The sequence below is a fragment of the Phycisphaerae bacterium genome (genome assembly GCA_024102815.1).
GTDB lineage: Bacteria > Planctomycetota > Phycisphaerae > UBA1845 > UBA1845 > JAGFJJ01.
Window position 1 is genome coordinate 57,672 of record JAGFJJ010000057.1, and the last position, 52,344, is coordinate 110,015.

Genomic DNA, 52,344 nt, shown 5'->3' on the forward strand with positions numbered 1-52,344 from the left:
CACGGTCCGGTATCGCCCATCTCCCAGAAGTTGTCCTTCTTGTTGCCCGGGTGGATGTGCGACGGATCGATGTCCGTCACCGTACGCCATAGCGCGGCCGCCTCGCTGTCCGGTTCGAGGCCGTCGTGGGCGTCGCCTTCAAAGTAGGTCGCGTGCAAGCGTGACTTGTCGATGCCCCAGACTGCCGTGAGCAGCTCCCACGCCCACTCGATGGCCTCCTTCTTGAAGTAGTCACCGAAAGACCAGTTCCCCAACATTTCGAAGAAGGTGTGGTGATAGGTATCCTGTCCGACGTCGTCGAGGTCGTTGTGCTTGCCGCCGGCACGGATGCACTTCTGGGTGTCGGCCGCGCGCCGGTAAGGGCGCGAACCGGTGCCGAGGAACACGTCCTTGAACTGGTTCATCCCCGCGTTGGTGAACATGAGCGTGGGGTCGTCGAAGGGCACGACCGGAGACGAATCCACGATCGCGTGGTCCTTGGAACGGAAGAAATCCAGGAACTGCTGTCGAATCTGTCGGGACTGCATATTGATGGACCGTCTGTCGAGCGGAATCAAGTTCGGTGGCACCGGCAGGGACATCCGATCCCCGCTGCGGGCGATGGCACGCCGTTTTGAGCCCACCTGGGCCGAGCCTTCTCGATGCTCCAATTCCGGGGTGGAAGGTATACCCGATCGACGCGTTTGCCGCGAATCGCGCGGTCAGGACGGTCCTGAAATCTTGACACGCGTTGCCCTCGTCTTTAGCGTCCTAAACTCCCGGGCAGCCCCATCGAGCCCGGAGCGGCACCCACGGCGCGGTGGGTGGATTACGGCGTTCTTCGCAAGGGACTGAGCCATGCGCAGGGTCTACTGGGTCGGTGTTCTGCTGGTGGGTGCTTATCTACTTGGCGGCTGCGGCGCGAATCGCCATATCCGCTACACCATGGTGGACAATCCCACGACCCGGGCGGGGCGGGGGGAGCCGAGCACCGATGACGAGCGTCGCCCGGCCGCGTGGATTCTCGTCGATGGGAAAGAAGGGGAATTCCGCACCGACGAGCAGACCGGTATTCCGCAGATCCAGTGGTTCATCGAGAAACCGGTATCGAGCACGCCGACGTTCCGACTTGTGGTGATTCCCGAACTCCTGGGCGAGAACGTCAACGCCAACTTTGCCCTGCAGGGAGACAACCTGCCTTCTGGAGAATCCGTGTTCTACGGGTTGGCCGGTGTCGCCGGGACGTTTCAGCCGGGGACGGTGTACTCGCTGGCCGATCCGGGTCCGGCGTTCATTGTGACGAAGCAGCCTCAGAAGACGGAGGTCGAGTCCATTGGAGCGCTGCCTCCCGGTGATTATGTCTTGGCCGCTTCGGTGGAAGGCGACGCCGTGGACAAGAAGGTGCTGGCCGCGACGCGGTTCACGGTCGCGGAATGAGTCGTTCTTATTCCTCCTCTTCTTCTTCCTCGTCGACCGTTTCGAATTCGTCCAAGGGTTCGAGCAGCGTTCCGAAAGCGATCAGATAGCCTTCGAGCATCCTCACCGCTCGGTCCCGGACTTCCGACGAATCGAGATCGGCAATCTCGTCCAGCGCGGCCGTGGTAAAAACGCAGAAGGCGCCATCCGGCGAGCGGCCGATTTCGATCGGCGGGTCGGGCCAATCGAGTCCCGCATCCGCAAAACTCTCCCCCAGCATCGCCGACGCACCACCCTCCATCTCTGATATGGCCTGCTTGATCTCCGCTTCGCGGTCGGCGTCGGTCGTGAGCAGACCGACCTGAACGGTCAGGGCCGTGGGTAACACCGCGACCTCGAACCAGCAATCGGACTCGGCATCGAATCGCGAGGAGAGCACGGAGCCGTCAGGGCTCTCCCAGCGCATGGCCGCTCCGTACCGCTCATCGGCGGCGACGGCGTCTTCGATGTATTCGCGAAACTCGTCGATGGACATGCGGTCGTCGCCGGATAGGGCCATATCAAATCGTCCTTACAGTTTCGTTGTCCGAGACTCGTCCTCGCTCCCCCGGCCCGCGCCGAGGGTCCACACGTTCGAGGATGGTCCGTCGCAGCCAGGTGAACGGCCAGGTCAGCGCCCGATGCAGGCGAACGTACCACGGGCGGCGGTAGCTGTCAGCGAGTTCCTCGGCCGATAGCTGGTCCGGCCGGGTACGTCGCTGAAGTTTCCGAAGGTGGTATAAGTCGCCGTGCTGGAAGAATCGCCGCAGGCTCGTGATCGGCCAGAGCTCGCCGCCCCAGCGACGCGGCCAATGCCAGGCGATCTGAAAGTCGATGAGATAAGGCCGGCCGTCGTCCCCGACGAGCACGTTCTCGCACTTCTCCAGGTCGACGTAGGCCATGCCGCGGCGGTGAACTTCGCCCACGATTTCGCGCAGCCGGGCGTGGAAATCATCGGCGACATGCTCTCCCTTGCGGAGGGCGTGCCCGGCGATGTACTCGCGGACCAGGCCGGTGCGTTCGTAATGATCGACAAGCCGCGGTACGCCGTCGACTCTGTGCAGCTTACCCAACGCGCCGGCTTCCCGGTTAGCCAGCCACCGGCCCACCCACCGGAGCGGGAACCCGAAGAATCGTGCCCGACGGTTGATTTTCAGCACAACTTTGCCCGTATCTCCTTCGTACATGGCAGTAGCGGCGAAGAAATCGTGCTTGAAGACCTGTCGGAGACGGTAAGTTTTGCCGTCCGCGGAAATCGTCGGCGGCATCGGCTCTCGTCCCAGAGCGAGCAGCACAGCGGGCACATTGCGTCGGCCTTGTTGATCTGCCATGTTCCGCCCCTGAACCCGCCGCGTGATGGATGCCTCGGCCCCTCTTGTGGTGAGAGGACTTGGCGCGATTGTATTTCCGACCCGCGGCGTTTCCAATGCCCGATCGGCAATCAGTGCGATTTCGAAAGTGACCCGAGTCGATGCCACGTGCCCACGCTCAGACAACCGCCGCTGGCTTGCGATTCCTTTCGCTGGTCGTGCTCGTGCTCGTCGTATCCCTTCGCCCGATGATCGCCGAGTCGTACGACACGGCGCGGAGCCCATTCGGGTCAGCAATCTCACAGATTGCCGACCCGACGCCCGTGCGGACGCTCGTTCTCGACGTGAGCATTCTTCTTGCCGCCTGCGCCTCCCTCGTTGCCCACCGAATGGAACGCAGCAGACGTCCTCGCTGGCCCGGCCTCGAGTGGGGCCTCGCGCTCTGCGCGTTCGCGGCGCTGATCTCGTGCGTATTCGCCGGCCAGAAGCGCCTCGCCATCAATGGGGCGATCGACTGGCTCTGCCTGCCGATTCTCGCCCTGACCCTGGCGGACCTCCTGCGCCGCGACGGCCAGCGTCGCCTGCTCCTCGCCGCGATCCTCGGTGCAGCCGCGACGCAGGTCGCCACCGGCGTCGAGCAATACCGCGGTTTCGAGGACACCTGGGCCCAATACCAGCAGCACAAGGCCGAGTTCTGGGCGGCTCAGGGAATCCAGCCCGGCGACGGGCGTATCGAGCTCTTCGAACGCCGGGCAAACTCCCGCGAGATTCAGGCGAGCTTCCCCCACAGCAACGTCGCCGCGTCGTACTTCCTGCTCTGCGTCTTTGCCGCGGCCGGTGCAGCACTGGACCGCTGGCGCGTGGCCGTCGCATCTCGCGCCGCGCCGCAGTTGCTGCTCGCCTTGGGCTCCACGGCGCTTGCCGCGGCACTGGTTGGCACACTCGCCTTTACGGGAAGCCTCGGCGCCATGCTCGCAGGTGTCGCGGGGCTGGCACTATGGATCGTCGTTATCGCGCTCCGATCATGGATCGCGCGTCACCGGCGACTCGCCCTGCGCATCGGCTGGGGCGTCGCGCTCGCGGCCGCGGTCGCGTTCATCTCCTGGGGGCTGATCCGCCAATCCTTCCCCAGCATGTCACTGACTTTTCGCTGGCAATACTGGACCGCCGCCGCCAGGATGATCGCCGACCATCCGTTGACCGGCGTGGGGCGGGAGAACTTCGGCCGGCACTACCTCCAGTACAAGTCCATCGCCAGTCCGGAAGAAGTGAGCAATCCACACAATTTCCTGGTGCAGTTCGCCGCGGACTGGGGCCTTCTGGGCCTGGCCGGCGCGATCGTCCTTCTCGTCGCCGGCGTCAACGCCGTGACCCGACCACGAGCCAATCCGCCCCCGTCACCGGAAGCAAATGACGCCGACCCCAGGGATGTCCGAACCTCCGCAGGGGGGATCAGCAAGGATACTCCGCTCACCGCGCTCGATTCTCCCCGCCGAGCCGTCATCTGGATGTGCCTCCTGATTGCCTCGATCACGCTGCTCCGCCTTCCGTTGCTTGGCTCCGAAAATTTCGCGTTTCTCTACTACAACTCCGTACTGGCGGCCCTGTCCTTCGCCATCGGATTCATCATGGTCGCGATGCCGAGAACGGCAGCCCCTGCGATCGCGCCGCCCTCAACCCGCATCGCGAACGACGGCGTCGCCCCGCGCGTCATTCAATTCGATCTCGCCATCGCCGTCGGGCTGTTCGCCTTTCTCGTGAGCGACCTGATCAACTTCTCCTTGTTCGTGCCCGGTTCCGCAACGACGTTCTTCGCCTTCCTCGGATTGGCGCTGTCCACACGTCGCACGAACGCCTCTTCTGAGCAGCAGGCTTTAGCCTGCGCGAACACTAGGCCGCCAAAACCTGGCACAGTGAGCTCCGCGATGGCCTACCTTCGTCGAACCTCGCCGCTGCCCTACGTAACCGGCGCCCTCGCGTTTGCCGCGATCTTTCTCGGTCTCATCCCCGTCGCATGCTCAGCGCACGCCTTGGCCGAGGCGCGACGACTGACGGCCGAACCCTATTCCGGCGAGCCCCTCTATCATCCCGCCTATCCCGCGTTCCAACGTGCCGCCGACCTCGATCCCTTCGACTCCACGGCGTTGCGGGAATGTTCGCTCTGGCTCTTCTCCCTCGCGGAATCGATCCCGCCGGAGAATGACGCCGCCCGCCAATATGCCCTTCAGGCGCTACGAATGGCCCGCGTCACGCGCGATCCGTACGATCTGTCCTCCCGTCGTCGCCTGGCCCGCATCGACATGGCCCTGGGCAATCGCACCGGCGACGAGAAGGACTACCGCGCCGCCGTCGCCGCTGCGGAAGCCGCCCTGCGCCTCTACCCCGAAAGTCCCGAATCCCTGATCCTCCTGGCCGACATCGAGCGCGGGGCCGCGGATGGCATGAACGCGGCGGATCTTCGTGCCCGCGCCGTCGAGCACTACCGCGCCGCCCTGGACATGGACCGCTCCCGCCCGCCGTGGGCGGAGTTCAACCGCCTCCCGCAGCGCGAGGTCGAACGAGTCGAGAAGGCCATTGCGGAAATGACAATGCCGGCCCGAGGCGAGTAGCATTGAGCAGCCTACCCGGCCCGGTGTCGGAGCGATTCTCGGCAGGCGTGTGCTGGACCGCCGAATCGGCCGCAGCGAGCGTTCAGGCATCCGTCTTGCCGCATGGCTACGCGTCACGGGAGGCGCGATGATCGTTGGGATCGGTATACTGTTTCTCGTCGCAACCACGTAGATGTAAAGGAAGGACTGCATGATTCGCACACTGACATCGCTCGCAGCACTCGCCACAGCCGCCTTGGGTGCAGTGGCGTCGGCACAGCACACTGAACCGCACCTGACGCTCTTCACCAACGTCCATGTCTTCGACGGCTTGAACGAGGCCCGGATTGAGAACGCGAACGTCCTGATCGAGGGCAACCTTATCAAGACCGTTTCGACCAAGCCAATCACCGCGGACGGTGCGACAGTCATCGATGGCGGCGGACGGACGCTGATGCCCGGCTTGATCGACGCCCACTGGCACACGATGTTCTGCTTCTGGCCAATCAGCAAAATCATGAACGCTAACTTCGGATACCTCAGCATCGCGGCCGCCGAATCGTCGCGCGAGACGTTGTTGCGCGGCTTCACCACCGTGCGCGATGTTGGCGGCAATGTGTTTGGGGTCAAGAACGCTATTGAGGCGGGCCTAGCCAAAGGCCCGCGGATCTACCCCTCTGGGCCGTACATCGGCCAGACCTCCGGGCACGGCGACTTCCGCGGCTTCAACGATGTGCCGGAGAATCCGGGGACTCCGCTCGACTATACGCAGAGAATCGGACACACCTTGATCGCCGACGGGGTGCCGGAGGTGATCAAGCGCACCCGCGAGGCCTTGCGCATGGGTGCCAGCCAGATCAAGGCCCATGCCGGGGGCGGCGTGAGCTCCCTGTACGACCCGCTCGATGTCACGGAGTACACCTTCGAAGAGGCGAAGGCGATATGTGACGTCGCCAAGACCTGGAATACCTATGTGGCCATCCATGCCAACACGGATGCGGCTATCCAGATGTGGATCGAAGCCGGCGCACTTTCCGTCGAACACGGCTTCTTCATCGAGGAGGACACGGCCAAACTGATGGCGGAAAAGGGTGTGTGGTGGAGCATGCAGCCGATGGACGCCCATGGCGAGGACGCCTTCAAGTTCGAGAGCCCCATCAGCACGGCCAAGTATGAGCGGTGTGTTTCCGGCTTGGACGAGGCCATCGGGCTCGCCAAGAGGTACAAGGTCAAAACTGCCTTCGGCACCGATCTGCTGTTTGATGGAGCCCTCACCGCGAAGCAGGGCAAGTTCCTGGCGAAGCTGCAGAAGTGGTACACGCCCCACGAGGCGCTGAAGATGGCGACGCACGACAACGCGCAGCTCCTCAAACTGTGCGGTCCGCGCGATCCATACCCCGGCGAACTGGGTGTCATCAAGGAAGGCGCGCTGGCAGACCTCATTCTGGTCGACGGCAACCCGTTGGAAGACCTCGACCTTGTGGCCGATGCCGGCACGAATTTCGTCATCATCATGAAGGACGGCAAAATCTACAAGTACACGCTGCCCTAGCCAAGTAGGGTGCATCTTGACGCACCACTCGCCTACTCCTTCACCACCCAGCGCCCCTCCGCGTCAATCACGAATTGATAAACCGCCGCGTCACGCTTGCGGAGCTCGCTGTTGCGGCCGTCCAGCCGAAGCACGACCAGCTTGCCCCAATCGACCGGCACCCGGCTCATGTCCACCGCGAATCCCGTGACGTTCTCCGTGTCGATGACCAGCCGGTTGCGCTCCTCATCAAAATCGCCCGTCGCCCAGCCGCCTTCAGCCCCGTCGGCAATGTCCGTGACCGTAAGCCAACCGGGATCGGTCTGCGCCTCGAGCACGGCCAGCGCCGCGGCCAGCTCCCGCTCGTGAGTTTGGTCATCGACTTGCTCTGACTTGACCGGTGACGCATCGCCCGCCGCATTCTCGTTCGACGAAGCAGTCGCGCTGGGCACCGGTGCGGGCGCAACCCGCGACGAAGATCCCTGGCATCCGGCGAGTGCTAGAACAAACAGCGCAACGGCGGATCGGCAGGAAGTTACTCCGATCCGCGACACATAGCTGCTCGGGTTCGTCTTCAAGGTGCGATCTTCCCTGGTCGGCGTGCTTGGATTTGCAGCCAGGTAGGGTGCATCTTGATGCACCTCTTGACTGCGCGCAACCGTCGGACTCCGCCCTGCGCCGTAGCCACATTGGGTGCATCTCGATGCACCTCTTGACTGCGCGGTAGTGTCGATCCGGCTCGTCCCGTCCGCCACGATTCACCCGGATTTGCTCACCGTCCCAACGGGCGCCCGCCCGCCGGTTGCCAACGCCCGCCTCCCGTTATACCGTCGCTCCGCTCAGGAGGTTACCCCATGCACGACGAACTCGATCCCGCGATTCGCTCCACCACGATTCTCACCGTCCGCCGCGGCGGCGAGGTGGCCATCGGTGGCGACGGACAGGTTACGCTGGACAAAACGCGGATCAAACGCGACGCCCGCAAGATCCGCTCCCTGGCCGAGGGCACCGTCCTCTGCGGCTTCGCGGGGGGCACGGCCGACGCCTTCGCCCTGCTGGAGCGCTTCGAGACCCACCTCAATCAGCACCGCACCAACGTCCGCCGCGCCGCCATCGAGCTCGCCAAGCAGTGGCGGACCGACAAGGCCCTGCGGCAGCTCCGCTCGCTGCTGGTCGTGGTCACAGCCGACGTGACCCTGATGATCGGCGGGTCGGGCGACGTGATCGAGCCCAGCGACGGCGTGCTGGGAATCGGCTCCGGCGGCATGTACGCCATGGCGGCCGCGCGCGCCCTCATGGATAACACCGAACTCGGCGCGGCGACCATCGTCGAAAAGGCCATGCACATCGCCGCCGACATCTGCGTCTTCACGAACCACGAGATCATCGTAGAGACACTGAAGTGAATTATAATGCCCCGACCCAAGCTCGCGCGGTAAGATGCTCGCCAGTGAACTGAGTTTTCAGATCCAAGTGGGAAACTGGGAGCTTGGGATGTCCAAGGGCAGTAGGCTAATTTGGACAATCGTAATTTTAGTTATCTTGATTCAGTTGGTGTTCGTGGCCGGCTCAATTCTCTATTGAAGCCGAACGCGCCTTCCGTGATACAACAAATCGGCCCGGGCGCCGCGCCCGAGGGAAGGGGATCGTCGAAGGGCGTTCGCGATCTAGCCAGACTCTTCTTCCTCGAATGGTCGCCCGCACTCGGGACACCTGTGCCCTGGGAGACCTCGCAAGTCATACCGACACTTGGGACATTTTCCGGGTACTCGCTCAACGGGTGGATTCAGCCAACGGCCAATCCACCAGAATAGGAGCGCAATCGGAAAGAAGACTGCCGCCAGCGTAGGTTTATCGAATTGCATCGCCAGCGCGCCACCCAATCCGAGGCCAAGCAGAATCCCTCCGGCAGTCAAGCCAGCATGCAACGGACGCATGGGCGAGGCAAGCATGTATTCGTATTTGTCCGCGATTGTCTCGTACGGCTCACCCAGCGTTGCCTTGCGGAGGTTTGCGAATATAGCTTTGCTAACCGGAAACCGTTCTCCACACACCAGGCAGCGGGCACCCACCTGCCGCGACAAAAGAAAGCGGCTCGAAACGTAAGCCTGGACCAACTCGGATTCGCCACAAGTTGGGCAGAGGGGGTTTGATGCACTCTCTACCTCGAGTGCCGGTGCACGGCCTGCACTCTCGGCATCCGGTATCATCCAAGTCCTCGTATGCCCGGCCGTCGAAGTCCGGCAAAGTCGTTTCTGCTTCGTGCCTTTGGGCCTCCGTGCCTACTTCGTATTCTTCACCGTATTCTGCATCCACTCCGTCGAGACGGACTTCGGCCGGGTGATGGGCGTCCCGATGGCGCGATACAGTAGGTAGGGCGGGCCGTGCCCGCCGTCGCAACTGAGTATTCGCCGCTGCGACTTTGCGAGTCCCGCGCTTCTCTTCCTGCGTCCTCTTGCCTATTGCCTATTGCCTATTGCCTTCTTACTTCATCCCCTTCACCGTGTTCTGCATCCACTCCGTCGAGACGGACTTCGGCCGGGTGATGGGCGTGCCCAACGCGCGGTTCAGAATGAGCTGCGCCAGCATGCCCATCGTCCGCGACACGGAGAAGACCACGGTGTAGTAGGGGAACTCCGTCAGGCCGTAGTGATACAGCAGCGAGCCCGAACCGGCGTCCACGTTCGGCCAGATGTTGGCGATGGGGTTCTTGCCCTCCTTCACGCGCTCGTCGGAGTACTCCTTGAGCACCTTGGGAATGACGTTGAAGACACGCTCGACCGTTTGGAAAACCGGGTCGTTGGCGCAGTGCTCCTTGCCGAACTCCAGGAATCCGGTGAAACGCGGATCGACCACGCGAAGCACGGCGTGGCCGTACCCCGGAATCACCTGCCCGCTGCGCAGCGTCTTGAAAGCGTACTCGCGGAGTTGATCCTCGGTCGGGGCGCCATCGAAACGCTCCATCGTCTCCAACACCCAGGAGAGGCACTCCTGATTGGCGAGCCCGTGCAGCGGACCGGCCAGTCCGTTCAACCCGGCCGAGACGGAGTAGTAGGCATCGGACAGCGCCGAGCCCACGGTGTGACACGTGTTGGCGGAAACATTCCCACCTTCATGGTCGGCGTGGAAGTTCAGGTAAAGGCGCATCAGTTGGGCGAAGCTGCCTGTGGGGTCAGCCAGGCCGAGCATGTTGGCGTAGTTGGCCCCGTAATCCAGGCCGTGCGTCCAATGCAGCACGTTGCCTTCTTTGTAGCGGATGCGGTAAATCCCCGCGGCGATGACCGGCAGCCGGGCGAGGATATTGAGCGAATCCTCCAGCATCGGGATCCAGTACTCGTCCTTGTGCATCCCCTTGGCGTACCATTGACGGAAGGCGCTCTCCCGCTCCATGACGAGCACGGCCGTATCCAGCATGCACATGGGATGGCTGTCGGCCGGCATGGCCTCGAGAAGGTTCCACACGTACCCGGGTACCTGGGAGCGGCGATCGAACTCCTGCTGAAGGGCCTGCTTGGCCTCCGCATCGGGTAGCTCGCCGGTGAGGAGCAGGAAGAAGATCTCCTCTGGCCAGAGGTGGGTGATGTCCAGAAGCGGGCGCCCGCGGACGATCAGGCCTTTATCAGCCTCGACGACCGAGGTGTCGCAGATCATGGCCTTTACGCCGCGCATGCCGCCGTAGGCCTGGGCGACGGTAACCTGGGAAATCACCTTGTCGCCGTGTTCCCTGAGGAGTGCCTGCACGGTCTGGCGATAGGCCCCGATTTTCTCGCGTAATACGTCTTGCAGCGTTGCCATGTTGCCTCACCCGTTCAAATGGTATCCGCATGCGTCCCGCCCGCGCGGGACGATATCTGGAGTCCTTGGTCGAATTTCATCACGGCGGTTCGGGTGCTCGGAGACCGCCGAAATTGAAAAATCGAGCTGTCTTGACAAATTTCTTTTTCAAAAAATGCCCGACGGCCGGTTGGACTTGTTGGCAATACTGGTGCCAGCGAATTCGCGACAATGCGCCCGCAGGATGGGCGCTATCGCCCGCCGCGGCTCTGACGAGCCTTCGCGACGGCCCCGGCCGGCGTACAATCAGGGCGCCAAATAGCCCTTTGAATTTGCGTGATTTCGCGCAGGCTGGGCAGACAAGGCGTGAGCTTTCGGCATTGAAGTGAATCTGCAGTGACTTCCCAATTCAAAGGAATTCAGGAATCGTCGAATACCAGTGCTGGCGTAACGGATCCAATGGAGAAGGGCGTCAAGAGGCGTGACGAGTGGATCTGGCTGGCTGCGGTGCTGTTGTCAGGTCTGGTATTGCGCGCGAGCTACCTGATCGAGTTGACCGGCGAACCGGATTTCGCCCATCCTACGGCCATCGATTCCGACTACCACGACGAATGGGCGGTGGGGTTAGCTACCGGCGTCTGGTCGGATCGCCTGCAGACTGACCCGCACATCAAGGACACGGCCTATTTCCGCCCGCCGGGGTACGCCTATTTTCTCGCCGGCGTTTACGCGCTTTTCGGGCACAGCTACCTGGCCGCGCGGCTGATCCAGATGCTGTTCGGCCTCGGGACGGTCGTGGTCCTGTGGCGGCTAGGGCGGAGTTGGCTTGGACCGCCCGTGGGACTGGCCGCCGCGGCGCTGGCGGCGACGTTCTGGCCGTTCATCTATTACGAAGCTGAACTGCACGAGGTGTCCCTTCTCGTTCTCCTTGCGGGCGCGATCCTGCTCGTTCTGGCTCGGCAGGTGGGAAGGCCTTCGGTCCTCGCGGGCCTTGCCGCCGGAGTGCTCATCGGCCTTTTCGCAATTGTGCGGCCGAACATCCTGCTGTTCGCTCCGGTGGGGATGGCATGGTGCTGGTGGAATTTGAAGAAGGCTACAGGCAACGGGCAACAGGCATCAGGCAGAAGAACGCGCGGCGCTAGATTCGATGTGGTTGCGGGGCTTGTGGTTGGTGCGGTGTTGCCGATCATTCCGGTTACGGTCCGGAACTTCGCGGTGGCCCGTGAATTCGTGCTCATCTCCAGCAATGCAGGCATGCAACTGCGCATCGGTAACAACATCGATGCGACGGGTCTGGCTGATGGTTACCTGCCCGAGCTTGAAGAATTGACCGGGCTCGACGGGTGGACGACGTACGATATCCCGCGCATCCACCGAGGCGTCGAACGAGAGGCCGGCCGGGAGATGACGGCATCGCAGGTGTCACACTATTTCACGAGCAGGACATGGGACTACATCCGCAATCATCCGCTGGACTGGCTGGCACTGACCGGAAGGAAATTCCTGTTTTTCTGGGGGCCGATGGAACTGGACAGCAACAAGGAGCTGCACTACGCCCGGCAGGAATCGATCGTGCTGCGCTGCGATCCGGTCGGATTCACGCCCATTCTGGCGGGGGCGATTGTGGGGATCGTGCTGGCATGGCGGCGGAGAAATCCGGTTCTTCAAGATGCATGCGGGGAGGTGCGTCGGGGGACGCACCCTACAGATCGCGAAGAGGTGCGTCAGGGGACGCACCCAGCAGATCGTGAAGAGGTGCGCCGGGGGGTGCATCCCGGGCAAATAGGATCGTCCGCGCAGGCTGAAGCGTGCGGCTCGCCCGTGGCGCCGACTACGGTGTTGCTGGTGCTGTTCGTTTTGTTCTATTGGCTTTCGTTCGCGCTGTTCAGCGTCACCACGCGCTACCGACTGCCCCTGGTTCCCGCGCTGATTCTGCTTTGTGCCGTGGCAGGGGTGGCCGTGTGGAAGCAGGCGGCCCAGTCGAGAAAAGGCGCCTTTTTTGCGACGGCTGGTGCGTGGGCGTTGCTGGGGCTCATTCTCAGTATCCGCTTTGTTCCCTACGAGCCCGACCTGGCCAAGTGGCATTACTTCCGCGGCGCGGCCTACGAGCGCGCCGGTGAACTCGAGCGGGCCTTGCCGCGCTATCTGCAATCGCTCGATATTGATCCGGACAACCCGCGTACGCACTTCTCGCTGGCCGGCGTACTCGCCCGGCTCGGACACCCCGAGGAGGCCCTGGCCGAATGGCGGGAAGCCGTGCGACTCAAGCCGGATTACCTGGATGCTTATGTCAACATGGGGACGGTGCTGGCGGGTCTGGGACGCGAGGGTGAAGCCATTGACGTGCTCCGGAAGGGTATCGCCAAAGGATCGCGAAGCGTCGCCGCGTACGGGAATCTGGCGAGTTTGCTGGCTTCACGGGGGGAATTGGATGAAGCGCGGAAGGCCGCGACGACGGGCCTGGCCGTTCATCCGGAATCCGCGCTGCTTTGCGTCGCCCTGGGGCAGGTGGAGGCGCGAAGCGGGAACCTCGAATCGGCCCGAGAGCAGCTCGAGCAGGCTGTCGGAATCGATCCGCAACTCCCCCAGGCGCGATTGAATCTCGGACTGGTGTACAAGGAGTTGGGACGGACGGGCGATGCCATCGAGCAATATACGACATTGCTCGAGCAATCGCCGGACGATGTCTTCGCGCGGCACAACCTGGCCGTGGCGCTCGCCGAGCGCGGTGACCTGCCGGCTGCGGTCGAGCAATTTCGAGAGGTGATCAAGCGTCGTCCCGACCTGGCGCTGACTCATGCCGAACTCGCCGCGGCGCTGATCCGAGAGCGTACATACGCGGAGGCGCTGGACGAACTTAAGGAGGCCCGTCGCCTCAACCCCGAGCTGGCGCGGACGTACCTCTACCAGGCGCGCTGTCTGATCGGTCTGGGCCGTCTGGCCGAGGCGAAAACCGCGTTCGAGTCGTACCTGGCTCGGAATCCGGGAGATGCCCAAGCGGCACGGGAGCTTGCCGATCTGGCGGAGAGGATGGGGGAAACCGAGGGGGCGGCCGAGGTGCAGGCCGATACGGGCGATTCTTGACCACCGAGAAGTCTCCAACTACAGAGACGCAAAAGAAGGCAACAGGCAACGGGAAAGAGGCAACAGGCAACAGGAATCAGGCGACAGGCAAAAGCAAGAGGGCAAAGCCAGAGCGGGAAGCAGGAACGGGAAGTTCATCGATGTTTGATGCCTTATCAGAACGGCTGGGCAATATATTTCGCGGGCTTCGTGGTCGGGGAAAGATCACCGAGGAGAACGTCCGCGAGGTGATGCGGGAGATTCGTACCGCACTGCTCGAGGCCGACGTCCATCTCGAAGTCGCCCGCGAGTTCTGCGACGAGGTTGCCCAGAAGGCCGTCGGCGCGGAAGTGATCCAGTCGCTGCGTCCCGCGGAAGTGATGGTCAAGATCGTTCACGACGAACTGGTCCGCCTGATGGGGCCGGTCGATCCGCGCATTCCGTTCGTGACGCCCGGTCCGACGATCCTGCTGCTGGCGGGCCTGCAAGGCTCCGGAAAGACCACGACGTGTGCCAAGCTGGCGCGGATGCTCATCGAGCGCGGCAAGCGCCCGATCATGGTGGCGGCGGACCTGAAGCGTCCCGCGGCCATCGACCAACTGGAGGTCCTCGGCATCCAGGTCGGCTGTCCGGTTTACGTCGAACGCGATCAGCAGAACCCGGTGAAGGTCTGCCGCAACGGCGTGCAGCAGGCGCGGAAGACGGATCGCGACGTGGTCATCCTGGACACGGCCGGTCGATTGGCGATCGACGACGAATTGATGCAGGAAGTCGCCCGGGTGGCGCAGGCGACGAATCCGCACCAGGTCTACCTCGTGCTCGACGCGATGACGGGTCAGGATGCCGTGGGCACGGCCCGGGCGTTCAACGAGCGACTGGAGCTTGACGGGTGCATTCTCACCAAGTTCGACAGCGACACGCGCGGCGGCGCGGCGCTGTCGGTCAAGAAGATCACGAGCAAGCCCATCAAATTCGTCGGTGTGGGCGAGAAGCTCGACGCGCTGGAGGAATTCCGTCCCGACCGCGTTGCCGGACGAATCCTGGGGATGGGCGACGTGCTCAGTCTCGTGGAGCAGGCGCAGCGTCAGTACGACGCGGAAGAGGCGGCGCGGCTCGAGAAACGCATGGCCAAGGGCGCGTTTTCGCTCGAGGACTTCATGCTCCAGCTTCGCAAGATGCGACAGATGGGTTCGCTCAAGGACATCGTCAAGAAGATCCCCGGCATGGGGGACATGATGGGCGACCTGGGCGACTTCGACGAGCGCGAGCTGGTGCGCATGGAAGCGGCCATTCAGTCGATGACGCCCAAGGAGCGGGAGAATCCGAAGCTCATCGAGGCCTCGCGCCGAAGGCGAATTGCGCGCGGAGCGGGATGCGATCCATCGGACGTGAGCCAACTCGTGAAGATGTTCATGCCCATGCGCAAGATGATGCAGGAGATGAGCGGCAAGTCGATGTGGCAGCGCCTGCGCATGGGGACGCAGTTCTCGAAGATGATGGCCGGCGGCGGGGTGCCGAAACTCAAAGGGTCCACGGCCGACTCGCGGCGCACGTTGAGCAAGAAGGACAAGCGCAAACGTCGCAAGAGGTGATGGGCGGCCGACAGCAATTCACTGACTGGTGTCGATTCTTGTCCGAGCGCCGGGCACGACCCCGAATGATTCTCGTATCGAATTCGTAACGGCGGCTGGGGCGCGCTCGCCTGGGAACAACAGCGGCTGGAACGGGCATCCGGTATTCTATACGATGATCGGCCGCGCCAAACGCTGCGCGGACCCTTCGGTCGAACACGGCGGGACACAGGCATTTGGGTACGTGCTCCAGGTTATTCGTGCGACGAATCCTCCCCTTGATCAGGTCATGCGACGGCAAAGAGGTGCGGCTGTGCGCCGTGATGGGGGGCATGGTGACCCTACTGTGGCTCCCCACGGTTTCCTTTGCCCAGCCGATGCGCACCGGCATTGAAAAGCCGGAGGTCATGGCGGTCGCCCCCGGGCGGATCGAGGAAGCACCGCCGATTCTGAATCTTCTGCAGAAGGCCGATGAGGCGGTCGCCCGTGAAGACTGGAAGCTGGCGGTGGACTCGCTTCAGCGGGTGATCGACGATCCCGGCGGGGCCATGCTCGCCCGCAAAGGCGGCGACGGCGCGGGGGGGCAGCTCTATGAGTCCGCGCGCCGGACGGCGATACGGGCGGTTTCCGCACTTCCGGCCGAAGGTCTTCGCACGTACCGCATCCTGCTCGACGGCAAAGCGAAGGGGCTGTACGAGCGCGCGAAGTCGGAGCGGGACACGGATGCGCTTCGCGAGGTCGTCCGCCGCTATCTTTTGACGCGGTGGGGAGACGATGCAGCGGATACGCTGGCTTCGTGGGCTCTGGACGAAGGCCGTCCGGTGGAGGCCGCGATCATGCTCCGAAGCGTCTTCGAGTTCTGCCAGGATCGAGACGTGCCGGAAGCGCGGCTCGTGGGCAAGCTCGCCGCGGCATTGGCGATGATGGGATTGATGACGGATGCGACGGTGGAAATCAACAACCACCGGGCACGCCTGGGGGACGGGGGACTTTTTGACAAGTGGCTCGCGAAAGTGCCGGAAGCAGCGTACGCGCTGCGAAACGGCGCTTCATGCCCCGAGGATGTTGAGACGATCCGCGAAGGCGTGTCGGCGGAATCATTCCACCCGACGATCGAGAAAGGGGCGCTGTGGTCCGCGAGGATCGATCTCGCCTTCGGGGGTGACGCGGGATCGGCCGATCGGGGTGCCTGGAACCTGGCGTTCCCGGGCGACAGCGTCGAGATGCAGGGGGACTCGATCTTCGTTCGCACACCGACGGGTTGCCTCGCGGCGGAGGCCGACGACCTTCGTACGCTCTGGCAGCAGCCGGGCGAGTTGCTCGGCACGACCCGCCAGCTTCAGTGGGATACGCGCAACCAGCGTTTTTCGCATGACCTGCTTTTTCCCCGGCGAATGGTGATCGACGACTACATCGGCGCGTCGCTGGCGGTGATCGACGACCTCGTTTTGACGGTCGAGCGGCATCGGATGAACCTTGCCGACGCCGACCTGACGCCCTCGATGCGCGGATTCAACTTGGGTCGGACCGCACTGCGAGACGAGCCGTTGTCTCGCCTGTATGCCTACGACGTGAACGATGGGAAGGTCCGCTGGGTGAAAGGGCGGGGCGGGGCGCCGGACGACCCCCTGACCGCCGCCGATTTCCGATCGGTGCCCATCGCGGTCCGCGGCGAACTGTGGGTTCCGTTCTACCGTCAAAATGATCTTTATCTTGGCGTTCTCGATCCGCAGGACGGTCGCATCCGGCGGGAGATGCTGCTTTGTTCGATCACGGGTGTCTGGGACGTGCCCGGCCATGAGATCCGTCCCGCGTACGCTGATGGGATCGTTTTCGTGCCGACGGGGCACGGCCTGCTTTTTGCGGTCGACGCGACTGAGTTTACGCCGCTCTGGGCGGCGGGGTATCTCTTTCATCCGGCATTCCGATCCGCTGGTCGATCCGATCGAGACGGACAAATCATCTCGGCACCGCCGGCCGTCGCGGGCGGAGCCGTGATCCTGGCGACGTGGGAAATCCCGCATCTGGCCGCGTTCGATGTGACCGACGGACGACTTCGATGGTCGAAGGATCTGGACGGGGGCAGTTATCTGCTTGATACGGATGAAGAGCGCGTCTGGCTGGGGGGCGCGGCGATCCGCGCTTTTCGAGCCCGGGACGGTGCGGAACTCTGGCGGTTCGACGTTCCGGACGCGGCGGCTTCCGGGCAGGCCGTTCTTTGCGGCGACGTCATTTTCGTCCTCACCATGAGCGGGATGATCACGCTCGACAAGAACACCGGCAGCGTCCTGGAACGGCAGCAGCTTCCCTCCGGAGCGCCGCCGCTGGGGCAGCTTCTCTGCCGAAACGGCGCCCTCTATTCGTACGGCGAAGATGGATTGCGCATGTTTCCCGACTTGGCGGTTCGCTACGCGGAGGCCCGCAAGCACTTCGAACAACGCGGAGACGCCGAATCCCGTTTTCAACTTGCTCGAATAGAGCTTTTCCAGGGAAAGCCGGCCGAGGCCCTGGAGGTCCTGGACGATTCCGCGGCGATGGCTGAAGGGGGCAGCCTTGGCGAGAACCTCCGCCATGTGTACGTCGAGGCGGCCGTGGCATTGGCATTGGACGACTCGACTTCCGTCAACCGGTCAATTGAACTCCTTGAGAGAGCCCGCCTGAAAGCCGAGCGACTCGATGACCGATTGCGCGTCGGACTGGGACTGACGGAGCGCCAAGCGGATATGGGACGATCGCTGGAGGCGGCGAGCGGCCTGTGGGACATGGTGGTCGGTCCGGAAGGCGCGGCCTTGGCGGAGACAGAGCCGGGCGTCTGGCAACAGGGATGGCTGGTCGTCGCGCCGCGCATCCAGGCCCTCTGGTCCACGCTCGACTCCGATGCGCGGTCGAATCTCGCAGCAGTGATGTCCGAGGGTGTCACCCGGTGGAGCAGCGAGGCACTTGCATCCGACTGGTCCGGCGCGGCGGATCGCAAGTTGCTGGCCGTGGCGGAACTTGGTCTGGACGAGGGAGTGTCTGACCGGGCGCGACTGGCCCTGGCGGATGCGGCCCTTCGTCGCTGGCGATTCGAGGAGGCGGAGCAACATTTGAAGTGCTGCGCTCGCGACTGCGCCATGGCTCCGGCACGGAATTCCGCGCGGATGCGACTCGCCGGGCTTTATGCCGACCCAGCCCTTCCGTCGTTTGACATGGCTTCGACTGAATTGAGGGAGCTGGAGGCCGCGGCCTTCGATGAACCTGTTCCGTTCGAATGGCTGGATATCGAGGGACCGGCCGGGCCGCTCGCGTCGATGACCATCGGTCAGTGGGCGACGTCCTTTCGCGAAGATGGAGGGCTGCCTCCATCTGGGGAGCTGCCGCCCGCCATCGAATCGCCGGCCCATGTCGTCCTGGCGGACCAGCAACGGCCGGCCTGGTCGAGGCCTCCCACGACGGCGGGAAGTCCTCCCCGCGTGGTGCGTTTTCCGGAGGATGCTTCCGCTGCGCCGGAGGATCGCGTTCTTCTTGTCGCTTCCGAGGGGCAGGTCGAGTGCAAGGACGCACTTTCGGGACGTGACCTGTGGCGTGCGGCGTTGACCGCTCCGCAGAGTTTTCCGCAACCCGAGATCAACCAGGCGATGTTTCGCCCGCAGCCGCAGTTTCTGCCCCCGATTGAAAGTGCGGTTGATGGACAGACGGCCGTTACGGTTGTGCCGGGGACCGGGGTGTTCGCGATCGGAACGAGGAGCGGGAAACAACTCTGGTACCGGCCTAGGCCGAGCGTGCTCGTTGAGGAGAACGACGAGGTAGCCTGTCGACCCGTGGCGGATTCCGGCGAGGTTTGTCTGGCGCTGGATCCGCACCATGCAACCCTTGTTCGGGCATCGGATGGGTCCATCAAGTGGCAGACCAACGTCCCCGGAGGGAACATCGGGCAGTTGTGGCTGACGTCGGATCGCGTTATTGCGGCCGATCGAATGCTGGAACAGATCACGTTTCTGGATCGGGCAAGCGGTGAGCGGAGGGGGACGGGACGATTCGTACAACCGGGTTCCGAGGCGGAGCCGGTCCGTCTCGTTCTTTCCGGCGATCGATTCTGCGGTCCCGAGGCTGGGAAGAGCGGAGACGCCGTGCTGGGTCTGGACGCCAGCACCGGGGACGTGGTCTGGCGCCTGGCGGTGACACAGCCCGTCGTGCAGATATTCGAAGCTGCACCGGGCTATCTGGGCGTGGGGCTTCTCGGTACCGAATTCCTCCTGGTCAACGCCGAGGATGGTGAACTCCTTCGGACGTTGTCGGTTCCCGGTGGGCGAGCCGTTCGCGATGGACTGCTCGTCGATGGCACGCTTCTGCTGCAGCAGGTGGTCACGCGCAACAGTCTTCGCTATTCTCGCATCTGCGCCGTGGACCTGGCCACCGGAGACGCGGTGTGGTCTCGGGAGAATCTGGCACCGACCGCCTGGCCGGGGCGGGCGTTCGCACTCGCGGACAAGAGTCTGTTTGCGGTCTTCAGCGAAGCCTCGCCGATTGATCCTACGACCCGTCGCCGAGCGATTACGAACGAGCGACTCTCGCTTGCCGTTCTCGACGTGGCGAGCGGCCAGCCGATCGGCCCATCGCTCGCCATTCCGGATCCGGCTGCGGCGCAGCGGGTCGCCGGGGATGTGCTTGCGCTGCGGCGTGCCATCATTGTGGGGACCAACGGGGGTGTCTACAGCTTTCCAACGGAATGGGTCGAACAAGACCACACCTCACTGGACGGGGGGCCGTGACAGAATCCATGCTGTGCCACTTTTTCAATCGGACGCGGCTGCGTAACTGCCCCGCGCGGCGTCTCGTTTCGGCTCTCACGGTGTGTGCGTGGGTGCTCGCGGTCGCGCAACCTGCACGGGGTCAATCGTCGCCCGTGCGGCCGCTTCCCGCCGGGATCACACCCGAGACGCACAAGGCCATCGATCGCGGGTTGGCCTACCTGGCTCGAACGCAGGATCGGCAGGGCTCGTGGTCCAACCGGAGCCAGCTCAACGCATATCCGGTAGCGATGACTTCACTTGCGGCCATCGCCCTGATGATGGATGGGAATACGACGACGCAGGGACGCTACGCGCAGAACGTGGACCGCGCGGCGCGCTATGTCATGAGCTCGGTGACGAGCTCGGGTTTGATCTCGCGTCCAGAGTTTGAGCCGCGACCGATGTACGGCCACGGATTTTCGGTTCTTTTCCTCGGCCAGCTTCAGGGGATGACGGAAGATCCTCAACGGGCGCAGGAAATTCAGGATCTCTTGCGCAACGGGGTGCAGCTCATCGGGCGTGCTCAAAGCTCACAGGGCGGATGGATTTACACGCCGGACGGGCGATCCGACGAGGGGTCCGTGACCATCACGCAGGTGCAGGCGTTGCGATCCTGCCGTAACGCCGGGGTCGCCGTGCCCAAGGACGTCGTGGACGATGCCATGCAGTACCTCGTGGCGTCACAGAACGCCGATGGTGGCATTCGCTATCGCCTCGGAACGCCGGGACCTTCCCACCCGCCGTTGTCGGCCGCCGCCGTTTGCTGCTGGTACAACGCCGGTGAGTATGACAATCGTCACGCGCGCATGGCGCTGGAGCACGCCAAGCAGAACCTTCCGCCGGAAGCGATTATGGGCCACGACTACTACGCCCATCTATACTTGGCGCAGGCGCTCTACATCGGGAGAGACCCTTATTGGGATGAGTACTTTCAGCGGCGGCGGGATTACATGCTGAGTCAACAGCAGGCCGACGGTTCGTTCCAATCGCGTGACGGCGTGGGGGACATCTACGACACGGCCATTGCGTTGATCATTCTCCAGTTGCCCTTCAATCGGCTTCCCATCATGCAGCGTTAGCCCGAGGCCGGGCTGCGGAAATCGACTCCGTCCGTGAGGATCGGGCGGAATGGAGTGAGTTATGGTTGAACATGCACGACAAGAGTCACAGTCGAACGGCGCGGTGCCGTCCACGGACGATGTCGCCCTGGCCGAGAAAATCGTCGAGGCGCATCGAAAGTTGCGCAGCGAGCTCGGGCGCATCATCATCGGCCAGGACGAGGTGATCGAGCAGTTGCTCATTGCCCTCTTTGCCAACGGGCATTGCATTCTCGAAGGCGTGCCGGGGCTGGCCAAGACGCTGACGATATCCTCGCTCGCGCAGTGCCTGGCGCTTTCGTTCCGCCGAATTCAGTTCACGCCGGACCTGATGCCCTCGGACATCACGGGGACGGAGGTGATTCAGGAGGACAAGGCATCGGGCATGCGGTCGTTCAAGTTTCTGTCCGGCCCGATTTTCGCCAACGTGATCCTCGCCGACGAAATCAACCGTACGCCGCCGAAGACGCAGGCGGCGCTGCTGGAGGCGATGCAGGAACGGCATGTCACGGTCGGCGGTCAGCGTCACGATCTCGACCTGCCCTTTTTCGTACTCGCCACACAGAACCCGATCGAGCAGGAAGGTACGTATCCGCTGCCTGAAGCACAGCAGGACCGTTTCATGTTCAAGGTGCAGATCGGCTACCCGACCTACGAGGAGGAGTTCGCCGTGGCGGAGCGAACCACGTCGCAGGAACTGCCCCGGCTCGATGCGGTCGTCACCGGGGAGGAGGTCAAGCAGTTTCAGTCGCTGGTGCGGCGCGTACCGGCCGCGCCGGATGTGATTCGGCACGCCCTTGACCTGGTCCGCGCGACGCGACCATCGGAACCGGACGCGCCCGAGTTCGTCGTTCGACTGGTGACCTGGGGGGCCGGTCCGCGCGCGGTGCAAGCGCTGCTGTTGGGCGGCAAGGCCCGGGCATTGCTGCACGGGCGGCATCATGTATCGGCGGAAGACGTCCGTGCGCTCGCTCGACCGGTTCTGCGGCACCGCGTGGTGACCAACTTCTCGGCCGAGGCCCAAGGATATACGACCGACCGTCTGATCTCGGAACTTCTGGACGCGATCGATCCGCATCGCAACGCCCTGGACCAACATGAGCGTGCCCGCAAGATACTTTCAGCCTGAGGTTCTCTCGCGCATTGACCGCCTCGAGCTCCGGGCGCGCTACGTCGTGGAGGGGTTCGTGAGCGGGATGCACAAGAGTCCGTACAAAGGCTTCAGCGTGGAGTTCGCCAATCACCGGGCGTACGTTCCCGGTGACGACATCCGCCACATCGACTGGCGCGTCTACGCGAAGGCGGACCGCTATTACATCAAGGAATACGAGGAGGAGACGAACATGCGCGTCCACCTTCTCGTGGACGGTTCGGGTTCCATGGCCTATCCCGAGCATCCCGGCACGGACCGCATGACCAAGTGGGACTATGCCGCCACGGCCGCGGCATCGCTCGCGTACCTGCTTCAACGTCAACAGGATGCCGTGAGCCTGACCCTGTTCGATCACGAGATACGCCGGCGGTTGCCGCCGTCGGCCAACCAGGCGGGCCTGGTCTCGCTGGCGTCGGTGCTGGAAGAACACCGTCCCGGCGACAAGACGGATCTCAGCACACTGTTTCAGACGTTGGCGGATCGCCTGCCGCGCCGCGGTATGGTCGTCGTACTGTCTGACCTGCTCGGAGATGTCGAGGCGATCATCGCGGGGCTGCATCGCCTGCGCTACATCGGGCACGACGTGCTCGTGCTGCACGTGCTGGATCAGGACGAGATCGAGTTTCCATTCACCGACCGCACGCTGTTCGAGGGCATGGAGCAGATCGATCTGGAGATTCTCACCGACCCGCAGTCGCTGCGGCGGAGCTATCTCGACGCCGTGGAGAAATTCATCGACCGCATCCGCCGGGCGTGCCTCGATCAACGGATCGACTACACGTTGTTGAGCACGGCTACGGGGCTCGACGTGGCGCTGACGGCGCTGTTGGCCAGCCGCGTACGACTTCAACGGGCACGAGCATAGAGGGCGCGCATGGGTCTTTTCGATCATTCCATGCTGGCGCAGTCGCTTCTGACACCGAGCCTCTTCACGTGGGGCGCGGCGGCGGTGTCACTTCCTATTCTCATCCATCTCTTTGCCCGCCGTCGTTTTCGGCGGATCCGATGGGCGGCGATGGAATTCCTCGTCGATGCCGAGAAGCGCAACAAGCGGCGGATGTTCATCGAGGAACTCATCCTGCTCGCGCTGCGCTGCCTGGCGATCCTCGCCTTGGCGGCCATGTTCGCCCGCCCGTTCGTTTCCTCGGACAGCGTCGCCGCCGCGTGGGGCGGACGACAGCGCGTGGAGCGCGTCATTCTCGTCGATGACAGCTTCAGCATGGGTTATCGCAGCGGCGAAGAGACGGTGTTTGACCGCGCCCGGTCGGCGGTCACGCGCCTGGTCGATGCGTTCCGTCGGGAAAGCCCGCAGGATACGGTCACACTCTTGCGCATGAGCGATATCGCGGCGCCGGTTGTTGCCGCCGCGACGCTCGATCAGGCACAGTACGGGGAAATCCTCACGAGGCTCGGCGCTCTGGAACCGACGCAGTTGCCGCTGGGCCTGTCCAAGGTCTTTGAGCAGACGGCGGCCGTGCTCGGCGAAGGCGGGGAAGTGCTCAACGCGGTCGTGTACGTGGTCAGCGATTTTCAGCAGAAGGACTGGGTGCGGCCTGCGGGAGCCGGAGGGGGTTCCGGCGGGAATCTCCTCGAGCCGCTTCGCGAATGGGCCGGTGAGGAGCGCGGGCTGCGGGTCGTGCTGGTCAATATCGGGGATGAAAACGCGGTCAACCAGGCGGTGACGGATTTGGTGCTCCCTGCCGGTGCGGTGGTGGCCGGGACGCCGGTCACGCTCAAGGGGAGCGTTGTCCGGTTCGCCGACGCAACGGCGGGGGATGTCGAGCTGCAACTGACGCTCGGGACACAGGGACAACCCACGCAGACCATTTCGCGCCTGGAACCGCGGCAGCCCAACATCGTCGACTTCGAAGTGGAATTCGCCCGTCCGGGATCTGAGTCCATTCGCCTGGAGATTCCCGACGACGGACTGCCCGTCGACGACACGCGATTTCAGGCGGCCGAGGTGGTCAGCGCCGTGCGCGTGCTGATCGTGAACGGCGAACCATCTTCGGACGCACTTCTCGACGAAGCGCAACTGTTGTCCACGGCCCTTCGCCCGGAAGGCGAAGTCTTCAGTGGATTCGAACCCGTCGTAGTCGATGAGGCGGGCTTCGAAGACTCCCGCCTGGGTGATTATCACGTTGTCGTGCTGGCAAACGTCTTTCGCGTCTCTCCCGCGATGGTTTCAGCGCTCGACGCCTTCGTAGCGGACGGCGGAGGGCTGATGGTTTTCGGAGGGGACCAGGTCGATCCGGAGTCCTACAACACGGTCCTCTATCAGGACGGCGAAGGACTCCTGCCTGCTCGGATCGGTGAGCGCATCGCGCCCACGGAGCCGGTGCATCTCTCCATAACGGATCGAACGCATCCCGCGTTTCGCGCCATGGGAGTGGAGGGCGATCCCCTCGGACTCGGTGCTGTTCCTTTTTATGAGTTCCACGACATCCAGTTGCCGGAAGATAACGCCGGCGGCGAGGCAACGACCGGCGCCGTCGGAGCCGTGGAAGCCGCCCCCGCGGAACATCAGAAAGCGGATCGCGGCGTGCGTGTCGTAGCGCGATTTACCGACCCGGAGCGTACGCCCGCGATCGTCGAACGGAATTTCGGTCGAGGTCGTGTAATCCTGCTGGGATTCCCAGCGGACAAGGAGTGGGACACGTGGCCGGATCATCCTACGTATCTGCCGGTCATGCTCGAGCTGGTTCAACATGCCGCGACGCCGGCCGGGCTGGAAGGCGCGCGTCTTGTCGGCATGCCGCTGGAGGTTTCGATCGACCCGTCGAGGTATCTTCCGGACGCGATGCTGCGCACGCCTTCCTTCCCGGATGAGCCGGAGGTTCCGATCCGCGCGGTGTCCGCGGGCGAGAACAAGGGGCTTGTGGCGCGCTGGGATTTCGCCGGGCGCGCCGGGGTCTACCAGTTCGTACTCCGTCGGCAGGACGGGACGGAGGACGTGCGCATGGTTCCGGTGAATCTCGACGCGCGGGAGAGTGACTTGCGCATGGCCGGTGAGCCCGAGCTGCGCCGCGCGATGCCCGAGCCGGCGTTCGAATACATCGTCGGGCTCGAAGGTCTGGACGCCCGCAGCGGTGACACACGTGTCGAGCTCTGGCGGGGACTCTGGGTCCTGGTGATCGTGGTCCTGATGGCCGAGCAGGTGCTCGCCTTTCGCTGGGGGCGACGCCGATGATGCCCCGTCAGCATCAGCATAGGCGCTCCTTGGGAGGGCGCGTATCCGCAGTGACCGCGGCGTTGCTGGCCGGTTGGCCGCGGCCGGTCATGGCGCAGGATGCGTCCGGTCCGGTCGAGGTGCTCACCGAGTTTCGCATGCTCCCCGAAGGCTGGTGGGCGGTCGCAGCCGTCGGGGCGACGCTGTTCGGACTCTGGCTGGTGATTCGGATGTATCGCCGGGAGGGCCGCAGCGGCGCCGGTCCGAAGACACGGCTCTTTCTGGCGATGCTGCGTTGCTTGGTGATCCTGCTCCTGATCGGCGTGTTTCTCGAGCCGGTCCGCGTCGAAATCATGCGCCGCTGGGTGGAGTCATACACGATCGTCCTGGCCGACACCTCATCGAGCATGGATCTCTCCGAGTCCTACCGCGACGATGAGGAGCGTGCCCGCGTGGGTCGTCTGGTCGGGGAGATCGGTGACCAGCCGGTCAAACGCGTCGACGTCGCTTCGCAAGTGCTGAGCGGCGGTTCGAATGCGCTGTTGGATCAACTGGCGAAGAAAAACACGGTTCGTTTCTACCGTTTTGATCGCGAACCGCATCTGCTGGAGACGATTGCCGCCAAGCGCCGAGGGCAGGGACAGAATACACCACCGGTACCCGAAGCGAAGTCGGATGAAGCGGAAGCATCCGGCGATGCCGGGGCGCCGATGGCAGCGCTCCCGTTGGAAGCCAACGGCCCTGCGACCAATCTTGACCGCGCCCTGCGGCGGGTGGTCGAGGCCGCCGGGGGGGCGCCTATCGCCGGCGTGGTCGTGATCAGTGACGGCGGATTCAACGAAGGAGGTTCCGCCGACGACATTGCCCGCTTCGCCGCCGAGCGCGACATCGTCTTGCACACGGTCGCGATCGGTGATCCATCGCCGCCGCGCAACGTTCGCGTTGTTGAGGTGGAGGCGCCGACGAACGTTCTCCAGAAGGACCCCTTCAACCTCACGGCGAGACTTGCCCTGGAGGGCGTGGCCGGCGAAACGCTACAGATTCGCCTGCTTGAACGGGAGGAGTCCTCCGGAGCGCCGGCCCAGATCGTGGAGCAGCGCTCCCTGCTCGTCGAACCCGGGACGGCCACGGCGGAGCTGCGTTTCGAGCGGCGCAAGACCGGCGTAGGTCGATTCACCTACGAAGTCTCCGTGGAGCCGATTCCCGGCGAATCCCTGGCTGACGACAACGCCGCGCAGGCGACGGTGAACGTGATCGACACGCGCACGCGCGTATTGCTGATTGCCGGCGGACCGAGCTGGGAGTACCGGTACCTCTCCCGGCTGCTCATCCGCGACGAGTCGTTCAATGTGAGTTGCTGGTTGCAATCGGCGGACGTCAGCGCGGTGCGCGACGGGAATACGATCATCGATCACCTGCCGAGATTTCCCGAGGAGTTGTTCGTTTATGACGTCATCGTCATGCTCGATCCCGATCCCAAAGAGTTCGACAACGAATGGTGTCGGAATGTCGATCGACTGGTGACGGATTACGGCGGCGGCCTGATGTTCGAGGCGGCTCGAACCTACTCGCCGTCGTTTCTCCGCGAGTCTGAACTGCGGCCGTTGACCGACCTTCTGCCCGTGGTGCTCGATCCTGAAGCCGATCTGGTGCTCAACCAGATCGGCTACTACCAGGAGCGTCCCTCGCCGTTCATCATTCCCGAGGGTGCCGCAGCCCATCCCGCGATGCAACTGGCCGACGATCCGGTTGCGTCCCGGCTTGTCTGGCAGCTGATCGGCGAGGTCTATTGGCACTACCCGGTGCTTCGGGAGAAGCCGGTGGCGACGGTGCTCCTGCGTGACGGCGATCCGCGCATGCGGAACACATTCGGTCCGCACGTTCTCGCGGCGGTTCAGTTTGCGGGAGCAGGTCGGTCCGGTTTCCTGGCGTTCGACGGGACGTGGCGCTGGCGGCAATACGGGGCGGAGCTGCACGAGCGCTTCTGGGTGCAGATGCTGCGCTTCCTGGCCGAGGGTCGCCTCCTGGGCGGTTCGCGGCGCATCAACATTCAGACCGATTCCGATTCCGTCGTCCTGGGCGATTCGGTGACGGTCAAGGCTCGGCTTTTGAACGAGCGTTATGAGCCGCTGGGTCGAGATCGCGTGACGGGCGAGTTCGAAATCGGCGGAGAGCGGCAGACCTTCCCACTTGAGTCGCAAACTGATCGGCCCGGTTGGTATGAGGGTCGATTCATCCCGCGCCAGACGGGCGTATGCCGCGTTCGCATTCGCCTGGCTGAAGCGGCCGGAGGAGATTCCGTCGAGGCTTCGCGCGATCTTCGCGTGGCCCGTCCTAACCTGGAGATGCGCCGGCCGCAGGCCGATCCCGCGGCGATGCGTCTCTTGGCCGAGCAGTCGGCGGGGGGCCGGTATTACGCGGTGGACGAAGCGCGTGCGATGACCGATGCCATCGAGGATTTGCACGAGGAGGTGCCCGTTCGCTCCCGTCCCCAGCCGCTTTGGGACAACGGTGTTCTGATGGGGGTGATCGTGGGGCTCCTGGCCCTGGAATGGGCCGTGCGGAAATGGAACCAACTGCTGTAGCGTGCGGTACGGCGAGCGTATGGATCACACGACTGTGAATTTGCAGAACTCGGCACGATCGCTCACGGGGCGCCTGCGCCACGGCATCCGGCGTGTGCGCATGTACCTGGTGGTCGAGGGACTGTTGGTTCTGGCCGCGTTTCTCGTCGGGATGGCCGCGTTCCAGTTGCTGTGTGATTACTACTCACGCGGACTCCAGTGGAGTATGCGCGCGGCGTTGCTCGGCGTTGTCGGGCTGGGGGCTGTCTGGATTCTCATTCGCCGGGTGCTGGAGCCCTGGCTGGTCCGATTCGAGCCCGGCGATCTGGCCCATTGCATCGAGCGGCGCCATCCCGGACTCGAGGGCTCGCTGGTATCCGCGGTCCGTTTCGCGGCCGGAGAAACGGGCGCGGCCGATGCCAACTCACCGGGACTCATGGCGTCGGCTGTTCATCGGACCGTACAAGCCACGGCATCGCTCGATTTCCTCGGCGTGCTGAAGCCGTCCCGTCCGCGATGGGCGTCCGCGGGTCTGGTGATGATTGTTGCCGCGTGTGTCGGCGTTTCCGCCTGGCAGCCCGAGCTCATCGGACTCTGGTTCGCACGCAACGTCCTCCTCCAGGACGTCGAGTGGCCGCGACGGACTCGACTTGTGGTCGAACTGCACGACGGTGCCCTGCTGGGCGCGCGCGGCGATGACCTCGCGGTACAGGCCTGGGCAGAGGGGGTTCAGCCGCGGGAGGTCGAGATCCGTTTCGAAACGGAATCGGGGCGTGCCGGGCAGGAATCGATGACGACGGTGGGCAACCCCGGATCCTATCGCTATCGCTACCTGTTCCCGGCTGTTCAGGACGAGCTTCGTTTTCAGCTTCGCGGGGGGGATGATCGCACCGATTGGATCCCCGTCCGTCTTGTCGAGCGCCCCCAGGTCGTTGAGAGTCGCATGCTGCTTACACCGCCGGCGTACACGCGCCAGGAGCCGGTCCTGCTGGGTGATGATCAGCGCGTGGCCCGCGTCCTCGCCGGGACGGAAGTCGAACTGAGAATCCACACGAACAAGCCGGTCGAGCAGAGTACACTCATGTCGGGGGCCGATGTGATTCAGGAGGCAACGTTCCTCGACGGCTGGTACGTCGCGCGGATGAGGGCGTCCGAGAGTGCGACGCTTCACTTTAACCTGCGCGACGCGTTCGGCTTCGAGGACCGGAAGCCGACGCGGTTCTCGCTCCGCGTGATGAAGGACGATCCGCCGATCGTGCGGATGTCGCTGTCCGGCGTCGGGGAAATGATCACGCCCGCGGCCGTTGTACCCATTGAAGTGGAATTCCGCGATCTATACGGGCTCGCCACGGCCGAACTGGTCTATGTGCATGAGCGGAAGGACGGCGGATCGGAGAAGGAGAAGCTCATTCCACTCTCCAGCTTTCGATCGGGCCCGCCGCAGTTTTCCGACACCGTCACCTGGGCGGTGATGAACGAAGCGGTTGAGCCCGGAGACCGCCTGACGCTTTTCGCGCGGGCGAGCGATTTTGACGACGTGAACGGTCCGAACGAAGCGCAATCGGCGGTGGTGGCTCTGCGGGTCGTTACCGTGGAGGAATTTCTTGCGGAGATGGCTCGTCGCGAGCAGGAATACCGCATGGACCTCGAGCGGCTGGTCGATGCCCAGGAACGGGTCCGCAGCGAGTTGCTGACGTGGCGGCGGGAGGCCGAGGCGGGCGCGGGCGCCGACTCTGTCGGCGCGGCGCTGGCGCCGCTGGAGCGACGGCAGCGGCATATTGCCGGGTCGATCAACGTGCTCCGCCAGCAGTTTGACGCCGTGCTCACGGAACTTCAGGTGAATCGACTGGATGTGCGGGAGGAAAGGGAGCGCCTCGAGGACGGCATCATCGAACCGCTGTCGCGCATCGCGACACGCGACGCCGTTCTCGCAGCCGATCGAATGCGCGACTGGTCGCGCGATCCGAATGAGGAACTCGGCTTCCGCATGGACGAGCAGCAGGTGCAGGTGCTCGAGGCGATGCGGGCGGTACTGGCGCGGATGGTACAATGGGAGGGATACCACGAGGTCGTCAACATGCTCCGCGACATCATCCGTTTGCAGCGGGAGATGGAAGAGGAAACGCGCAAGGCCCGAGAGAAGGAAGTTGAGGGCCTGTTTGAGGACTGATCTGTCGGAATCGTCACAAAGGCGGGCCGGTCCTACGATAAGCGGGGGATGGGTACCAGCGCTCCGGGTCGGGGCAACGGTGGAATCCATCGGGGTGATGCCATGAATACGTGCCGCCGATTCAACATTGCAAAAACGCGCGAGCGGGTCCGCCGGGCGCTCGCGCGGAGTGTGCTTCTGGCGGGGTTGATCGTTTTCGCGGCGCCGTCCTCTTTGTGGGCACAGCAGCCGGAGACCGGTTCAGACCCTGCCGCGTCAGGACCGGCAGAAGACAACCCGGATGCTGCGGCATCGGAGGTCATCCGCGATCCTCTCGCCTCCAAACAGGCCATGATTCGGGATCGCTTTGAGCGATTCAAGGATCGCGTCTATCGCATGCAGGAGCGTCTTGCCGAGATCGAGCCGGACAACGCTCGCCGTCTGGCCAGCGTGTTGCAGCGCGAAGGGGAATTCGGGCTGACCGATCGCCTGCAGGAGATTATTCGACTTTTGGAATCGTCGCAGTTGGGCACGGCGGAAGATGCCCAGGATCAATGGGTGGAAGACGTGGGCGGGCTCCTGGACATCCTTCTGGAGCGCGACGCCGAGAACGCCGAACGGAAGGAGGAGCTCGATCGGCTCGAAGCCTACAAGCAAGCCGTAAGACGCCTTCTGGAAGCGCAGCGGACACTCCGGGCCAATTCCGGGCAATCCTCCGCCCAGCAGCAGATGGCCCGGCAGCTCGAGCAGGCTATCGAGCGCATCAACGACTTGCTGGAGAAGCAGCAATCGCTTCGCGCGGAGACGGACACCCATGCGAAGGAGAATACGTCTCCCCCGGAGGGATTCTCGCAGGCGCAGGATCTTCTCGGTCACGAGACCATTCAGCTACTTCAGGATCTGAATCGGCTCTCCGGGCTTGTGCCCGATCCTGCTGCCGATTCGCCGGCTGCGGCGTGGGCACGCAAGCAGGCCGCTGAAGCCAGCGGCGATCTGAACAAAGCCAGCGGTTCCATGGCCGACGCCGGGGAATCGCTCCGAGCCGAAGACGCGGCGAGCGCCGTCCAGCAGCAGTCCGACGCCGAGCGGCAGCTTGAGATCGCCCGGCAGCGACTCACCCGGGCGCGCGAGTCGCTCCAGTCCGAACTGAACGGCATGTCCCGTCAGGCCCGCGCCCAACGGGACCTTTCCCAGGAAACCGGAAAACTGGCCGAGCAACTTCGCAACCGCGAGATGCCGGACGACGGCCAGGGTCGCCGGAATAACTCTCAAGGCCGCCGCGGCGGTCAGCAGGGATCGCAGGGTCAGCAGGGATCGCAGGGTCAACAGGGATCGCAAGGTCAGCAGGGCTCCCAGGGGCAGCAAGGGCAACAGGGAGGGCAGCAAGGACAACAGGGGGGGCAGCAAGGTCAGCAAGGCGGTCAACAGCAAGACAGTTCCGTGCCCGGTGAGCAGGGGCTGGAAAATGCCCAGGAAGAAATGGATCGCGCCGGAGAATCACTCGAGAAGTTCAAACCCGATGACGCCACCGAGCACCAGGATCGAGCCATCGAGCAGCTTGAACAAGCGCAACAGGAGTTGGAGGAAATCCTCAATCAGATGCGCAAAGAGGATCGCGCGGAGACGCTGCGGGACCTGGAAGCGCGCTTCCGCGACATGCTCGTTCGTCAGCGCCGCGTCAATGACGATACGCTCGAACTCGACCGTCAGAGCCGGATGCGCCTCGGCCGCGCGGAACGTCTTCAGGCGGGCAAGCTGTCCACGGACCAGAAGAAGCTGGGCGATGATGCGGCTGCGTGCGTGCATATCCTCGACGAGGAGGGCACGTCCATCGTGTTCCCGCGGATCATCGAGCAGGTCAGCGAGGACATGTTCCACGTGTCCGACCGCCTCGCCCAGACCAAGACGGGCATGCTGACCCAGACGATTCAGGCCGAGATCGTCGAGACGCTGGAGCAGCTTGTTGATTCGGTTCAGAAGATGCAGCAGCGCAACGAGCAGGGGAATTCGTCATCCTCGCAACAGCAGGACAGCTCGCTGCTGCCCGTTTCCGGCGAACTCAAACTGCTGCGTACCAGCCAGATGCGGGTGAATTCGCGCACCGAGTCGCTGCGGCAGCTCCAATCGGAAGTCAGCCGGGATGATCCCATGTTGGGGCGGGCGTTGAATGACACCGCTCAGCGTCAGGAGGAGTGTGTCGAGATTGCCCGCGAATTGCGCGATCGCAAACAGTAAGGAGATCCACGGTGGTCGCGGGGAAGATCCCCACTTCGTCGAATCTACTCGGTCGCGGGCCTGAGGCCACGACTGTTCGGAGTGATGCCATGGTGATTCGCAAGAAACACTTCCACTTTGCAATATCCGCGCGTTGGCGAGTTTCCCTCGCCGTCTGCATCGGCGCGATTCTGACGGTTTCCCAGGCGGCAACCGCACAATCGCCCGTGGAGCGATTCATCGACGAACTCGATCGCTTTCCTACCCTTCCGGCCGATGCCCGAGAACTGATCCGCGAGGGTTGGCGGAAGTGCGACGGATGCGATCCGGCGGAGTTCCTAACGCAGGGACTCGCGCTGCTGTCTCCGTCCCTTCGTGAGGGACTCGTCGCCTACGATCAGGGCGATTATCCCCGCTGCCTTGATGTGATGGCCCGCCTTCGGGATGACGAGAATCTCTTTGTTGCCACCCACGCCGCCGTTTACGAGATCAAGTCGCTGGTCGCGCTCGACCGCCCGGTCGCGGCCGGCCCACTGATCGATCGACTGCTGGAAGACGGCGGCACGGCGCTGCAGGCGTATACCTACGCCACGGCCGAGATCAGTTTCCTGCACGGCATCAGCCTGCTCGCAGATCTGCAATATGACGCCGCGGCCGAAGTGCTCGAAGGATTCCTGTCCGACTACCCCGGGGCCCCGCAGCGACTGACCATCTCCGCGGAGCAGATCCTTGCCGAGCTTGCCAACTTCCAGCCTGGGAAGATCGGGGAGGTCGTGGACCTCATGGATTACTCGCGGCGCAGCCTGGGAGGAGGATCGCTTGGAGACGTACTCCATGAGCGTCAGGATCGCATCATTGATCTGCTCGACCGCCTGATCAAACAGGCTGAGCAGCAGGAAAAGAGCGGCCAGAGCGGTTCCAGCCAATCGCAGAATCAGAACGGCGGACAGCAGCAGAAACAGCAGCCCGGGCAGCGACAGGGTAGCGCCGGCGGAACGAAAGAGCCCGGGTCGAATCCGGCGCCTTACTCGCAATTGCCGGGAGGGGATGGCAATCAGGATCCGACGCGCGGCGGGCGACGGGCCAATCCGGCCGAGGCCTGGGGATCACTTCCTCCTGCGGAACGCGAACGAATCCTTCAGGCCCTCCGCGACAGCTTCCCCAGCCGCTATCGGCAACTCGTGGAACAGTACTACGAAGAGCTGGCCAAGAAACCATGAATGTCGCGAATGGATGTCATTGGATGCCTTTCCGACGGAGCAGCGTTTCGATGTTGCGCATCGTGCTTGTCGTCCTGGTTGTGGGCCAGATCGTCGAGGAGCCGACGTCCGCTTTCTCTCCGAGCGCGGAACCTGCCCGAGCGGTTTCCCTGACCTACATTGACGGCTTGTCCGAGACGGGCCAATGGCTCGGTAGCGCGGACGGGCGGAGTATTCGGGTCGAGCTTGGTGGAATTGAGAAAGAAATCGGGCTGTCTGAACTCAGCGGCATCGAGTTCGATAGACCATTTGATGCCGTTGCAGAGGGCAGGCCATCTGAAGCGACGCCTTCGCAGGCTGCGCATGAGGGGGTCCCTGCGGATGACCGGCCCATACTCTATCTGAATGATGGCAGCCGTTTTCCCATGACAGTTCTTGGCCGAACCGAAGATGGTATTCGGGTGCGCTCGCTCTTCGGCGAAGACACAGCAGTTCCCCTGGATGCCATTGCGGCCATTCGTTTTGCAAGTGAGAGCGACTACGCCGGAGCGGACGCGGCGTTTCGTGAATCCCTGCGTGACCGTCGCCTCGGGGAGGATCAGCTCATCACGCGCAGCACGGCGGATGCTCGCTCGGTATCCGGCCGGGTAGGCTTCCTCGACCTTGACGGGGGCTCTTTCGTTTTTCAGGATCGCCCGCGACCGTTTCTCTTCGAGAAGATGTATGCCATCGTGCTGGCCCGTCCTGCCGTGGAACCAGAGCGCCGATCGATGCTGGTTCGCACGAAGAGCGGTGCCGTCCTTGCCGGGTCGCTGCGCTCTGCCGACGCGCAGTCACTGCAAGTCACCAATGCGATCTTCTCGTATGCCGTCGTGCCCGTCGCGGATGTCCAGCGGGCCGACATCTACAGCGAACGCATGGTCTATCTCACAGAATTGACGCCGAAACAGGTGCTCGTTCGCGGTCGTTTGCACGACGATCCGCCGATCGGAAATGACCGGAGTGTCGCCGGCGGAGAGCTGCGCTGCGGCGGGCGTATCTTTGAACGCGGACTCGGGCTGCGCAGCTTTACGCGGTTGGACTACACTCTGAACGGCCGATACGAGACGTTTGTTGCGGAGACGGGTATCGATGACCTCGTTCGTCCGCAAGGGGTCGCGGCGCTGCAGGTACTCGGCGATGGAAGAGAACTCTACGATACGACCGTGTGCGGATCGCGGCCGCCGATGACTATCCGCGTTGATGTCCGCGGCGTTCGTGAGCTTTCCCTGATTGTCGACTACGGCGACGGAATCGACGTGTCCGACTACGTCGTATGCGGCGGGGCGCGCTTGCTCAAGCCGCGAGAACGGTCCACGGGAACCGACTGATCATGGCTGGATCAATTGGAAAAGACCACCGGATGCCGACCGGCGCAGGCGAGCTACTTTCTCCGAGGCGCGCGGCAGGCGTCGTGATCTGCGGCGTGGCTTTGGCCGCGTTCGTGCCTTCGAGCACGCTCGTACAGGCCGAGGCGCCCAGTCCGGTCGACATCGTCCGAGACGCACAGGAACAAAGGCTCGAGACCATTGCCCGTGTGTCCCCGGCCGTGGTCAGCATCTTCGAATCCACGCAGGCCGGCGGGGGCTCCGGCGTGTTGATTGACCCTCGCGGATTCGGCGTCACCAACTACCACGTGGTGGCCAACCTGGGCATGGACCGTAATGGCTGGGGCGGTTTGCCGGACGGCAATCTCTACGAACTGGAAGTGCTGGGCATCGACCCCGGCGGGGACGTGGCGATGTTTCGCCTTCTCGGGCGAGAGGACTTCCCGAGCGTTTCGTGGGGCGACTCCGACGCCGTCCGCCTCGGCGATACCACCCTGGCACTGGGGAATCCGTTTTCGGTCAGCGAGGACTACGCCCCGTCGGTGAGCCTGGGCATTGTTACCGGAATTGACCGCTACCAGTGGGGCGTCGGCGGCAATCTGACCTACTCCGATTGCATCCAGACCGACGCCGCCATCAACCCGGGGAACTCAGGTGGTCCGCTCTTCAATGCGGCCGGCGAGGTCATCGGCATCAACGGACGTATTTCCATCAACACGCGCGGGCGGTTCAACGTCGGCTTCGGCTACGCGATTTCGTCGGCGCAAATTCGCCGATTTGTCCCCGGGCTGCGTGCCGGGCTCGTCGTCCCACATGGGACGTTGCAGGCACGTGTCGAAGATGGCACGGACGGAGTTGCGTTTACGCAACTGCTTCCCGGCGGGCCGGCCGATGCCGCCGGCGTACGTTCGGGAGATCGGCTCCTCGCCATCGACGGCGAACCGATTCCGACGGCCAACCGTTTCGCCAGTGTCATGGGGACGTATCCGGGGAACTGGCTTATCGAGCTGACCATTCGTCGAAACGGCAAGGATCTTAACACACTCGCCCGGTTGGACGATTTACCGGTCAAAATGTCGCAGCCGTATGAAGTGGATGCCACGGTGAATCGCCGTGAGGCCGTGCGCGTGCTGCGAGCGTTTCGAGCGCGAGTCGGCGTCGAAAGAGGCGGGGGGGACTTGTCCGCCGGGAGAGCAGGGGGAACTAATTCGGAGCCGCTGCGCTGGACGGTCGTTCGCGAATATCCGTCAGAGAACTCCGGCGGCCCATCATCCACCGAGCGATATGCGGCCACGTTCGGGGCGGACGGGACGGCGATGTTCGAGGAGGTCGTTTCCGACGGCGCCCGGGCCCGGAAGATCAGGTTCGACGCCGAAAAAGCCTCCTGGTCGCGCGCCGACAGCGATCGCGCGTTCGAGTTTACCTCGGATGTTCGTGTCTCCCTGAGTGCGATCTTTGCGCTTCTCTCGCTTTACACCGATGATCTGGATTCGCCGCGCTTTGCGGCAATCGCCCACGCCGCCGGGGATGCGTATTTCCTGCCCGCCAATCAGGATCGCCCGCGGAATCCCTTCGAACCGGCCGAATCCGCCTTCACCGCGCCTCGAATTGCGGAAGTCCTGGCCGTTCCCATCGGGGAGCGCTGCGTTGCGCGCCTGGTCTTTGATGAGCAGACGCATGAGCTTCGCCGCATTGATGCCCGCGACGAACTCAATGGAATCGCGGTCACCATAAACGTTGTCGAGACAGTCACCGCGGGAAACTGGAACTTACCCGCCGTTTTGGATGTCTTCGGCCCGGGTTACGCATATCGCGAACGCTGGCAGGAGTGGCAGGTCTCGCCGTGATCGACCTCCATCGCTTTCCATTGGTCGTATTGCCGCTGATGCTATTCAGCGCAGTCGGCATTCACACCGTGAACGCCGGGGGATTTGCCGATCCCATCGCCGAGGCGAACGCGCGCGTGGTCAAGCTCTACGGCCTTGGTGCCGGTCTTCAGGCTGGGTACGGGACGGGAATCCTCGTTTCGTCAGACGGCCTCGTGCTCACCGTCGAATCCCTGCTCATCGACGCCCGCTCGGTGCTCGTCGTCGATTCGGCCGGGCGCCGTTTTGATGCCGACGTCGTCAAGCGGGACTCGCCCCGCCAACTGGCCCTGCTCAAAATCCGCAGCCTCCGCGATGGCGATCCTGCGGAAGCCGGGGTGGCTCGTGACAATGGCACAACAACTGAACTCGGGCCATTTGAACATTACGACTTGCGCTGCGAGGGGACGGGTGAAAGCGCCTGCCACGCCCCCCTTCTGCCGGGAGACTGGCTGATCGTTGCCGGCAATGCCTTCAAGGTGGCCGACGGTCCAGAGCCCGTCAGCATTGCCCACGGCGTGCTTTCCGCCCGCGTGCGACTTGATGCCCGCCGCCAGCTTCGCGATTTTCCTTACACCGGCGAGGTCCTCGTCATCGATGCCATCACCAGCAATCCCGGGGCGCCGGGCAGCGCCGTTGTGAATCTCGACGGGGAGCTCGTCGGCATGGTCGGGCGGGGAGTCATTTCCAATCGCACGGCGACGCATCTCAACTACGCCATGCCCCGCGCCGTCCTGTGGGATTTTTTCCGGGAGGCGACCGGGGTCGAATCCGAATCGAAGAAGGAGGCGATTGAGCACTGGTCCGCGGAGGCCATGGGATTGCATGTTCATAGCGCGGGCTACCGGAAGGTGTTGCCTTTCATCGAGCACGTTCGTCGCGATTCGCCGGCCGCGCGCGCCGGCATCCGCGCCGATGACCTCATCTTATCTGTCAACAACTTCAATCTACCGGATGCGGACACGCTCGAAGCCAGAATTGCCGACATTCCCATGAACGAAGCGGTGGAAGTGGTCCTGCGTCGCGGCCGGTCCATTCGAACGGTGCGCGTGGTCGCTCAGAAGGAAGCACAACCGTGATTCGCCCCTACCTGGCATTAGCGCAAATGCTGGCCATGCTCGGATGGCTTTGCTCTCCGGCGTCCGCCGTCGATGCGTCTCCCACTTCGCGCGGACCTGATCTGGAACTACTCCGCGCGGCGCAGCAGGTCTTTCGGGATGCCGCGGCGAAGGTCGCGCCCTGCATGGTGCGAATCGACACCGTCGGCGGCGCTCAGCCATCGGCCGTCCCCGGGCGCGGCTCCGGGGACGATTCGCCGAGCCCGTTTCAAGAGCGGATCGGTTCGTCGTTCACCATTGCCGACGGACCCACAACGGGGCTGGTCTACGCTTCCGACGGGTGGATCGTCGCCAGCAGCTTCAACTTCGTTCGCGATCCGTCGCTTGTTTCGGTTACCCTGGCCGATGGGCGCCGCTTCGCCGCCGATCTCGTCGCGCGCGACCAGGTTCGCAAACTGGCCCTACTGAAGATCGACGCCAAGGACCTGCCCGAGCCTGCGTGGAAACCGTTGTCCGAAGTCCGCGTCGGCGAGTGGGTCATCGCCCTCGGCCTGGGGCTCGGTTCGGAGCAGCCTTCGATCAACGTCGGCATCGTCAGCGCCTTGCAACGCATGAACCGCAACGCCGTGCAGACGGATGCGAAACTCAGCCCGGCCAACTACGGCGGTCCGCTGGTGGATATTGAGGGTCGTGTCGTGGGCATCTGCGTACCCATGGCTCAGCGTCCGGGTGAGCTGGCGGGCGCGGAAATGTATGACAGCGGCGTCGGCTTTGTCCTGCCGACGGAGCGCGTCCATGAGATCGTCGAGCGCTTGCGCACCGGTGAATCCATCTATCGGGGCTGGCTTGGGATCCAGCTCGATCCCCAGGCCCGCGGCGTTGCACGCATTCAGAAATTGGCCGACCCCTCGCCGTTGCGCGAAGCCGGCGTTCTTCCCGGCGACCATATCGTCCGGGCCAACGATCGTCCCATCCGCAACTTCCAGCAGCTTGTGCAGGCGCTTTACATGATCCCCGCCGGCGACGAAGTCGTTGTCGTGACGGAGCGCAAAGGCGAGCAGCGGGAATTGAAGATCAAACTGGCTCGCAACACGGACCTGGGTCCACTTCCCGCAGCGGAAGAACCGGAGAATCCGTTCTCGCCACCGACGGAGCCCGATGATTCCGGCGGCGAATGATGCTACTGCTCCGTTTCCTCCCGGACCACCGGCACCGCCAACGGTGACCGCTCTGGCAAGGCGCGATACACCACAAGCAAATAAACGACACCAATCAGTGCCAGCGACAGCCCCGTGAATTGAGAAATGGTCAGCCCGCCCACGTCATGCGGGTTGTCCGTCCGGATAATCTCCAAGAGCACGCGTCCGATGGGGTACAACAGCAACATCAGACCGAAGACCATGCCATGACGCTCGCGGGTGTAGAATACCGCCGAGAGGAGACCGGAGAGAATCAGTGCGTGAATGCTGGAGTACAACTGCGTGGGATGTACCGGCAGCGAGCGATACCGCGCCGCCAGCGCCTGGAGTTCCGACACGGACATTACGCGATCGGGGTGGTCCCGGGAGGGGAACTTCTGGGCATAGGCCAGACTGTCCAGCCCGAGCTCCTGCTCTGCTGCGGCCTTCTTCGCCTGCGCCGCCTTGAGCTGCTGCTCCAGCCCCTGGATGGTCGCCGCGTCGGCGCCGCTCTTCCTGGCTTCCTCGAGCCTCTGATTCAACTGCTCGACTTCCCGTTCCGGTCCTTCCCGTTGCTCGACGCTGGCCGACAGGGCCTTGGCCGGCACCAGCGACGGATAGAGCCCGCGCGTGTCGACCAGTTCCGCCGGAACAAATACCTCGCGTTCTTCCCACTGGTGCACGAACGGGTTGCTCCCGTAGGGAAACTCGACCGCCCAGGGGAATCGCGCGGTTTGCGCATCGGTGGCAAGACAAACTCCTCCGAAGCAGCAGCCGTTGAAGAAGCAGCCCAATCGGCCAAACGCCAGACCCCACATCGTGCTCGGCGCCAGAATATCCAGGTACATCCGAATCGAAAGCCGCTTCCACCACGCAAAGACCAGAATGGCGGCGGCTGCTCCGATCAACCCGCCGAGGAACTCGAGGCCGCCCTGACGAATGTCCACGATCGCCCAGAGCTTGTTCGCCCGGTGGGCGAACTCCGGTTCCCAATAGTGAATCACGAAAAACAGCCGTGATCCGGCGACGCCGAAGATCAGCGCCAGGAAGGAAAGGTCCAGCACGCGATCGGGGTCGGCTTTGACGCGCGACGCCCGCCGCATCGCCAGCCATACGGCGCTGAGGAACCCGACGGCCAGGAAAAACCCGTACGTCTTGATGGTGATGCCGCCGGGCAACGTGAAAAGCTCTGGATGCATGAATATTCCCGTCAGGATCGGACTGCGACGGCGTGCCCATACGCGCCCCTCCGGCACGCCTGCTCGAAGTATCCGCCCATCCTAGGGCTGGCTCGCCGCAACGTCCACCGCGACATTGTCAATCAGGCGACATTGTCCGATTCGCACGGCCAGGCAGATGCGCCCCGGCCGATCGATGCGCGACAATGGTTCGAGCGTGCCTGCGTCCACGACTTCGACATAATCGATATCCACAGGACCGGCCGCCTTGATCGCCGCGATGACGTCCTCCCGCAGCTTCCCGGCGTCGGTCTCTCCGTGCCGTGCCTTTTCCACCGCGTCGAACAACGCACGATTGAGTGACGCCGCCTGTTTCCGCTCCGCCGGCGAGAGATAGACGTTTCGGGAGGAAAGTGCCAGTCCGTCCTCGGTCCGCACGGTTGGGCAGCGCACGATTTCGATCGGAATGTTCAGGTCGCGGACCATCTGCTCGACGATCAGGAGCTGCTGGTAGTCCTTTTCTCCGAAGAATGCGTAATCTGCCGGCATGATCTGAAAAAGCTTCGCCACGACCGTCGCGACGCCGTCAAAATGTCCGGGCCGGTGGCGTCCGCAGAGCCCCTCGCCGAGTCGCCGAACGTGTACGACCGTGGCGTCGTCCCCCGGATACATCGTGGAGACATCAGGCGTGAATACCAGTCGGGCCCCTTCCTCGCGACAGACGTCCAAATCGACTTCAAGATTCGCGGGGTACCGGCTGAGGTCTTCCCCAGGCGCGAATTGCGTCGGATTCAGGAAGATGGAAACCGCCGTTGACTCACATTTTTGCATTGAGGCTCGGATCAAGGAGACGTGGCCCTCGTGCAGCGCTCCCATTGTGGGCACCAGCCCGACCGGACCGAATTCGCGCCGAAGGTCGTGGACGGCCTTTCGAGCAGCGTCAATATCCCTGACGACATGCATCATTCACCTGAATCCGAGGGTTGCCGGGACCGCGTCGGCCTGATTTCGATTCACAGCGGATTGCATGATCCGAAACTTCGGCATAACTGTACGCTGGTTCGCCGCAGTCGCAACGCTCGCTGCCGCTACGCCGAGCGGGCATTATTGGACCGCGAGTCGTGTTCGATACCGGGCGGACGAAATCGCGGCTGGTCACTAACGACGCTCCATCCGCTTGTGTCTAAGTGTATGCGAACAGGGAAGCTGAGCGAGTCTGTGGCGGTGAATGAGGCGTCCGAGATCGCCCTGGTTCGGCAAGCCCAACGGGGCGACGCCGACGCCTTCTCCGATCTGGTGCGGATGTACCAGCGGCGGGCGGTTTCGCTTGCCTATCGGCTGCTGGGCAACGCCGAAGACGCCGCAGACGTGGCCCAGGACGCCTTCGTCCGGGCTTTTCGCCATCTCGATCAGCTTGCCGATCCGGGGAGATTCGGGCCGTGGCTGCTTCGAACCGTCAGCAACCTGTCACTCAACTTCCGCCGATCGCGGGCGAGCCGGGCGGCCATGTCGCTGGAAGACGAGGCCCAACTTCCGGACGGCGCCCGGCCGACGGGACGAGCGAGCGGCGAGGCGAGCGATGCGGCCGATCTCGGACCCTTGCCCGCGGAGCTGCAAAGCGCCGTGACCCAGGCCGTGGCACAGCTTCCCGAGAAGCAGCGCCTTTCGCTGATTCTCTTCAGCGTCGAAGGCATGCCCCAGAAGGAGGTGGCCGAGGTGTTGGAGTGCAGTATCGAACTGGTCAAATGGAACGTCTTTCAGGCGAGGAAGAAACTGAAGGAACTGTTGGCCGCGCATCTGTAGACTCGGTTGGGTCGGTGCGGCTGAAGAATCGGGTTTCTCGGTAGGAACGAAGTCACAGCGGCGCGATCACTGCTGATCGCAGGACGAAACGGGAATGTCCCACGACGAATACAATCCCAACGATCCGCTGTTTCTGCTGAGCCGCTATCTCGACGGTGATCTGACGCCCCAGGAGCGTACAGAGATCGAATCGCGGATTGCCGCATCGCCGGAGCTGCAGGCCGAGTTGTCGGGCATGCGGCAGGCGGAATCTATCGTGCGGCGCGCAACCGGCGGTCCCGTCGAATTGGACTGGGACGCGCAGGCCGAAGCCATCAAGAAGAACCTGGTTGAGAACGCGGACGGCGACGCCGCGCTGGACGCGCTCCTTACCCGTTGGGGTTCGACGACGCCGGACATGGACGAAGGCCGGTTTGTGGCCGATGTCCGCGCCCGCCTGCAGCAACCTGTACGGCGCCGCAACCCGATCATCCGCATTTTTGGCTACGCAGCGCCGCTGGCTGCCGCTGCAGCCATTGCCATCGTGGCCACGCTGGGAATCCGTCCGACAACGCCAACAACGGAAGTTTCTATTGTCTCGGTCGTGGAAATCGGACCGGGGTCGACGACCGAGACGAGGTTTCGGTCCACATCAGCGGCTGTTGTGGCGTTTGATCGAACAGCCGGCGCCGCGCCGAGGAGTCCCGGGGGCCGTATTGGAATGACCGTCGTCTCCGCGGGCGATGCGCGAGTCGCGTACGGAGTGGATTCTCCGCCGATTTGAGCCGCGGCGAGCCGCCATGGAGCGCAAGACTCGTCGCGTAGTCGAATTCAGGAAAAGACTGCTGGAGGACTTCCGGCTCTTGGAGTGAGTGCGAGCGATGTTCACCTCAAAGATCATTCTCTTTGGCCTTACTTCGATCCTGACATGCGGGGTCTCGGTCTACGACACCCGCGATCTGATTGAGCAGGCCCTCGACGAACCTACTTCCATTCAACTGGAGAACGTCCGGCTCGACGAAGCCATCGGAATCGTCTCCGCGCAGACCGGCGTACGTCTGGTCATGCCGCAAGACGTCATGAATCTGGCGCCTCACGGCGGCGAGACCGTCCTTCAGCGTGTTGATATTTCCGGCATGCCCCTCCGCGCGGGGCTTGCCAAGCTGCTTTCGCCCTTGGCCATGGACTTTGTTGTTCAGGATGACCATGTCGAAATCGTCGCCACGCCGGCGCTGCGTTGCCTGGGACGTTCACCTACATGGTCCGAATTGGAACTTATCAACAAGCTCGCCACCCAGTCGCTGGACGGTGATGAGTCCACGCTTGATAGGTTGCGTGAGCGTGTTCAGTTTCGCGTCCCGGCTCCGGACCCTTGGCCTTTGCTCGCCTCTGCCCTTAAGGGTGTGGGATCGGGCAGCGTTTCCGAGGCACTTACCATCGCCTCCGGTAATCTCGGGTGGGCATGGTGCGTGGATGGTGACCGCGTCGTCATCGAGACAGTTTCTGAGCAATACCGGCGGTACCTCGAGCGGCCGATTTCCTTGCGTCTGAACAACCGTCCACTCGTCGAAGTGCTCAGTGCCGTGGGCCGAGCCAGCGGCGTCGATGTCCGCAGCGAGCCAGGCACGCTGGCCTCGCTGCCGGACAGTGTGCAGCGAAATTTCTCGCTCAATGTTACACGACAGTCAGCCGAGGACGCGCTGGAGCAGATCGCGGCCTTCACCGGCTTGGGGTATCTGATCGACGCCGATGGCGTTCTGTTCTACCGGGCCGATCGCGCGCTCGAAGGGCCGACCTCAACGGAGCGCGGCGGCGGAGAAGACGTGCGCCCGGCGCCAACCGCCGGCGACCCCTACGTCGGCAAGGTCGTGATCACCCTCGACAGCGGAACCACGATGGAATGGCTGGTTCGCCGCTCCGAGTTGCCGCCAGATCTTCGGCAGCGACGTGAGGACGACCTCCGCCGCGCATTTGAACGACTGCGCAATATGCCGTAAACACCCGAAACGTCGTGGCGGCAACGCTTTCCGACACCATGGCCTGCCAGACCCGTTGGCCAGTGCTGACCTCGTTCCTACAATGACGCTGGCGCGGCGCGGGGCGGTCCCGCCTGCGCGATTCCAATGAAGAGCGAGGAGGTCGGCCGTGTTCCGTCAACGCTTTGCGCAATTCGTGTTTCTGCTCCTTTTGCCTGTCGCTTCGCAAGGCGCGACGCCCGAGCGGGCACACATCGTCGACGCGGAGGACTATTTCTCGCTCGCCGTCGTCGGAGACGTTGCCGTCGCGCCCGACGCCCGTCATGCTGTTTTCACCGAGACACGTTGGAACCCGCCGGAGGAAAGCCGCAACACCGATCTGTGGATCGTTGAGGTCAACTGCCGGCAGAGCAAGCGCTTGACCTTCGACAATGCTTCGGATTCTTCGCCGCACTGGAGCCCGGACAGTCGCTATATCTACTTCGCCAGCAGCCGCAAACTCGGCGACGGAGACGCGCCGCCCTACAACGGCAAGAAGCAGGTTTGGCGCGTACCTGCCGAAGGTGGAGAGCCATTCGCCGTGACGCGCCTCAAGGACGGCATCGACCTGTTCGATCTCTCCCGCGATGGAAACACGTTGTATTACACCGTCACCGAAGAGCACATCGATCCGGACTGGAAGGATCTCAAAAAGGAATACGGCAAGCTGACCTACGGGCACGGCGTAAACAAGGTCGGCCAGCTCTGGAAACTCGACCTCCAAAGCTGGCGGGCGGAGAAGCTCATTGACGATCAGCGTGTCATTCGCCAGATTGCCGTCTCCCCCGATCAGCGCCGCGTGGCCATGCTGACGACGCCGGAAGATGTGCTCCTTTCGAACGAGGGCTGGTCACGCGTGGACGTCTACGACGCCGAGACAGGCGAGGTCGAGCCCGCCAATCCAGACGGCTGGCGGGCAGGGCATCCCACACCGTACGGGTGGATCGACGCCGTCACATGGTCGGACGACAGCCGTGCCCTGGCGTTCACCATTTCCTTCGATGGCTACCCGCCGATGCTTTACGTGATCGAGTGGAACGGGGACAACGCCACGCAATACGAGCTGCGCCGACCGGACATCGTGACGATCGCAGGTGGAACCGCGAAGTGGCGAGGCCAGGGGCGCGAGCTCTGCTTCCTGGGCGAATACAAGGCCCGTGAGCGTGTTTATTGCATCTCCGATGTGGCCGGCGGGAAGCAGAGCGGTACGCAGTTCATCACTCCCGAGGACGGCGTCGTCGGTGCTTTCGACTTCACGCCCCGCGGCGACCAGCTTGCTTTCGTGATGGGCACCTCGACCCATACGCCTGACGTCTACTGGCGGCAGCCGGCAGGTGCCTTCGATCGCCTGACCAATGTCAATCCGCAGGTGGATACGTGGAAACTGCCGCAGATTTCCATCGTTTCATGGACGGCCCCCGACGGAAAGACCGTTGAAGGAATCCTCGAACTTCCTCCGGACCACAAGCCCGGTACGCCGTTGCCCATGGTCGTGGAGATTCACGGTGGTCCGACCTCGGCAACCACGGTGAACATGCGTTTCTGGATCTACGGCCGAACACTCCTTCCGTCGAAGGGCTACGCGCTCCTCAGCCCCAACTACCGCGGTTCCACGGGCTACGGCGACGAGTTCATGACCGACCTTATTGGTCACGAGAACGACATTGAGGTGAAGGACATTCTCGCGGGCGTGGACGCCATGGTCGAGCGCGGCGTCGCCGACCCCGACCGATTGGGCGTCATGGGCTGGAGCAATGGCGGATTTCTGACCAACTGCCTGATCACAAAGTCCACGCGTTTCAAGGCCGCCAGCTCCGGCGCCGGCGTGCTCGACATGACCATCCAATGGGGCACGGAGGACACTCCCGGCCATGTCATCAACTACATGCAGGGATTGCTGTGGGACGTGCCCGATGCCTACCGCAAAGCGTCCCCGATCTACGATCTCGACAAGGTGACCACGCCGACACTCATTCACGTCGGCGAGAACGACGAGCGCGTACCGGCCGCCAATGCTCGCGCCCTGCATCGCGGTCTCCACTACTACCGCCATGTTCCCACGGAACTCGTCGTCTATCCGGGCGAGGGCCACGGCCTGACCAAATACTCGCATCGAAAGGCAAAAATGAAATGGGACCTGGCCTGGTTCGACCACTACATCCTGGGAAAGAGTGATGAGGGCTCCGCGCCGGCATCGACGGATTGACGGTTATCAGACGCCGGGTTCCTGCCGTTGAGCCCGCTCCGCAACTCCGAATCGTAGCTTGTAGGGGTGGCGATATCGCCACACGGCACGTTTCGTTTCGGAGGGGCGCTATGTTCTGGGTTCGCATTGCGCTGGCGATGGCCGTATTCGTTGTCGCGGCGGCTGCACCGGCCAACGGAGGCTTGATCGCTCTGAACGGCCCCGCACAGGTCGTCTCAGAGCCTCCGGTTTCCCTGGTCCGTGACGCCGTCGAGGGCGGCGACCTTTCCATCTTCGCCGAGTCTCAGGGCGTCACGTTGGATGCGCCGTTGACATTGGATATCGGGCAAGGCGGCGCGTTCGAGTCCTTCTCCAATCGGGAATTGGGTGGCTTTTCCACCGTCGTGGATGCCGGAACAGTCGTCGACAGCTTCATCGTGCACTTTGACCCACCGGGTAGTCCGAAACAGCAGACTTCACTCTCGGGGCCGGTTACCCTGACCTTTGCCCAGCCCGTTTTCGGCCTGCTCGTCGGCGGATCAAGCTTGCGCTCAACCGACGGCTTACTCGGCCTGGCCGGAACGTCATACCTGAACTCAAGCCATCGCGGGCTGGAAGAAGGGGAAGATTCGATCACGCTTTCCGATGATCTCAGGACACTGACGATCAACTCGCTGAGCGGTACGCGGCGTGATCTGGACGAGATTCGTATTGTCTCGCGAAACACGGCCGGGCAACGCGTGGTTCCCGAGCCTGCAACGATTCTCCTGGGTCTTGCGGGACTCGTGATCCTGGCGGCTCGTCGGGGTGCGCAGCGGCGGCATAGCCCCACTGCTCTGAGTGTCCCCCGCGCGACTACTCCGACATCAGTTCCCCGATGAGCGACGTAAACGCCCGACGCAACTGCTGATGGTCCGCGCCGGTCGCAGGACCCGCGAACCCACTGTACACAGCCCGGACGCGATCCTTGCGATCGATGAAGACGATCGTGGGGTAGGCTTTGAGTTGCGTCAGAAACGGCAGCTTGCGAAGGACTTGCTCCTTCTCGGCCACGCCCGCCACGAACATCGGATAGGGGGCGTGATGCCGCTCGGCGAATTGCCGAACGAGCCGGGCGCTGCGTGAAAAGTCGTCGTCGTATTCAAAAGCCAGCCCGACGACCCGCAGTCCACGTTCGCCAAAATTCTTCTGTAATTCGCCCAGATAATCGGACGCATCATGGCAATTCGGACACCACGTGCCGAATACCTCGACGATTCGTACAGTGCCGGTCGGCGCTGCGTCTTGCAGGGACTGCTCCCGCCCATCCGGGGCGCGCAACTTGATATCTGCCAGCGCTGTTTCACGTCCGGGTGAAATTCGCTCGAATCCGTCGGGCAGGGACGCGCGGTCGTCTCGCGTCGCCGTCCAGGTTTCGTGCCAGGTGTCCCGCGACCAGAAGTCACCCGACAATGTGCCGTCGCTCTGCAACCGGGCATCGAAGAGAAACGCGTGAGCGCCGTCGAAATTCGAAAGACGCAGTCGCGGATAATCAAACCGTCCCGCGAGGAAGCCGTAGTCGCCCGTTGCCGTCAGAATCGAGCCCGTAACCGCTCCGTCGAGGGCCGCCTCGAAGATGCCGACCGCCGGCTGCTCTTCGCTGGAGAACTTGATCAGCCACCGCCCGGATATCCTGGAGTAGTATTTCCCTCTTGTATTGGGATCCTGAAGGAATCGATCGATGTCGCCGGCCACGGCATGAAACGGGAGTCCCGTCGAGCTGCCATCCTTGCCTCGCTTTCGCCACGAGCCGTCAAGTCGCCTCCCATCCGCACTAATGTCTGCCGTTATCTGCGCGTCGTAGTGATCGATGTGCAGGATCAGCTTGCCCCCTGCGACCGATACGCGCGGGACGGTTGCCCGCTCCGGTGGGTTAATGAGCCATGCCTGCCGTTCGTTGCCCGATCGCTTCAGCTCCAGCCCGAAGGGCAACTCCCCGCCGGGTGAATCGAGCCACGCCCGCCACGGACCCGCAGACGGTTCCGGGAGAATCGCCGTGGCCGAGGCCAAGATGAGCGGCAGCAGCAGCGCAAACATTCCATGCATGGAAAGACTCCAGGGTCTGGCCTTATTTCCCGCCGGTATCGTAACACGCGGTGCGATTGGACCACAATCGCAGGAGAGTGCAGATGCAGCGGCTACGCCGGTCTTGTGCGTCCGCCTGTGCGAACCAGATACACGCACCAGCCGATCACAACCGCATTCAAGACGAAAAAGAATACGAAGACCGGGAATCCGCCGACCTTCATGGCCCGCTCGTGGGCGGCATAGAGTGAGGCGATGTCGATCGTCACCAGCCGGATGCCCTCCCGAACAACCGTCATGCCCGAAATCGTCAGAACCGCGCCGACCGAAGCCATCGTCAGCAGGCCCATTTGAAACCGCGGCCGGCGCCGCTGTGCGATCCACGCGATGAATTGTACGGCCAGCCCCATCGAAGCTGCTGCGAAGTAGCCTCCGGCCAGAGACCCCGTGAACACGCCGCGCATGTTCGGCGTCATCGCCGCGTAGTACAAGATCCCCGCGAGGGTCGTCAGGACCATGCCGACCAGTGCCAGTGTCGCGGCACGGCGCGGCTCACCGGCCGCGACGCTCTCTGGATTGCGGCGCTGCGCATACCACAGTTGCCACGATACCAGCAGCGCCATTGTCGGAAACGCTCCGAGAAACCACAAGGCCAGCCGTGGCAGCAACTCGGCGTCATAGAAGAAGATCGAGGAAGAACCGTAGAAATCGGCCCACAATTCCCGTCGGCGCATCAGGAGATGATTCTCCGTCCAGGAGTATGCCGTGAACGCGAAGCACAGAAATGCACCTACGGTGATCACGACGCGTAACCATGCGGGCCAGGCCGATACGCGACGTGCCTTCAGCAGATAGAGCAGATAGAATCCGACGATCAGGACCGGAAGAATCGACATCCAACGATTGAACAGCAGCAAATTGGCCGTGTAGAACGAATACCGGTACAGAATCTGAATGAACAGGAGCGGCGCGACCCCGGCGGTGATCGTTGCTCCGACGGCGAACGGCATCCAGTCGCGCAGTACCTTGGAAATGGTCAAGCGGTCTTCATCGCGTCGTCTTGCGAATATCGAGCCCACTGCCAGCCACGTTGTTCCCGCAAGGACGTAGTTCATGAAAACCACGTGGATCACCAGCGTGAACACGTAAAAAAACAGGTAAAACGCCGTCGGCAGCGGAAAGCCGAAGGGAAACGCCGTATCCATTAGTTGTGCTCCACTGCTGCGGCGACCTGCTCGATCGTCGGCTTCATGCCCGCCTCGTCCAGCCATGCCTGAATCTGCATCAAAGGCGCCTGCCGCGTCGTGTCCGGCCAGCTCTTCGGCGAACCATCGGACATCCATTCGATGAGCTGAACGAGCGACTCCACTTCCTCCGGGGTGCCCGCAAACGGAGGCATGAACGGCTTGGTGTGCTGAAGCTTGGCGATGTTCAGTCGCTTCTGGTCCGTGGTCCACGTCCCCGCCAGATGCGTCAGGCCGTTGGCGCCATCCGTCGTGTGGCAGACGCTGCATTGGAACCGAAAGACCTTGGCCCCAAGTCGAAGCTGGTCGTTCGGATAGAAATCCGCGTCCCGCAACGGATAGGGATCTTCCGCCACCGATCCCAACTGACGAAGCCGGGCGATCTCGGGTTCCGTGATCGAGTTGGCGAACAGCGTCTGCCGAATGGTGTACGGCTTTCGCACACCCTCGCGAACGTATTCCCCGCCCGCTGTCGCCGCCAGTGCCAAGGCGCACAACAACGTGGCCGTCGCTCCATTGATGTACAGCTTCTGGCGGATCAGTCCGATCAGCGCGTAGCCGCCGATCAGCACCGATGACCCCACGGCCACGCTCATGAACAGTGTCATGGCCGCGCTACCCCCCATGACCCACGACCGGCTGTCCGCCGGCATGGCCGCCAGAAACCAGGCTCCCAGAAGGGGCATCAGCGCCATCGGTGCAAGGAAATGGGCCGCGCGATTGATCAGTCCTCGCCGTGCTTCCACATCCAGCTCTTTGATCGTGTTGATGACCACGCACGCCACTAGCGACGCCAGCGTCATGGCTACCACCGTACGGAAGAATAAGGACGGCCAGAATGTGGGATTGAAGAAACCCGGCCAGATATGGCCCGATTCGACCCACTGCCCCGGCGTGAGCTGCCACGAGAGGATGCCGTTGATCCAGAACAGGCTGAACCACGCCGCCGCCGTATACAGAATGAGCAGGGTGAGCCGGGCACGATCGCCCAGCACAGTGGCGTATCGATAGAACGCGTAGCCGGCCGTGATCTCCAGGCAGAAGAATGTCCATTCCGTCGCCCAGAGCCAATGGAATTCCTCCACCATCATGCCGATGGTGCGCGGGCTGACTTGTATGGACGTGAACCACATGCCCACGCCGGTGAGCGCTCCAATCACGAAACTGATCAGCACCAGCACCCGGAAGTAGCTGTCCAGCAGTATCCGCGCATTCGGATTGCGCCCGGTCATTGCCAGCCATTGGAAGTAGCACATCAGCGCGCCGCCGCCGATGGCGAACTGCGCGACGAACACATGGAAAATCCCCAGTCCGCCGATAACCATGCCTTTCATCAGCGGGCCGAAGCTGTTGAGCGGGTAGTAGGGAACGTCCACGAGTGAGTTCTCTCCGGGGGGTTTTTGCGCGATGCGCCGCACCGGTTCGACGTCTACATGATGGTAGTGCGCGTCCGAGAACTCGCAACGCACAGGGGTTTGTACCGCCCTCGATCGAGCGCTGCGCATTGTCGCAGCGGTGAGGCCCGTCGCATTCACCGACGACCGATAATCCTCGATGTCGAGCCGGGTGACGCGATCCGACTTCGCCAAGGTCGAGCCCCGCGAAAGTCGATAGCACAAGTGAACGGCATAGATGCTCTGCCCGTGGCGAAGGGGCGATCTCCGCCTGCCCGCCGCCGTTTCGAGCGCGGCCGGTCGTCAGATGGACCACGAAAGGTGTACGCAATGAAGCTGAGAATCGTCCTCGCCGTCTTGATTATCCTGATGGTTTGCCTCGTTGTTGCTCCGGAGACGGCCCGTGGTCAGGGCTCGGCTCAGTTAACCTTCGAGCCGCTCGAAGCCGAGACTGCCGTTCTGTCCGATGACGGCGCCGGAACAACATTGATCACCGTAACCGACGAGGATGAGTCGGTGTTACTGCCGTTGTCCCTGGTCGGCTTCTCGGCCGGCGCAAGCATCGACCTGGCTCGTGCCGGCGCCACGGATTATGACATCGATGTCACCACGGACGAGTTCGCCCTCGTGCTCGGGTTGAACAGTCTGCCTGTGTCCGGCCCAGTGGCTGTCGGCCTGAGCGCCAACGGCCAACTAACGGTCAGCGCCGGAGATCCGACCGGCGATCGCATCGGCGTCGGCGTGACCATCTCGGACCTCGGTCCGAATCTCGGCCTCGACATGGCCTATGACCCGCTTCCCGAAGAGTACGCCGGTCGTGTCACGCCGCTGTACCCGGGTCTGGTGGACGAGAACGCACTCGGCGGGAGCGTGACCGTCGCCGCCGCGGAGCTCACGCCCTCCTCCCGAGTACGAGTCGTCCTGAGCTACCAGGAAACGGATCTTGAGGGAATGGATGAGCAGGACTTGCGCGTCATGATCTTCTCCAACGCCACGGGTCGCTACGAGCCTGTCGGAGAGAACGACCGCGGCATCGGCGAACCCTCGATGGGAGAAGGCGACTACGGCGTCGATACGGTGAACAACGCCGTCTGGGCGGTGGTCGATCATACGGGCAGCTTCGTCGCGGGAGTACCCGATCCCACGCTGCCCTCGATCATCATCGACGATGAGAACGGCGGTCCCAGCGGTGGGGGAGTGTCTTTCTGCGGTCCGGCCGCCGCGATGTGGCTACCCCTGACGGTTGCGGGCCTCGCCCTGACGCGCACGCGCCGTCGCCAAACGACTTCCGCCTGATCTCCTAACCCGGATATTTCATGAGTTGACGTTGATTCGCGCATAAGGAAGGCCTTCGAACCTGGTATGATAGGGTTTGCTCCAACGCAATCATGCCGAGGCACGGAGGCCGTTCGTGACAGAGTGTAAC

35 protein-coding genes (1 of these 35 cut by a window edge) are annotated in these 52,344 nt (G+C 63.3%); 25 read left to right on the forward strand and 10 right to left on the reverse strand.

Annotated elements, in window-relative coordinates; all coding sequences use genetic code 11:
• Positions 1 to 527, reverse strand: partial view of an alanine--tRNA ligase gene (alaS, locus tag J5J06_14175; GenBank protein MCO6438237.1) — the 5' portion only. The gene continues 2,461 nt to the left of window position 1, outside the view; only the first 527 of its 2,988 coding nucleotides appear in the window; it begins with the start codon at positions 525 to 527; its stop codon lies beyond the left edge, outside the window.
• 310 nt (positions 528 to 837) lie between these two features.
• Here alaS and J5J06_14180 point away from each other — a divergent pair, with 310 nt between their 5' ends.
• Positions 838 to 1,416, forward strand: coding sequence for a hypothetical protein (locus J5J06_14180; GenBank protein MCO6438238.1), 579 nt, complete (start codon positions 838 to 840; stop codon positions 1,414 to 1,416).
• Between the two features lie 7 nt (positions 1,417 to 1,423).
• On the opposite strand, the gene J5J06_14185 is transcribed toward J5J06_14180, so the two are convergent.
• Both J5J06_14185 and J5J06_14190 read right to left on the reverse strand, forming a co-directional pair.
• Entirely contained in the window at positions 1,424 to 1,954 is a 531-nt protein-coding gene (locus J5J06_14185; GenBank protein ID MCO6438239.1) for a hypothetical protein, read from the reverse strand.
• Position 1,955: 1 nt separating this feature from the next.
• Positions 1,956 to 2,765 (reverse strand): hypothetical protein, encoded by an 810-nt coding sequence (locus J5J06_14190; GenBank protein MCO6438240.1) that lies wholly within the window; start codon positions 2,763 to 2,765, stop codon positions 1,956 to 1,958.
• A 140-nt stretch (positions 2,766 to 2,905) separates the two neighbouring features.
• On the opposite strand from J5J06_14190, the gene J5J06_14195 reads away from it, so the two are divergent.
• The gene (locus tag J5J06_14195) at positions 2,906 to 5,353 is read left to right on the forward strand and encodes an O-antigen ligase family protein (GenBank protein ID MCO6438241.1); all 2,448 of its coding nucleotides are present in this window, start codon (positions 2,906 to 2,908) and stop codon (positions 5,351 to 5,353) included.
• A gap of 190 nt (positions 5,354 to 5,543) precedes the next feature.
• On the forward strand, positions 5,544 to 6,884 hold the full coding sequence (locus J5J06_14200; protein MCO6438242.1) for an amidohydrolase family protein: 1,341 nt from the start codon (positions 5,544 to 5,546) through the stop codon (positions 6,882 to 6,884).
• A 32-nt stretch (positions 6,885 to 6,916) separates the two neighbouring features.
• On the opposite strand, the gene J5J06_14205 is transcribed toward J5J06_14200, so the two are convergent.
• Entirely contained in the window at positions 6,917 to 7,441 is a 525-nt protein-coding gene (locus tag J5J06_14205) for a hypothetical protein (GenBank protein ID MCO6438243.1), read from the reverse strand.
• Between the two features lie 276 nt (positions 7,442 to 7,717).
• On the opposite strand from J5J06_14205, the gene hslV reads away from it, so the two are divergent.
• Positions 7,718 to 8,269, forward strand: coding sequence for an ATP-dependent protease subunit HslV (gene hslV / locus J5J06_14210; GenBank protein MCO6438244.1), 552 nt, complete (start codon positions 7,718 to 7,720; stop codon positions 8,267 to 8,269).
• Between the two features lie 1,078 nt (positions 8,270 to 9,347).
• Here the strand turns inward: hslV and J5J06_14215 are convergent.
• Positions 9,348 to 10,658: a citrate (Si)-synthase gene (locus J5J06_14215; protein ID MCO6438245.1), complete on the reverse strand. Its 1,311-nt coding sequence runs from the start codon at positions 10,656 to 10,658 to the stop codon at positions 9,348 to 9,350.
• A gap of 438 nt (positions 10,659 to 11,096) precedes the next feature.
• Here J5J06_14215 and J5J06_14220 point away from each other — a divergent pair, with 438 nt between their 5' ends.
• From J5J06_14220 to J5J06_14290, 15 genes are all read left to right on the forward strand, one after another.
• Positions 11,097 to 13,721 carry a tetratricopeptide repeat protein gene (locus J5J06_14220; GenBank protein ID MCO6438246.1) on the forward strand — a complete coding sequence of 875 codons (2,625 nt, stop codon included), beginning with the start codon at positions 11,097 to 11,099 and terminating at the stop codon, positions 13,719 to 13,721.
• Between the two features lie 140 nt (positions 13,722 to 13,861).
• The gene (gene ffh, locus J5J06_14225) at positions 13,862 to 15,292 is read left to right on the forward strand and encodes a signal recognition particle protein (GenBank protein ID MCO6438247.1); all 1,431 of its coding nucleotides are present in this window, start codon (positions 13,862 to 13,864) and stop codon (positions 15,290 to 15,292) included.
• A 257-nt stretch (positions 15,293 to 15,549) separates the two neighbouring features.
• Positions 15,550 to 20,022 (forward strand): PQQ-binding-like beta-propeller repeat protein, encoded by a 4,473-nt coding sequence (locus J5J06_14230; protein MCO6438248.1) that lies wholly within the window; start codon positions 15,550 to 15,552, stop codon positions 20,020 to 20,022.
• Positions 20,019 to 21,122 carry a terpene cyclase/mutase family protein gene (locus tag J5J06_14235; GenBank protein MCO6438249.1) on the forward strand — a complete coding sequence of 368 codons (1,104 nt, stop codon included), beginning with the start codon at positions 20,019 to 20,021 and terminating at the stop codon, positions 21,120 to 21,122. Before J5J06_14230 ends, J5J06_14235 begins: the two co-directional genes overlap by 4 nt.
• A 61-nt stretch (positions 21,123 to 21,183) precedes the next feature.
• Entirely contained in the window at positions 21,184 to 22,269 is a 1,086-nt protein-coding gene (locus J5J06_14240; GenBank protein ID MCO6438250.1) for an AAA family ATPase, read from the forward strand.
• Entirely contained in the window at positions 22,238 to 23,158 is a 921-nt protein-coding gene (locus J5J06_14245; protein MCO6438251.1) for a DUF58 domain-containing protein, read from the forward strand. Before J5J06_14240 ends, J5J06_14245 begins: the two co-directional genes overlap by 32 nt.
• Before the next feature lie 9 nt (positions 23,159 to 23,167).
• Complete coding sequence (locus J5J06_14250) at positions 23,168 to 25,483, forward strand: BatA domain-containing protein (GenBank protein ID MCO6438252.1); 2,316 nt, start codon at positions 23,168 to 23,170, stop codon at positions 25,481 to 25,483.
• Between the two features lie 89 nt (positions 25,484 to 25,572).
• Positions 25,573 to 28,047 carry a hypothetical protein gene (locus J5J06_14255; GenBank protein ID MCO6438253.1) on the forward strand — a complete coding sequence of 825 codons (2,475 nt, stop codon included), beginning with the start codon at positions 25,573 to 25,575 and terminating at the stop codon, positions 28,045 to 28,047.
• A 34-nt stretch (positions 28,048 to 28,081) separates the two neighbouring features.
• Positions 28,082 to 30,196, forward strand: a complete 2,115-nt coding sequence (locus J5J06_14260) for a hypothetical protein (GenBank protein MCO6438254.1) — start codon at positions 28,082 to 28,084, stop codon at positions 30,194 to 30,196.
• A gap of 102 nt (positions 30,197 to 30,298) precedes the next feature.
• Entirely contained in the window at positions 30,299 to 32,410 is a 2,112-nt protein-coding gene (locus J5J06_14265; GenBank protein ID MCO6438255.1) for a hypothetical protein, read from the forward strand.
• An 89-nt stretch (positions 32,411 to 32,499) separates the two neighbouring features.
• Positions 32,500 to 33,609 carry a hypothetical protein gene (locus J5J06_14270; protein MCO6438256.1) on the forward strand — a complete coding sequence of 370 codons (1,110 nt, stop codon included), beginning with the start codon at positions 32,500 to 32,502 and terminating at the stop codon, positions 33,607 to 33,609.
• 23 nt (positions 33,610 to 33,632) lie between these two features.
• Positions 33,633 to 34,958, forward strand: coding sequence for an NPCBM/NEW2 domain-containing protein (locus tag J5J06_14275; protein MCO6438257.1), 1,326 nt, complete (start codon positions 33,633 to 33,635; stop codon positions 34,956 to 34,958).
• 2 nt (positions 34,959 to 34,960) lie between these two features.
• Complete coding sequence (locus J5J06_14280; GenBank protein ID MCO6438258.1) at positions 34,961 to 36,802, forward strand: trypsin-like peptidase domain-containing protein; 1,842 nt, start codon at positions 34,961 to 34,963, stop codon at positions 36,800 to 36,802.
• Positions 36,799 to 37,899, forward strand: coding sequence for a serine protease (locus J5J06_14285; GenBank protein MCO6438259.1), 1,101 nt, complete (start codon positions 36,799 to 36,801; stop codon positions 37,897 to 37,899). The genes J5J06_14280 and J5J06_14285 overlap by 4 nt, the downstream gene beginning before the upstream one ends.
• A complete protein-coding gene (locus J5J06_14290; GenBank protein ID MCO6438260.1) occupies positions 37,896 to 39,056 on the forward strand; it encodes a trypsin-like peptidase domain-containing protein in 1,161 nt (386 codons plus the stop codon). Before J5J06_14285 ends, J5J06_14290 begins: the two co-directional genes overlap by 4 nt.
• Before the next feature lie 2 nt (positions 39,057 to 39,058).
• Here J5J06_14290 and J5J06_14295 read toward each other — a convergent pair whose 3' ends face one another.
• Positions 39,059 to 40,255 (reverse strand): prolipoprotein diacylglyceryl transferase, encoded by a 1,197-nt coding sequence (locus J5J06_14295; protein ID MCO6438261.1) that lies wholly within the window; start codon positions 40,253 to 40,255, stop codon positions 39,059 to 39,061.
• Between the two features lie 81 nt (positions 40,256 to 40,336).
• Positions 40,337 to 41,197, reverse strand: coding sequence for a pantoate--beta-alanine ligase (locus tag J5J06_14300; GenBank protein ID MCO6438262.1), 861 nt, complete (start codon positions 41,195 to 41,197; stop codon positions 40,337 to 40,339).
• Positions 41,198 to 41,458: 261 nt separating this feature from the next.
• Here J5J06_14300 and J5J06_14305 point away from each other — a divergent pair, with 261 nt between their 5' ends.
• The 5 genes from J5J06_14305 (at position 41,459) to J5J06_14325 (ending at position 47,097) form a co-directional block, all read left to right on the forward strand.
• Positions 41,459 to 42,037, forward strand: a complete 579-nt coding sequence (locus J5J06_14305) for a sigma-70 family RNA polymerase sigma factor (GenBank protein MCO6438263.1) — start codon at positions 41,459 to 41,461, stop codon at positions 42,035 to 42,037.
• Positions 42,038 to 42,131: 94 nt separating this feature from the next.
• Positions 42,132 to 42,800, forward strand: coding sequence for a hypothetical protein (locus J5J06_14310; GenBank protein ID MCO6438264.1), 669 nt, complete (start codon positions 42,132 to 42,134; stop codon positions 42,798 to 42,800).
• Positions 42,801 to 42,897: 97 nt separating this feature from the next.
• On the forward strand, positions 42,898 to 44,013 hold the full coding sequence (locus tag J5J06_14315) for a hypothetical protein (GenBank protein ID MCO6438265.1): 1,116 nt from the start codon (positions 42,898 to 42,900) through the stop codon (positions 44,011 to 44,013).
• 148 nt (positions 44,014 to 44,161) lie between these two features.
• Positions 44,162 to 46,237: a S9 family peptidase gene (locus tag J5J06_14320; protein MCO6438266.1), complete on the forward strand. Its 2,076-nt coding sequence runs from the start codon at positions 44,162 to 44,164 to the stop codon at positions 46,235 to 46,237.
• Positions 46,238 to 46,347: 110 nt separating this feature from the next.
• The gene (locus tag J5J06_14325) at positions 46,348 to 47,097 is read left to right on the forward strand and encodes a PEP-CTERM sorting domain-containing protein (protein MCO6438267.1); all 750 of its coding nucleotides are present in this window, start codon (positions 46,348 to 46,350) and stop codon (positions 47,095 to 47,097) included.
• Here the strand turns inward: J5J06_14325 and J5J06_14330 are convergent.
• The 3 genes from J5J06_14330 to J5J06_14340 form a co-directional block, all read right to left on the reverse strand.
• The gene (locus J5J06_14330) at positions 47,072 to 48,301 is read right to left on the reverse strand and encodes a TlpA family protein disulfide reductase (protein ID MCO6438268.1); all 1,230 of its coding nucleotides are present in this window, start codon (positions 48,299 to 48,301) and stop codon (positions 47,072 to 47,074) included. The two genes, J5J06_14325 and J5J06_14330, sit on opposite strands and share 26 nt — an antisense overlap.
• Before the next feature lie 92 nt (positions 48,302 to 48,393).
• Positions 48,394 to 49,485 carry a hypothetical protein gene (locus J5J06_14335; GenBank protein ID MCO6438269.1) on the reverse strand — a complete coding sequence of 364 codons (1,092 nt, stop codon included), beginning with the start codon at positions 49,483 to 49,485 and terminating at the stop codon, positions 48,394 to 48,396.
• On the reverse strand, positions 49,485 to 51,029 hold the full coding sequence (locus J5J06_14340) for a c-type cytochrome (GenBank protein ID MCO6438270.1): 1,545 nt from the start codon (positions 51,027 to 51,029) through the stop codon (positions 49,485 to 49,487). The genes J5J06_14335 and J5J06_14340 overlap by 1 nt, the downstream gene beginning before the upstream one ends.
• A 219-nt stretch (positions 51,030 to 51,248) precedes the next feature.
• On the opposite strand from J5J06_14340, the gene J5J06_14345 reads away from it, so the two are divergent.
• Positions 51,249 to 52,214, forward strand: a complete 966-nt coding sequence (locus J5J06_14345; protein ID MCO6438271.1) for a hypothetical protein — start codon at positions 51,249 to 51,251, stop codon at positions 52,212 to 52,214.
• The last annotated feature ends 130 nt before the right edge of the window (positions 52,215 to 52,344 follow it).

Coding starts and splice junctions, on each gene's coding strand:
- J5J06_14180 (MCO6438238.1), top strand. CDS start 838: ATGCGCAGGGTCTACTGGGTCGGTGTTCTGCTGGTGGGTGCTTATCTA.
- J5J06_14185 (MCO6438239.1), bottom strand. CDS start 1,954: ATGGCCCTATCCGGCGACGACCGCATGTCCATCGACGAGTTTCGCGAA.
- J5J06_14190 (MCO6438240.1), bottom strand. CDS start 2,765: ATGGCAGATCAACAAGGCCGACGCAATGTGCCCGCTGTGCTGCTCGCT.
- J5J06_14195 (MCO6438241.1), top strand. CDS start 2,906: ATGCCACGTGCCCACGCTCAGACAACCGCCGCTGGCTTGCGATTCCTT.
- J5J06_14200 (MCO6438242.1), top strand. CDS start 5,544: ATGATTCGCACACTGACATCGCTCGCAGCACTCGCCACAGCCGCCTTG.
- hslV (MCO6438244.1), top strand. CDS start 7,718: ATGCACGACGAACTCGATCCCGCGATTCGCTCCACCACGATTCTCACC.
- J5J06_14215 (MCO6438245.1), bottom strand. CDS start 10,658: ATGGCAACGCTGCAAGACGTATTACGCGAGAAAATCGGGGCCTATCGC.
- J5J06_14220 (MCO6438246.1), top strand. CDS start 11,097: ATGGAGAAGGGCGTCAAGAGGCGTGACGAGTGGATCTGGCTGGCTGCG.
- ffh (MCO6438247.1), top strand. CDS start 13,862: ATGTTTGATGCCTTATCAGAACGGCTGGGCAATATATTTCGCGGGCTT.
- J5J06_14240 (MCO6438250.1), top strand. CDS start 21,184: ATGGTTGAACATGCACGACAAGAGTCACAGTCGAACGGCGCGGTGCCG.
- J5J06_14245 (MCO6438251.1), top strand. CDS start 22,238: ATGAGCGTGCCCGCAAGATACTTTCAGCCTGAGGTTCTCTCGCGCATT.
- J5J06_14250 (MCO6438252.1), top strand. CDS start 23,168: ATGGGTCTTTTCGATCATTCCATGCTGGCGCAGTCGCTTCTGACACCG.
- J5J06_14255 (MCO6438253.1), top strand. CDS start 25,573: ATGGCGCAGGATGCGTCCGGTCCGGTCGAGGTGCTCACCGAGTTTCGC.
- J5J06_14265 (MCO6438255.1), top strand. CDS start 30,299: ATGAATACGTGCCGCCGATTCAACATTGCAAAAACGCGCGAGCGGGTC.
- J5J06_14270 (MCO6438256.1), top strand. CDS start 32,500: ATGGTGATTCGCAAGAAACACTTCCACTTTGCAATATCCGCGCGTTGG.
- J5J06_14275 (MCO6438257.1), top strand. CDS start 33,633: ATGCCTTTCCGACGGAGCAGCGTTTCGATGTTGCGCATCGTGCTTGTC.
- J5J06_14280 (MCO6438258.1), top strand. CDS start 34,961: ATGGCTGGATCAATTGGAAAAGACCACCGGATGCCGACCGGCGCAGGC.
- J5J06_14295 (MCO6438261.1), bottom strand. CDS start 40,255: ATGCATCCAGAGCTTTTCACGTTGCCCGGCGGCATCACCATCAAGACG.
- J5J06_14300 (MCO6438262.1), bottom strand. CDS start 41,197: ATGCATGTCGTCAGGGATATTGACGCTGCTCGAAAGGCCGTCCACGAC.
- J5J06_14310 (MCO6438264.1), top strand. CDS start 42,132: ATGTCCCACGACGAATACAATCCCAACGATCCGCTGTTTCTGCTGAGC.
- J5J06_14315 (MCO6438265.1), top strand. CDS start 42,898: ATGTTCACCTCAAAGATCATTCTCTTTGGCCTTACTTCGATCCTGACA.
- J5J06_14325 (MCO6438267.1), top strand. CDS start 46,348: ATGTTCTGGGTTCGCATTGCGCTGGCGATGGCCGTATTCGTTGTCGCG.
- J5J06_14330 (MCO6438268.1), bottom strand. CDS start 48,301: ATGCATGGAATGTTTGCGCTGCTGCTGCCGCTCATCTTGGCCTCGGCC.
- J5J06_14335 (MCO6438269.1), bottom strand. CDS start 49,485: ATGGATACGGCGTTTCCCTTCGGCTTTCCGCTGCCGACGGCGTTTTAC.
- J5J06_14340 (MCO6438270.1), bottom strand. CDS start 51,029: ATGCGCAGCGCTCGATCGAGGGCGGTACAAACCCCTGTGCGTTGCGAG.
- J5J06_14345 (MCO6438271.1), top strand. CDS start 51,249: ATGAAGCTGAGAATCGTCCTCGCCGTCTTGATTATCCTGATGGTTTGC.